This is a genomic window from Breoghania sp. L-A4 (assembly GCF_003432385.1).
Lineage (GTDB): Bacteria > Pseudomonadota > Alphaproteobacteria > Rhizobiales > Stappiaceae > Breoghania.
In genome coordinates this window covers 4,939,129-4,994,337 of sequence record NZ_CP031841.1, presented here as the reverse complement: position 1 = coordinate 4,994,337, position 55,209 = coordinate 4,939,129, and the positions used below count along the sequence as shown (strand labels likewise).

The 55,209-nt window shown below is 65.2% G+C and carries 53 protein-coding genes and 2 pseudogenes (2 of these 55 cut by a window edge); 35 read left to right on the top strand and 20 right to left on the bottom strand.

Annotated elements, in window-relative coordinates:
* Positions 1-632 carry the 3' end of a TRAP transporter large permease gene (locus D1F64_RS22825; RefSeq protein ID WP_117414289.1) on the top strand. The gene continues 673 nt to the left of window position 1, outside the view, so only the last 632 of its 1,305 coding nucleotides appear in the window; the start codon falls outside the window, past its left edge; its stop codon occupies positions 630-632.
* 6 nt (positions 633-638) lie between these two features.
* Here D1F64_RS22825 and D1F64_RS22820 read toward each other — a convergent pair whose 3' ends face one another.
* Positions 639-1,073 carry a MarR family transcriptional regulator gene (locus tag D1F64_RS22820; RefSeq protein WP_117414288.1) on the bottom strand — a complete coding sequence of 145 codons (435 nt, stop codon included), beginning with the start codon at positions 1,071-1,073 and terminating at the stop codon, positions 639-641.
* 153 nt (positions 1,074-1,226) lie between these two features.
* On the opposite strand from D1F64_RS22820, the pseudogene D1F64_RS22815 reads away from it, so the two are divergent.
* A pseudogene (locus D1F64_RS22815) lies at positions 1,227-3,166 on the top strand (FAD-binding monooxygenase).
* Positions 3,167-3,680: 514 nt separating this feature from the next.
* Here the strand turns inward: D1F64_RS22815 and D1F64_RS22810 are convergent.
* Complete coding sequence (locus D1F64_RS22810; protein WP_117414287.1) at positions 3,681-3,905, bottom strand: hypothetical protein; 225 nt, start codon at positions 3,903-3,905, stop codon at positions 3,681-3,683.
* Positions 3,906-3,972: 67 nt separating this feature from the next.
* Positions 3,973-5,106, bottom strand: a complete 1,134-nt coding sequence (locus D1F64_RS22805) for a Fic/DOC family N-terminal domain-containing protein (protein ID WP_117414286.1) — start codon at positions 5,104-5,106, stop codon at positions 3,973-3,975.
* A gap of 440 nt (positions 5,107-5,546) precedes the next feature.
* Here D1F64_RS22805 and D1F64_RS22800 point away from each other — a divergent pair, with 440 nt between their 5' ends.
* Positions 5,547-7,181, top strand: a complete 1,635-nt coding sequence (locus D1F64_RS22800) for an acyl-CoA synthetase (RefSeq protein WP_117414285.1) — start codon at positions 5,547-5,549, stop codon at positions 7,179-7,181.
* A 183-nt stretch (positions 7,182-7,364) separates the two neighbouring features.
* On the opposite strand, the pseudogene D1F64_RS22795 reads toward D1F64_RS22800, so the two are convergent.
* The 3 genes and pseudogenes from D1F64_RS22795 to D1F64_RS22785 form a co-directional block, all read right to left on the bottom strand.
* Positions 7,365-8,335: pseudogene (locus tag D1F64_RS22795) on the bottom strand (transposase).
* A gap of 348 nt (positions 8,336-8,683) precedes the next feature.
* The gene (locus tag D1F64_RS22790; RefSeq protein ID WP_117414284.1) at positions 8,684-9,880 is read right to left on the bottom strand and encodes a GNAT family N-acetyltransferase; all 1,197 of its coding nucleotides are present in this window, start codon (positions 9,878-9,880) and stop codon (positions 8,684-8,686) included.
* Positions 9,873-11,246 carry a lipopolysaccharide biosynthesis protein gene (locus D1F64_RS22785; protein ID WP_205470585.1) on the bottom strand — a complete coding sequence of 458 codons (1,374 nt, stop codon included), beginning with the start codon at positions 11,244-11,246 and terminating at the stop codon, positions 9,873-9,875. Before D1F64_RS22785 ends, D1F64_RS22790 begins: the two co-directional genes overlap by 8 nt.
* 454 nt (positions 11,247-11,700) lie before the next feature.
* Between D1F64_RS22785 and D1F64_RS22780 the strand changes: the two genes are divergently transcribed.
* The 3 genes from D1F64_RS22780 to D1F64_RS22770 all read left to right on the top strand — a co-directional run bounded on the left by D1F64_RS22780 (position 11,701) and on the right by D1F64_RS22770 (position 13,527).
* Positions 11,701-12,357 carry a hypothetical protein gene (locus D1F64_RS22780; RefSeq protein ID WP_117414283.1) on the top strand — a complete coding sequence of 219 codons (657 nt, stop codon included), beginning with the start codon at positions 11,701-11,703 and terminating at the stop codon, positions 12,355-12,357.
* Positions 12,358-12,622: 265 nt separating this feature from the next.
* The gene (locus tag D1F64_RS22775; protein ID WP_117414282.1) at positions 12,623-12,961 is read left to right on the top strand and encodes a hypothetical protein; all 339 of its coding nucleotides are present in this window, start codon (positions 12,623-12,625) and stop codon (positions 12,959-12,961) included.
* On the top strand, positions 12,958-13,527 hold the full coding sequence (locus D1F64_RS22770) for a hypothetical protein (RefSeq protein WP_117414281.1): 570 nt from the start codon (positions 12,958-12,960) through the stop codon (positions 13,525-13,527). Before D1F64_RS22775 ends, D1F64_RS22770 begins: the two co-directional genes overlap by 4 nt.
* A gap of 96 nt (positions 13,528-13,623) precedes the next feature.
* On the opposite strand, the gene D1F64_RS22765 is transcribed toward D1F64_RS22770, so the two are convergent.
* From D1F64_RS22765 to D1F64_RS23660, 4 genes are all read right to left on the bottom strand, one after another.
* Complete coding sequence (locus tag D1F64_RS22765) at positions 13,624-14,031, bottom strand: YchJ family metal-binding protein (RefSeq protein WP_117414280.1); 408 nt, start codon at positions 14,029-14,031, stop codon at positions 13,624-13,626.
* Positions 14,032-14,120: 89 nt separating this feature from the next.
* Positions 14,121-15,098, bottom strand: coding sequence for an NAD(P)-dependent oxidoreductase (locus D1F64_RS22760; RefSeq protein WP_117414279.1), 978 nt, complete (start codon positions 15,096-15,098; stop codon positions 14,121-14,123).
* Between the two features lie 148 nt (positions 15,099-15,246).
* On the bottom strand, positions 15,247-16,194 hold the full coding sequence (gene xerD, locus D1F64_RS22755; protein WP_117414278.1) for a site-specific tyrosine recombinase XerD: 948 nt from the start codon (positions 16,192-16,194) through the stop codon (positions 15,247-15,249).
* Positions 16,195-16,275: 81 nt separating this feature from the next.
* Positions 16,276-16,437, bottom strand: coding sequence for a hypothetical protein (locus D1F64_RS23660; protein WP_162901204.1), 162 nt, complete (start codon positions 16,435-16,437; stop codon positions 16,276-16,278).
* Positions 16,438-16,648: 211 nt separating this feature from the next.
* On the opposite strand from D1F64_RS23660, the gene D1F64_RS22750 reads away from it, so the two are divergent.
* From D1F64_RS22750 to D1F64_RS22740, 3 genes are read left to right on the top strand one after another with little or no spacing between them, the layout of a single operon-like run.
* A complete protein-coding gene (locus D1F64_RS22750; protein ID WP_117414277.1) occupies positions 16,649-17,230 on the top strand; it encodes a shikimate kinase in 582 nt (193 codons plus the stop codon).
* A gap of 20 nt (positions 17,231-17,250) precedes the next feature.
* Positions 17,251-18,405, top strand: a complete 1,155-nt coding sequence (gene aroB / locus D1F64_RS22745; protein ID WP_248304558.1) for a 3-dehydroquinate synthase — start codon at positions 17,251-17,253, stop codon at positions 18,403-18,405.
* Positions 18,402-19,730, top strand: a complete 1,329-nt coding sequence (locus D1F64_RS22740; protein ID WP_117414275.1) for an HlyC/CorC family transporter — start codon at positions 18,402-18,404, stop codon at positions 19,728-19,730. The genes aroB and D1F64_RS22740 overlap by 4 nt, the downstream gene beginning before the upstream one ends.
* Before the next feature lie 22 nt (positions 19,731-19,752).
* Here D1F64_RS22740 and D1F64_RS22735 read toward each other — a convergent pair whose 3' ends face one another.
* A complete protein-coding gene (locus tag D1F64_RS22735) occupies positions 19,753-20,025 on the bottom strand; it encodes a BolA family protein (RefSeq protein ID WP_117414274.1) in 273 nt (90 codons plus the stop codon).
* Positions 20,026-20,178: 153 nt separating this feature from the next.
* On the opposite strand from D1F64_RS22735, the gene D1F64_RS22730 reads away from it, so the two are divergent.
* The 5 genes from D1F64_RS22730 (at position 20,179) to D1F64_RS22710 (ending at position 25,520) form a co-directional block, all read left to right on the top strand.
* Positions 20,179-20,814, top strand: a complete 636-nt coding sequence (locus tag D1F64_RS22730) for a J domain-containing protein (protein WP_117414273.1) — start codon at positions 20,179-20,181, stop codon at positions 20,812-20,814.
* Between the two features lie 185 nt (positions 20,815-20,999).
* A complete protein-coding gene (gene cobS / locus D1F64_RS22725) occupies positions 21,000-21,986 on the top strand; it encodes a cobaltochelatase subunit CobS (RefSeq protein ID WP_117414272.1) in 987 nt (328 codons plus the stop codon).
* 1 nt (position 21,987) lies between these two features.
* Positions 21,988-22,473, top strand: a complete 486-nt coding sequence (locus tag D1F64_RS22720) for a hypothetical protein (RefSeq protein WP_117414271.1) — start codon at positions 21,988-21,990, stop codon at positions 22,471-22,473.
* Positions 22,474-22,479: 6 nt separating this feature from the next.
* The gene (gene cobT, locus D1F64_RS22715; RefSeq protein WP_117414270.1) at positions 22,480-24,381 is read left to right on the top strand and encodes a cobaltochelatase subunit CobT; all 1,902 of its coding nucleotides are present in this window, start codon (positions 22,480-22,482) and stop codon (positions 24,379-24,381) included.
* A gap of 83 nt (positions 24,382-24,464) precedes the next feature.
* On the top strand, positions 24,465-25,520 hold the full coding sequence (locus D1F64_RS22710; protein ID WP_162901719.1) for an esterase-like activity of phytase family protein: 1,056 nt from the start codon (positions 24,465-24,467) through the stop codon (positions 25,518-25,520).
* Positions 25,521-25,642: 122 nt separating this feature from the next.
* Here the strand turns inward: D1F64_RS22710 and rpmB are convergent, their stop codons facing one another.
* Positions 25,643-25,930, bottom strand: a complete 288-nt coding sequence (gene rpmB, locus D1F64_RS22705; RefSeq protein WP_117414268.1) for a 50S ribosomal protein L28 — start codon at positions 25,928-25,930, stop codon at positions 25,643-25,645.
* Positions 25,931-26,313: 383 nt separating this feature from the next.
* On the opposite strand from rpmB, the gene D1F64_RS22700 reads away from it, so the two are divergent.
* The 6 genes from D1F64_RS22700 to D1F64_RS22675 all read left to right on the top strand — a co-directional run bounded on the left by D1F64_RS22700 (position 26,314) and on the right by D1F64_RS22675 (position 33,204).
* Positions 26,314-27,192: a DUF3108 domain-containing protein gene (locus D1F64_RS22700; protein WP_205470584.1), complete on the top strand. Its 879-nt coding sequence runs from the start codon at positions 26,314-26,316 to the stop codon at positions 27,190-27,192.
* Positions 27,193-27,569: 377 nt separating this feature from the next.
* Positions 27,570-28,523 carry an acetyl-CoA carboxylase carboxyltransferase subunit alpha gene (locus D1F64_RS22695; protein ID WP_117414811.1) on the top strand — a complete coding sequence of 318 codons (954 nt, stop codon included), beginning with the start codon at positions 27,570-27,572 and terminating at the stop codon, positions 28,521-28,523.
* A 245-nt stretch (positions 28,524-28,768) separates the two neighbouring features.
* On the top strand, positions 28,769-30,166 hold the full coding sequence (locus tag D1F64_RS22690; protein WP_117414267.1) for a murein L,D-transpeptidase family protein: 1,398 nt from the start codon (positions 28,769-28,771) through the stop codon (positions 30,164-30,166).
* A gap of 195 nt (positions 30,167-30,361) precedes the next feature.
* Positions 30,362-31,414 (top strand): MaoC family dehydratase, encoded by a 1,053-nt coding sequence (locus tag D1F64_RS22685; RefSeq protein ID WP_117414810.1) that lies wholly within the window; start codon positions 30,362-30,364, stop codon positions 31,412-31,414.
* Between the two features lie 203 nt (positions 31,415-31,617).
* The gene (locus D1F64_RS22680; RefSeq protein ID WP_117414266.1) at positions 31,618-32,109 is read left to right on the top strand and encodes a Gmad2 immunoglobulin-like domain-containing protein; all 492 of its coding nucleotides are present in this window, start codon (positions 31,618-31,620) and stop codon (positions 32,107-32,109) included.
* Positions 32,110-32,205: 96 nt separating this feature from the next.
* Positions 32,206-33,204: an endonuclease/exonuclease/phosphatase family protein gene (locus D1F64_RS22675; protein ID WP_117414265.1), complete on the top strand. Its 999-nt coding sequence runs from the start codon at positions 32,206-32,208 to the stop codon at positions 33,202-33,204.
* A 3-nt stretch (positions 33,205-33,207) separates the two neighbouring features.
* Here D1F64_RS22675 and D1F64_RS22670 read toward each other — a convergent pair whose 3' ends face one another.
* Positions 33,208-33,540: a cytochrome c gene (locus D1F64_RS22670; RefSeq protein WP_248304557.1), complete on the bottom strand. Its 333-nt coding sequence runs from the start codon at positions 33,538-33,540 to the stop codon at positions 33,208-33,210.
* A 178-nt stretch (positions 33,541-33,718) separates the two neighbouring features.
* Between D1F64_RS22670 and ggt the strand changes: the two genes are divergently transcribed.
* The 7 genes from ggt (at position 33,719) to D1F64_RS22635 (ending at position 42,902) form a co-directional block, all read left to right on the top strand.
* Positions 33,719-35,494 (top strand): gamma-glutamyltransferase, encoded by a 1,776-nt coding sequence (gene ggt / locus D1F64_RS22665; RefSeq protein ID WP_117414264.1) that lies wholly within the window; start codon positions 33,719-33,721, stop codon positions 35,492-35,494.
* Between the two features lie 164 nt (positions 35,495-35,658).
* On the top strand, positions 35,659-36,450 hold the full coding sequence (locus tag D1F64_RS22660; protein ID WP_117414263.1) for a MipA/OmpV family protein: 792 nt from the start codon (positions 35,659-35,661) through the stop codon (positions 36,448-36,450).
* A gap of 258 nt (positions 36,451-36,708) precedes the next feature.
* Positions 36,709-37,980, top strand: a complete 1,272-nt coding sequence (ispG, locus tag D1F64_RS22655) for a flavodoxin-dependent (E)-4-hydroxy-3-methylbut-2-enyl-diphosphate synthase (protein ID WP_117414262.1) — start codon at positions 36,709-36,711, stop codon at positions 37,978-37,980.
* A gap of 51 nt (positions 37,981-38,031) precedes the next feature.
* On the top strand, positions 38,032-38,877 hold the full coding sequence (gene pdxY / locus D1F64_RS22650) for a pyridoxal kinase (RefSeq protein ID WP_117414261.1): 846 nt from the start codon (positions 38,032-38,034) through the stop codon (positions 38,875-38,877).
* Between the two features lie 161 nt (positions 38,878-39,038).
* Entirely contained in the window at positions 39,039-40,211 is a 1,173-nt protein-coding gene (locus D1F64_RS22645; RefSeq protein WP_117414260.1) for a lipase family protein, read from the top strand.
* Positions 40,208-40,978, top strand: a complete 771-nt coding sequence (locus tag D1F64_RS22640) for a DUF429 domain-containing protein (RefSeq protein ID WP_117414259.1) — start codon at positions 40,208-40,210, stop codon at positions 40,976-40,978. Before D1F64_RS22645 ends, D1F64_RS22640 begins: the two co-directional genes overlap by 4 nt.
* 148 nt (positions 40,979-41,126) lie before the next feature.
* Positions 41,127-42,902 (top strand): SLC13 family permease, encoded by a 1,776-nt coding sequence (locus D1F64_RS22635; RefSeq protein ID WP_117414808.1) that lies wholly within the window; start codon positions 41,127-41,129, stop codon positions 42,900-42,902.
* 21 nt (positions 42,903-42,923) lie between these two features.
* Here the strand turns inward: D1F64_RS22635 and D1F64_RS22630 are convergent, their stop codons facing one another.
* Positions 42,924-43,898: an NADPH:quinone oxidoreductase family protein gene (locus tag D1F64_RS22630; protein WP_117414258.1), complete on the bottom strand. Its 975-nt coding sequence runs from the start codon at positions 43,896-43,898 to the stop codon at positions 42,924-42,926.
* Here D1F64_RS22630 and D1F64_RS22625 point away from each other — a divergent pair.
* The 5 genes from D1F64_RS22625 (at position 43,849) to D1F64_RS22605 (ending at position 48,050) form a co-directional block, all read left to right on the top strand.
* Positions 43,849-44,598, top strand: coding sequence for an RNA methyltransferase (locus D1F64_RS22625; protein WP_346432282.1), 750 nt, complete (start codon positions 43,849-43,851; stop codon positions 44,596-44,598). The two genes, D1F64_RS22630 and D1F64_RS22625, sit on opposite strands and share 50 nt — an antisense overlap.
* Positions 44,599-44,956: 358 nt before the next feature.
* On the top strand, positions 44,957-45,442 hold the full coding sequence (locus D1F64_RS22620; RefSeq protein WP_248304556.1) for an invasion associated locus B family protein: 486 nt from the start codon (positions 44,957-44,959) through the stop codon (positions 45,440-45,442).
* Between the two features lie 153 nt (positions 45,443-45,595).
* Positions 45,596-46,822 carry a 23S rRNA (adenine(2503)-C(2))-methyltransferase RlmN gene (gene rlmN / locus D1F64_RS22615; protein WP_117414256.1) on the top strand — a complete coding sequence of 409 codons (1,227 nt, stop codon included), beginning with the start codon at positions 45,596-45,598 and terminating at the stop codon, positions 46,820-46,822.
* A 14-nt stretch (positions 46,823-46,836) separates the two neighbouring features.
* A complete protein-coding gene (locus D1F64_RS22610) occupies positions 46,837-47,304 on the top strand; it encodes a hypothetical protein (protein WP_117414255.1) in 468 nt (155 codons plus the stop codon).
* Between the two features lie 116 nt (positions 47,305-47,420).
* Positions 47,421-48,050 (top strand): DJ-1/PfpI family protein, encoded by a 630-nt coding sequence (locus D1F64_RS22605; protein ID WP_117414806.1) that lies wholly within the window; start codon positions 47,421-47,423, stop codon positions 48,048-48,050.
* Here D1F64_RS22605 and D1F64_RS22600 read toward each other — a convergent pair.
* Positions 48,047-48,505, bottom strand: a complete 459-nt coding sequence (locus D1F64_RS22600; RefSeq protein WP_117414254.1) for a YkvA family protein — start codon at positions 48,503-48,505, stop codon at positions 48,047-48,049. The genes D1F64_RS22605 and D1F64_RS22600 overlap by 4 nt on opposite strands.
* Before the next feature lie 189 nt (positions 48,506-48,694).
* Here D1F64_RS22600 and D1F64_RS22595 point away from each other — a divergent pair, with 189 nt between their 5' ends.
* Positions 48,695-49,093 (top strand): hypothetical protein, encoded by a 399-nt coding sequence (locus D1F64_RS22595; RefSeq protein WP_117414253.1) that lies wholly within the window; start codon positions 48,695-48,697, stop codon positions 49,091-49,093.
* Between the two features lie 22 nt (positions 49,094-49,115).
* Here the strand turns inward: D1F64_RS22595 and D1F64_RS22590 are convergent, their stop codons facing one another.
* The 5 genes from D1F64_RS22590 to D1F64_RS22570 all read right to left on the bottom strand — a co-directional run bounded on the left by D1F64_RS22590 (position 49,116) and on the right by D1F64_RS22570 (position 53,992).
* Positions 49,116-49,760, bottom strand: coding sequence for a septation protein A (locus tag D1F64_RS22590; protein WP_117414252.1), 645 nt, complete (start codon positions 49,758-49,760; stop codon positions 49,116-49,118).
* Between the two features lie 83 nt (positions 49,761-49,843).
* Positions 49,844-51,133, bottom strand: coding sequence for a signal recognition particle-docking protein FtsY (gene ftsY / locus D1F64_RS22585; protein WP_117414251.1), 1,290 nt, complete (start codon positions 51,131-51,133; stop codon positions 49,844-49,846).
* A gap of 17 nt (positions 51,134-51,150) precedes the next feature.
* Positions 51,151-52,407: a tRNA (N(6)-L-threonylcarbamoyladenosine(37)-C(2))-methylthiotransferase MtaB gene (mtaB, locus tag D1F64_RS22580; protein WP_117414250.1), complete on the bottom strand. Its 1,257-nt coding sequence runs from the start codon at positions 52,405-52,407 to the stop codon at positions 51,151-51,153.
* 8 nt (positions 52,408-52,415) lie between these two features.
* Positions 52,416-53,330, bottom strand: coding sequence for a diaminopimelate epimerase (dapF, locus tag D1F64_RS22575; protein ID WP_248304555.1), 915 nt, complete (start codon positions 53,328-53,330; stop codon positions 52,416-52,418).
* A gap of 92 nt (positions 53,331-53,422) precedes the next feature.
* The gene (locus D1F64_RS22570; RefSeq protein WP_117414249.1) at positions 53,423-53,992 is read right to left on the bottom strand and encodes a L,D-transpeptidase family protein; all 570 of its coding nucleotides are present in this window, start codon (positions 53,990-53,992) and stop codon (positions 53,423-53,425) included.
* Positions 53,993-54,153: 161 nt separating this feature from the next.
* Here D1F64_RS22570 and D1F64_RS22565 point away from each other — a divergent pair, with 161 nt between their 5' ends.
* Positions 54,154-54,837 (top strand): response regulator transcription factor, encoded by a 684-nt coding sequence (locus D1F64_RS22565; RefSeq protein ID WP_117414248.1) that lies wholly within the window; start codon positions 54,154-54,156, stop codon positions 54,835-54,837.
* 53 nt (positions 54,838-54,890) lie between these two features.
* Positions 54,891-55,209: the 5' portion of a cyclic nucleotide-binding domain-containing protein gene (locus D1F64_RS22560; protein ID WP_117414247.1), read on the top strand. 179 nt of this gene lie beyond the right edge of the window; 319 of the gene's 498 nt are visible here — the first part of the coding sequence; it begins with the start codon at positions 54,891-54,893; its stop codon lies off the right edge, out of view.

Sequence of the window (55,209 nt, the reverse complement as noted above, 5' to 3'; positions counted from 1 at the left end):
TGCCGCTGATCACCGTGATCATCGTCTCGATCGGCGGCATCTATCTCGGCGTGTTCACGCCGGTGGAGGCCGCGGGCGTGGGCGCGGGGCTGGTGATCATCATGGCGGTGGCGGCGGGAAAGCTCGACCGGGCGCTCGCCGGCAAGGCCGTCGCCGACACCGTGCGCACGACCGCGATGCTCTATCTCATCATCATCGGCGCCAGCGTACTCAATCCCTTCCTCGCGCTGACCCAACTGCCGGCAACCCTCGGCGAGGCAATGATGTCCGCCGGGCTCGGGCCCTACGGTGTGCTGCTGCTGGTCGTGCTCGCCTATCTGGTGCTGGGGATGTTCATGGACGGGCTGGCAATGCTGGTCGTGACGATCCCGATCTTCTTTCCGATTATCATTGCGGTCGGATTCGATCCGATCTGGTTCGGCGTGATCGCGGTGATTGTGATCGAGATGGGTATGATCACGCCGCCGGTGGGGCTGAACGTCTTCGTGGTCAAGAGCGTCGCCCGGGATGTGCCCATGGCGACGATCTTTCGCGGCGTGCTGCCGTTCTGGTGCGCGATGGCGGTATGCCTGCTGCTGATCGTGCTGTTTCCGCAGATTGCGCTGGTGATCCCGCAGGCGATGTTCCGCTAGGCGTGCTCAATCCTCGATTGTGACGTTGGCGGCCTTCGCGGCCAGGGCGATGAACTGCTGGTATTCGGCCTCATCGAGGCCGGGCAGGATCTCCTTTTGAAGCTTTTCCACAATGGGAAGAAGCGTCGCGACGATCGCCGCGCCTTCGTTCGTGATGACCAGTTCGCGCGCGCGCTTGTCGCGTTGGCTGACGGTGCGGCTCACAAGCCCCTTCTGCTCCAGCCGGTCGGCCACGGCGCCCACCGTCGCGCGGTCCTTGCCGATGGCCTGCGCCAGGCCCGCCTGGTCGATGCCGGGGCTGTGGCGCAGCGCGTCCAGCGCGGCGAATTGCACCGGCGTCAGGTCGAACCCGGCCTCGCGCACCCGCTGCACGAACACATGCGTGGAGACCTGATGCAATCGCCGGATCAGATGTCCCGGCATTCTGGAGCTCGCGCTCATGAAACCTCGTGATTGGTCCGAAGCCGAACTCGCCGGCGGATGTCCCAAACATACTCAGATTCAGTAAGGACACATACTTTTTTATTGACGCCCTCGACGCCACGCCGCATAAAGTAAGTCAACTTATTAATTTTGTCCCATGGGAGGTCGACCATGCAGTATCACCTGAACGGGTTCCGCCCCGGCGATCCGGAAGTCTCCGACGCAGCGCCCGGCCGTGACGGCGCGGACCTCCCCGATGCGGTGGATGTGCTGATCGTCGGCTCGGGCCCCGCGGGACTGACGCTGGCAGCCCAGCTTTCCGCCTTCCCCGACATCACCACGCGGATCGTCGAGCGCCGCGCGGGGCCGATGGAAAAGGGCCAGGCCGACGGAATCTCCTGCCGGTCGATGGAAATGTTCAACGCCTTCGGCTTCGCCGACACGGTGATGAAGCAGGGCTACTGGGTCAACGAGACGACCTTCTGGAAGCCGGATCCGGAACAGCCCGACCATATCATCCGCAACGGTCGCATCCAGGACGTGGAGGACGGGTTGTCAGAGATGCCACACACGATCCTCAACCAGGCGCGCGTGCACGACATGTATCTCGACGTCATGCGGCGCTCGCCCACGCGGCTGGAGCCCGACTATTCGCTGCAACTCGTTGAACTGAGCGTGGATCCGGCGGGCGGCGCGCATCCGGTGACCGCGACGCTCGAGCGGGTGGATCCGGGCCGCGCGGGCGAGCGGCTCACCGTGCGTGCGCGCTATGTGGTCGGCTGCGACGGTGCGCGCAGCGCCGTGCGCACGGCCATCGGCCGCGAGCTTGTGGGCGATTCGGCCAATCAGGCCTGGGGCGTCATGGACGTGCTGGCGACCACGGATTTTCCCGACATCCGCTGCAAGACGCTGATCCAGTCGGCCGGCGAGGGCAACATCATCATCATCCCGCGCGAGGGCGGCTATCTCACGCGCCTCTACATCGAGCTCGACAAGCTCGGCGCGGACGAACGGGTGGCGAGCCGCAACATCACCATCGACCGGCTGATCGCCGCCGCCCAGCGGATTTTTCGCCCCTATGCGCTGTCGGTGCAGGAGGTGGTGTGGTGGTCGGTCTACGAGATCGGCCAGCGCCTGACCGACAAGTTCGACGACGTGCCGCAGGACGATATCGATGCCCGCCTGCCGCATGTGTTCATCGCCGGCGACGCCTGCCATACCCACAGCCCGAAGGCCGGGCAGGGATGAACGTGTCGATGGGCGACGCCTTCAATCTGGGCTGGAAGCTGGTCTCCGTGCTGCAGGGGCGCTGCCCGCCAGAAATCCTGCACAGCTATTCCGCCGAGCGCCAGGCGGTGGCGAGCGATCTGATCGATTTCGACCGGGAGTGGTCGCGGATCATGAGCGAGCCGCCGGAAGCCGGCGACGGCGCGGACGGCGCGGCGCCGAAATTCCAGCGCTATTTCATCGAGCACGGCCGCTCGACCGCCGGCGTGTCGGTGACCTACCGCCCTTCCGTGCTGACCGGCGAGGCGCGCTGGCAAGCGCTGGCGCAAGGATTTGAGATCGGCACGCGGTTTCATTCCGCGCCCGTCGTCCGGCTGGCCGACGCCAAGACCATCGAGCTGGGCCACACGGTGAGCGCCGACACGCGCTGGCATCTCTATGCCTTCAGCCCCGACGAGGACCCGGCGGCCGAAAACTCGGCGATCCGCGCGCTGTGCCGCTTTCTCGATGAGGCGCCGGACTCGCCCGTGCGCCGGTACACCGCGAAAGACGCGGATATCGACAGTGTCATCGACGTGCGCGCGGTCTTCCAGCAGGACCGGCACGCGCTGGCGCTCGAGGCCATGCCGGCCTTCCTGCTGCCGCGCAAGGGACGGCTGGGACTCATCGACTATGAAAAGATGCTCTGCCCGGATTTGAAAAACGACCGCGACATTTTCGAGTTGCGCGGCATCGACCGCGCGGAAGGCTGCCTGCTGATCGTCCGGCCGGACCAGTATGTCGCCCACGTGCTGCCGATCGACGCCTTTGATGTGCTCGCGCGCTTCTTCGACGGCTTCATGCTGCCCGCCGGCGCGAAGCTTCCGGAGACGGCCGTGGCGTGACGCGCGGATGGTTTCCGGAACGGGTGGTGGCGCTGTCCTGGCGTTTCGCGCCCGGTGCCATTCCCGAGAGGGCGAAGCCCGGGTCGGGAATCCAGACCTCCGTGGACTTAAGACTGAGTAACTCAATTCAGCCAGGTGGTGGCTGGATTCCCGCCTGCGCGGGAATGATACGGTGCGTGAAGCGCTGCCGGCTCCCGCCGTCGGGGCCGCCTTCCCAAGGGTGTGTCGTCTTCCCGACATGCGGCCGATGCTTCGAGACGCGCCAGGTGGCGCTCCTCAACATGACGTTGAGTGGGTGGTGATTTTATCAGAATATCAACATGATGACGTCATCGTATTGATATTCTTAAGAGTTTTCCTCCCTCCAGCGTCATCCTCCCCCAGCGTCATGCTGAGGAGCCCGGCGCAAGCCGGGCGTCTCGAAGCATCGGCGCCATGCCGGGACGGTGGCCCATTCCCGACTGGCCCCATTCCCGCGGCAAGCTTGAACAGGGTGCGCGCTTGCCGGACCGGTTCAGCCCCTGCGCTGCCGCCAGCCCGCGCCGATCATCGCGCCGCCAATGAGCAGCAGAAGCAGCATGACGGCGGCCAGCTCGGGATCCTCCCAGGGCATGGGAAAGCGCTGGCAGCCCGTCGGGTTCATGCCGCAGCCCATCGCCAGCAGCCAGCCCCACGCCCCCAGCACCGCCGCGCACCACGCAGAACCCACCCCGATCAGCAGAATTTTGACGATACGCATGGGGGCTCCAGGGGTGGTGAGAACGCTCTTCAATTGGATTGGTGTTCCCGCGATATCAGACCTCCGGTCAAGCTCTAACGATTTCCATCAGCGGCTCGAACATGTAGAGTGCGCCCCTGCGGCCGCTCGCGGGACGGATTTCTCGCAACAAGCCGCCTTCGTGCAAAAGCTTTGTGATCCGAGTGGCCACGTGCTTGGGCATGCCCGAGCGCTTGATCAGATGACTGTTCTTGAAAATCGGATTCTCAAATATGCTGTCTTGGGCCGCGATGTGCCATTTCGAACCGGACATTTCCCGAAACGGTTCTTTCATGTCGTCGTAAAGGGTCGTGATTTTCTTCGCTGTTTGAAGATTGCTCTCGGCCTGCTCGGCGATGGCTTCCAGGAAGAATGCCGTCCAAGCGGTCCAGTCATCATCGCGCGAGACAGCACGCATCAATTCGATGTATGCTTCCTTGTGGGTCTCGAAAAACGCACTGACGTAGAAATGGGGTTTGTGAATTAGGCCGAATTTCCACAGCAACAACGTTATGAGCAGCCGGCCGATACGTCCATTCCCATCGTTGAACGGATGTAGTGCTTCGAATTCGACATGCGCAATAGCAACCTTAAACAGATGTAGCATTGTGGACGTCTCAATGAACGTCAAGAGGTCCTGCATGGCGGGTTGAAGATGCAGGGGGCTGATCGGCTTGAAATAAATTATTTTTCTTCTGTCGTCGCCGACATAGTTTTGTTCTGATTTATATTGACCTGGAGATTTGCTTGCACCGCGGCCAAAGCTTAAAAGAACACGATGCGCGTTCTTGATAAGCCCCTCGTTAATTGGATCACCTTTGGCAACAGCGGTTTGGGCGCGGCGTAAAACATGGCTGTAGAGAGCCACCTCAACGACATCATCCCGTGCGGGCCGTGATGTCCCATCGTCTTCGCTTTCCGCCTCGTAGATCATGACCTCATCGACGGTTGAAATTGTCCCCTCCATCCGAGAAGAGATAACTGCTTCGTTTTGGCGAAGCGGGGCCAAGAGAAGCTCGCTGTTTGGAAGTGACAGGAGCATTTGATCGTAGCGTGAGATCGCGTCTTGTGCCTTTGCTAGGGGTTCTATCAAGCGAGCAAGATCGAGCTGGCTAGGAGGAAAACGCCCATAGTGATAGTCGACTAGGTTGCTGAGGTCATAGGATTCGATATTGACCGGCATTGCGCAGCTCCTATTTTGATCGTGGCTGCTTATTTGTGTAATAAATTTCTTAAATTTTGCAACACAAACTCTGTTGTGGGAGAATTTTCCGACACAAACTATGTCGTGCGACATTTGGGTCCAATTTCGTAACACAACGAATTTTGCAGCAGTCGTAAGTGCTTCAAAAGGTGTTGTGAACGGTTTTTTCCGTCTTATGGCCCACAAACTCGGCACCAAAATTTCAAATGCCGTTTGACAACAATCCAGCTGTTGAGATTTTTCTCCCTGCCAACGGCCGTTTCGCGACGAGGCACTGAACCTCGTGAAGGATCGCGCGTGGTTGTTATTAAGGTTGCCAGCTGAAACCGCCCCACGCCCTTTGCTTCCCTCCCCAATTGCCTCTTCCCTGTGCATCTGGTTAAGTTGCGGCGCACAATGCGACACAGAGAAGGCCGTTCATGCTGCCCACCGCATCCGACTATGCCGGGCTCGTCGCCGGTTTCCGCTGGAACATCCCCGCGCGCTACAACATCGCCGCCGACGTCTGCGACCGCTGGGCGGCGGCCGAGCCCGACCGGATCGCGCTGATCCACAGGCTGCATGACGGCCGGCACGAGACCCACAGCTACGAGGACCTGCGCCGCGCGGCCAACCGGCTCGCCAACGTGCTGCGCGGCCTCGGCGTCGGGCGCGCGGACCGGGTGGCGCTGATGCTGCCGCAATCGCCGCAGACGGCGTTTTCGCATATCGCGGTCTACAAGCTCGGCGCCATCGCCGTGCCGCTGGCCTCGCTGTTCGGCGTCGACGCGCTGCGCTACCGGCTGGACAATTGCGACGCCAAGGTGCTGGTGACCACCGCCGCCGGCGCGGAAAAGATTTCCGAGATCCGCGGCGAGCTGCCGAACCTGCGCCACGTCATCACCATCGGCGGGCCGACCGAGGGCAGCCTTGGTCTCGAGGATCTGATGGAGCGCGCGCGCGACGCCTTCGAGACGTTCGACAGCGTGCCCGACGATCCCGCGCTGATGATCTACACCTCGGGGACGACGGGGCCGCCCAAGGGCGCGCTGCACGGCCACCGGGTGCTGCTGGGCCATCTGCCCGGCGTGCAGATGCCGCATGAATTCTTCCCGCAGCCCAATGATCTGTTCTGGACCCCGGCGGACTGGGCCTGGGCCGGCGGGCTCTTGAACGTGCTGCTGCCATCCTTGCACTTCGGCGTGCCCGTTGTCGCGGGACCGGCGGAGAAATTCGATCCCGAGCGCGCCTTCGAGCTGATGGCCGACTGCGGCGTGCGCAACACCTTCATTCCGCCCACGGCGCTGAAGATGCTGCGGACGATGGAGAACCCGCGCGCCAAGTATGATCTCAAGCTGCGCACCATCGGCTCGGGCGGCGAGTCGCTGGGCCGCGAGACCTTCGAGTGGGCGCGCGAGGCGCTGGGCATCACCGTCAACGAGTTCTACGGCCAGACCGAATGCAACCTGGTGCTGTCGTCCTGTGCGGCGGCCGGGGTGTCGCGCGCCGGCGCCATCGGCAAGCCGGTGCCGGGTCATGAGGTCGCGATCATCGATGCTGAGGGCAACGTGGTGGAGGCGGAGACCGAAGGGCAGATCGCGGTCAGGCGGCCCGATCCGGTGATGTTCCTGGAATACTGGAAGCGGCCGGAGGCGACGCGCGACAAGTTCGTCGGCGACTGGATGCTGACCGGCGACCAGGGGCTGATGGACGGCGACGGCTACGTGCATTTCGTCGGCCGCGACGACGACGTGATCACCTCGGCCGGCTACCGCATCGGTCCGGGCGAGATCGAGGATTGCCTGCTGTCGCACCCGTCCGTGGCGCTGGCCGCCGCCATCGGCAAGCCGGACAAGCTGCGCACGGAAATCGTCAAGGCCTTCATCGTGCTCAAAGACCCGGATGCGCGCTCCGAGGCGCTGGAGCGCGAGATCCAGAGCTACGTGCGCGAGAGGCTGGCCGCGCACGAGTATCCGCGCGAGATCGCCTTCGTCGATAGCCTCCCGATGACCACCACCGGCAAGGTTATCCGCCGCATCCTGCGCGACGAGGCCAAGGCGGAAGCCGAGGGCTGAGGGGCTTGCCTGGAAGAAGGATAGGAACAAGAGTCGTTTCTCTCGCTTGATGGCAGGAGAACCGTTTGTGAACCTGCGGGGGCTTCAGACACCTCTCCCATGGGGAGAGGTCGGCGCCCTCGGGTCTGGCCTGTGGCCAGCCCAAGGACAGGCTCCGCGCCGGGTGAGCATCTGTGTTTCAGGTCAAGTGTATTTTGGGGTCCACAGTCTGTCCTCCTTGAGCAGGGTGTTGGCGAGGATGATGAGCTTTCGCATGACGGCGGTGAGGGCGACCTTGGGTTTTTTGGCGTTGTCGCGCAGGCGTTTGTAGAAGGCGGCGAGGTCGGGATTGTACCTGGCGGCGGACAGCGCTGCCCAATAGAGCGCGCGGCGGGGCATGGCGCGGCCGCCCCTGATGTGGCGCGGCCCCCGGATGTCGCCGCTGTCGTTGGCGAGGGGGCGACGCCGGCCAGGCTGGCGCAGGCGTGGCGGTCGAGCTGGCCGAGCTCGGACATGTCGGCGATCAGCACGGCGGCGACGGTGGCGCCGATGCCGGGGATCGAGGTGAGGATGGCCTGGCGCCGCGCCAGCCCCGGATCGTCGGTGATGCGGCGCCCGATCTCGCGGGCCAGCCGCGCGATGTGCCTGTCGAGGCCGGCCAGCAGCCGCCTGAGCTCGGCCTTGAGGACGGCGACGTGGCTGGCCGTCAGCCGGTTGGCGAGCGCGGTGCGCTCCTGGGTCGCGGCGGCGCGCGCATGCACCAGCTCCCGCAGTTCCTCGAGCGCTTCGGGCGCCGGCGGCGTGGCCTGGGGGGCCAGCGTCGCGCCGAGGATCGCCAGCATTTTCGCGTCGACGCGGTCGGTCTTGGCGCGGCTGCCGAGGACTTCGGCGAACAGCCGCGCGCGCAGCGGGTTGACGACCGCCACCGGCCAGCCGGCCTGGGCCAGCGAGCGGTGGACGAGCCGATGGTAGCTGGCCGTCGGCTCCAGCACGACGCGCGCGACGTCGTGTCGGGCCAGCAGCCGCTTCAGCCGGCTCACGCCGTCTCGGTCGTTGGCGAGCCTCAGGCCGTGCCCGAGGGGATGCAGGTGGATGTCGAGATGGTCTTTACAGACGTCGATGCCGACGTAGACTGGCTGTGCGCCGGGTGTTTGCGGCTGGATCTGGCCTTGCATGCGGGTCTGGCTCCCAATCATCTGTTCAGAACAGGCGCAAAGGGATCGGCGGACCAGGCTCACCCACGGGTCTCGACCAAGGGGATCGCGGCCCCGCCGATCCGGCCGCGTGCGGATGGCCATCCGCACGCGGCCAGCACAAATCATCGCCGATTTGCGCTGGAAACAACATGCAAGGGGTTGTGATCCCTCAGTATTTCTCAGGCATCTGATCCCCTCACCCTAACCCTCTCCCAATGGGAGAGGGGACTGGCACCGCGCGCGTCTCGAAGGAGGGGCGGCGTGTGCGGAACTTGCCCCGCGCCTTCGCCCGCCAGGCGGCGCGCCGCATGGAGCACAGTGAACCCGCTAGCGATTCAGCAGGCGCTTCGCCCTGGCGACGCCGCGCTTGGCCAGGGCGCGGGCGGTGTGGTGGGCGCGAATGTCGGCTTGCATCAGGGCGAGGCGGGTGGCGGCCAATGGGCCGCCGGCGGTCAGAACGGTGGCGACGGGAATGCGCTCGTGCCACAGCGGCTCGATCATCGGATGGCCGGGCTCGGTGAGCGAATCCACCTCGCGCAGCACGCCTCCGCCCATGATCGCCTGCATGCCGTCGATGATGCTCATGACGCCGGGCGAATGGCGCGACAGGCTCTCGTCATAGGCGGTTTTCCAGGCGATGCCGTGCGGTCCGTCGAGCAGGATCACGTTGGCGGCGACCGGGCGATCGTCCAGGCTGAGGACAAGCACACCGACCTTGCCGTGTTTGCTGAGCGCCAGAACCGCTTCGCGGGCGAAGCGGTCGCGCGCTTCGTTCAAGGCGATCGCGCTGCCGCCCTCACCCTTCCAGCCCGCGGCCTCCAGCGTCAGGAAGGCTTCGAAGGCGGCCTCCACGTCAGTTTCCCGCGTGCACCAGCGGGACTCGAAGGCGCCTTCCCTGGCGAGCGTGCGCCGGGAGCGGCGCAGCTTCTGCCGACGGTTTCCCGAGAGGTTCTTTTCCATGTAGGCGTCGGCAGTCAGCGTGCAGTCGAGGCTGGCGCGGCGGTAGTGATCGGCCAGCCCAATGGTCCGCCCGCGTGCGGCGAGCACGGTTTTCAGCGCGGCGTAGACCGGGCCGTCGAGTCGCATGAAGGGGATGGCGAGAAGCGGGCTTTCGAAACCGTGTGTGGCGGCGGCGCACAGGGCGTCCAGCGCGGCTTCCGCGTCGCCCTGGACCAGGGGCGTGCCGAGGGGCGCGAAATTGTTGCTCCATACGGCCACAGCCGAGCCCGCGAACCCCAGGCCCAGCCGCCGGCGGCCGACAGGCGCGAGCGCGTGCAGGGCGCCGGTGCGGTGGTGGCGGGCGACCGCGACGCGGATCGTCTCCGGCGCCAGGTTGCGCAGATAGGCGGGCAGGAAGTCGGGCCCGAAGAACGCGTTGCGCTCCAGCGGGTTGTCCGCCAGCGCGCGCCAATGCTGCATCTCGCCCAGCGCCTCGTCGAGCGTCAGGCATTCGCCGCGCAGGGCGCTCAGGTGCGCCGGCGCCGCCAGCGGCGCGGTCTGCTGCAAGGTGAGCGTGTCAGCCATGGGCCGCCTCCGCGCGCGTATCCAGCGCGACGCCCGCAGGCCGCCAGATGAAGGTGTAGAGCCCCAAGTGCCTGCGGGTGATGGAAAACAGCAGCGCCGCCTCAATGACCATGGCGGCCGCGGTGGCGATGGCCGCGCCCTCGAGGCCGTAGAGCGGGATTAGCGTCAGGTTCAGCGTCAGATTGCAGACGAAGGCGGCGAGATAGGCCATGGCGCAGCGCTTCTGCTCGCCGGCCATGGTCAGCAGCGCGTCGACGGGACCGATGGCGGCGCGCGCCAGCACGCCGATCAGCAGGATCGACAGCAGCAGCTGGCCGTCGGCGAAGTCCTTGCCGAACATCAGCAGGATGTATTTGCCGAAGGCCAGCAGGAACAGGGTGCCGGCGAGCGACGGCCAGAAGGTCCATTTGACCGAGGCTTCCACGAAGGCGGCGAGCCCGGCGCGATCACCGGCGTGATGCAGCCGCGAGTAGCGGTGCGCGGTGGCCGCCTTGACGGCGAAATAGACGAAATGCACCAGGGCCAGCGTCTTGGCGGCGGCGAAATAGACGGCGACCCGTTCGGGCGGCATGAAATAGCCGACCATCAGCACGTCGGAACTGGTGAGCAGCGCGAAGAAGCCCTCCGCCAGGAAGATCGGCAGCGCGATGGCCAGCCAGGCGCGCGGGGCCCAGGCGCGCGGACCTGGCGCGACGATGCGGCGCAGCCGGCGGTTGATGGCCGCGTATTGCCCGAGACCCACGAGCCATGTCGCGATGATGGCGGCGACGCAGGCGGTGACCGCGGTGTGCGGCCAGTCGAGGAGGCTGGCGCCAAGCATCACGGCGAGGATCAGCAACGGCCGCCAGATGTAGGTCGGCAGCATCGCCAGATCGCTCCAGCTGTTGGCGCGCGCGATGCCCTCCTGCACGTCGGTGAGCGTGAACAGCGGCAGGCACAGGGCCATCAGATAGGCGGGCAGGATGTAGTAGGAGGCGATCTCGCCGCTGAGCAGCCACACGCTGAGGGCGCCAATGGCCGCGAGCAGCGCCGCGGAGCCAACGGAATAGGCACGGCAGCCGAGCAGCACGCCGCGCAGCAGTTCCGGCTGGTTCTTTTCCAGATACTCGGGGATCAGCCGCAGCACAGCGGCGTTGAACCCCAGTGGCGCGATCACCCCGACGATGACAATCCAGGTCCAGACGACGACGAAGATGCCATATTCGTGTCCGCCCATCCAGCGGGCGAGAAACACCTGCGACAGATACGCCAGCGCCGCGCCGAAGATCCGCACGGTGAAGGTGAACAGCGCGGTGCGCTGGGCGCCGGCCGCGTCGGTGGTGCCCTCGCGCAGCGCCGAGAGGCGGGCGCGGAGCATGCCGAGCATGCCTTGGGCCTGCGATGCGGTTTCACCGGCTGATGGCGTCGTTGGTCGCACGTCGTGGTTCCGTCTGCGGTTCACAGGCGGCGAGTGTCCCACTCGTGGCTTAATTTTCCGTCGCCGGCGCGCGGGCCGCGATGGTAAATTTTACGAGAGCGGGAATGCGGCAGCGCCGCGTGCGGCCTGACGCGGCGCCTTGGACAGGGCCGTGCGCGTATTTCGGGCGTCCTGCATCGACGCCGGAAGGATTGCACCCGGCGCGCGGGAGGACGAGATTCTGGAGGTGTTGCTTCCGCCCATCAATACTTTTGTAAGATCAACGCCTTGCTGCAACAGTTGCGTTGGGCCTGTGCGTGCCGCCTTGCTTCGCGCTGTTGTCCGAAACTCAAAATTGACGTAGAGTGAGTTGTTCATTTTCACATCTGGCACTTTTTTGAATTGTGTATTCGGGAGGTTTTCCATGGCGAAGATGAAGATTTATGCGATCGTCGATCTCACCCTGCATCTGAACAAGACCAATCCGCCGCAACTTGTCGTCACTGCGCACGGGTTGACCACCTCATCGGACTGGAGCGCGCCCGCGCTGGTGCCGCTTGAAAAGACGCTGTCACCCGACGGCATCCTCGATCTGGAGTTCGTGGCCCAGCCGCCATCGGAGATCTCCCTGCCCGTGCTCACGCCCATCTGCGCGGTTCTCGTCGTCGAGAAGGACGTCGAGAGAATTGTTGCGGTGCGCGTCTTCTCCCGCACCAACGACATGATCCGCTTCCTGGGCGTGGCGGGGCCAGGACCCACCACGCTCGCCATCGGCGAGGAGGCCGGCGGTGTCACCACCATGGCGACCGGTGAAGAAGACGGCGGTGATCTCACCACCATGGCCACAGGCGAGGAGGAAGGGCTTGCGGCCCAGCGCTCCCGCGCCGGGCCCACGACCATGGCCACGGGGGAGGAGGATGGCGGCGGGCCGACCACCATGGCCACCGGCGAGGAAGATGGCGGCCGCCAGGGCGCTGTGACCACGCTGGCGCTGGGGAGGAAAGCGGACCCGTCACCACACTGGTCTTCGGTGAGGAGGGCCCCACCACGCTTGCGATCGGGGAAGAAGGCCCCCAGATGACCACGCTGGCGCTCGGCGAAGAGGGGCCGCACCCCACGACACTGGCGCTCGGTGAGGAGGGGCCGCATCCCACGACATTGGCGTTCGGCGAGGAGGGTGGGGCACCACGCCGGCGTTTGGTGAAGAAGGCCCGACGACGTTTGCCGTTGGCGAGGAGAAATCACCCGTGGGCGAGACAAGCCCCACGGTCGACGATCCCAAGCCGCCCTTCGGCGAAAACTGGCTGGCCGACCTGGGCCTCCGCAATCCCTTCGGGCGCCGCTGAATGGCGGTGAGACCGGGAGACGACGGCGCGCTGCTGATATCCGGCGGCGCGCGCGATCCCAATTTGCATGCGCTCGCCGCCGCGGCCCGGACGGCGGGCGTGATGGTTCACGCCGTGCTGCACGACGCGGAAAGCGAACCGGCGCTGAGCTGGGATCTGGAGACGGGCGAGATGACTGTCGCAGGCAGGCCGCTTGTCTGCGCCGCGGCCTTCCAGCGCTACGACGTCTTCTCGGTCCCGCAGGCCGCCGGCGCCATCGACCGGGCGCAGGCGTGGTTCTCTGCGCTCGGGGCTGGTGCCAGTCACACGACACAATCCGTCAGTTCAACCGGACCATGAGCGCCGCCTGCGGCCACAAGAGCCTTATTCTGACGGCAGCGCGCGCGTATGGCCTCGCCATTCCGAAAACCCGGGTCACCAACGAACGCGAGACGCTTTCAACCGCGATGGCCGAGGGTCCGGCGATCGTCAAGCCGGTCGCCGGTGGCGCCTATACGTTGGATGCAACCGCGGCGGACGCACAAACCGACTGGCATGATGGGCGCGCACCGGTGCCTGCTTTCGTGCAGGAGAAGCTGCGTTACCCCGAATTGCGCGTCTTTTTCGTCGGCAGCGCGCCCCATGTCTTCGAAATCGTTTCCGATGATCTCGACTACCGCGCAGGGCGCAATCACAGCATTGTCTATCGCGGTGCGAGCGCGCTTGACGGGCTGCTTGCGAAAAAACTCGCCGCGCTTGCCGCCGATCTCGGTCTCGATTTCTGCGCCTTCGATCTGAAGACCGCAGACGATGGCGATTTGCGATTCATGGAGGTCAATTCCGGGCCGATGTTCGCCGCCTTCGATGAGGTCGCTCGGGGCGCACTCTGCGCGGCGATGATCGACTGGCTGATGGCACGAAAATGAGCCTGTTGCGATCGACGCGCGAGGCTGTTGCCGTGGCGTGCAACCTTCGGCCGCGCCCCGGGAGGGGAGGCACTTCCGGCCGCCCGCTTGTCGCATTCAGCCCGGCAGCATCACGTCCTTTTCGGCGCCGACGTAATACCAGCGCTTGTTCTTCTTGCGGAACAGGCTGTATTCGCGGTGCTCGCGGATCTCGCCGCCTTCAAGTGAGCGGGCGACAAACAGCACCATGCCGAGCTTGTCGGCGGGGCCGCCGGCGCCGGTCTTGAGGATTTCCAGCCCGACCCACTGCTTTTGTTCCGCCCAGGCCGCAAGGCCCGCGGTATCCAGGGTCTTCTGGAATTTCGGCCAGAGCGTTTCCTTGAGATAAGCGATGTCGCGTCGGACGAAGGCCGCATAGCGCGAGCGCATCAACTGTTCTGCCGTCTCAGGCAGTTCCGCGCGGGAGAGGAAGCGGCCGCAGCAGGCGTCAAAGGTCTCGCCGGACCGGCAGGGGCATTGCGTCATGGCTCGCTCGCCGTGAGTACAGGATCACGCGTATCTATCACGTTGCGACCGCCGCGCGCCAATCCCGGGTGTCACGTCGGTAGCGCGGATCAGACGAAGTCGCCGGCCGGATCCGCCGCCTGCCAGCGGCGCAGCGCTTCCTCGAGATCGGTCTCATAGGCGTAGCCCAGCGCGGGCATCACTTTGGGCACGATATTGGTCGAGTTGACGAGCTTGAGAACGCGGGCGCGATTGACCGAGGTCTTGTAGCCGAGCGTGCCCAGCACCTCGAACGCCAGACCGCCCATCAGCATGACGGGCAGCGGCATCACGCCCGGCGGCATGGGCGTTCCGGCCACCGTGTGGAAGGCGCGGCAGATGTCCTCGGTGGTATAGCGTTCGGGGTAGGCGAAGTTGAAGGTGAGCTCGGCCTCGTCGCGCTCAAGCGCGTAGTCGAGCATCCGCACCAGTTCGCCGACGTAGCCGCAGGCCTTGATGGTGTCCTTGCGGCCGGGATAGAGGAACCGGCGCTTCTTCAGCAGGCCGGCGAGGCGGGTAAAATTGCCGCCTTCGCCGGGGCCGAAGACCACGGCAGGACGCACGATGCGCAGGCGGCGGCCGTCGCCTGAGTGCAGCCACGCGCGGTGGATTTCCTCGGCCTGGAATTTCGAACGGCCATAGCCGGAATTGGGCTCGAGCCTGGAGGTTTCGTCCTTCGCCGTCTCACACGGGCCATAGACGGAAATCGAGCTTGTGAAGACCATGCGCGGCGCGCCCACGGCGCGGGCGTAGTCGCAGACATGCGTCGCGCCGAGCACGTTGGTCCAGTAGTACTCCCATTCCTCGTGACCCGGCGTCGTGTGGACGGCGGCGAGGTTGTAGATTGTGTCGGCATGACCGATGGCGGCCGCATCAATCGGCTGGCGGACGTCGCAGTAGCGGTAGTCGACGCCTTCGACGGTGCGCGCGGGATCCTTGATGTCGGCGCTGATGACAACAGTGTGGCGCCCGTCAGCGACCAGGGACCGGAGCAGATGCGTGCCGATAAAGCCCGCGCCGCCGAAAACGACCGCAACATGTTCGCTCATGCCTCGACCAGCCCCTTGATGCCGTCATGGGTATACAGGCCCGGGACCGCGCCACGGGCGTTGGAATTGTGAGTTCGGGTAGCGGGAGCGATTTTATGTCAGCAAAGCTTACGATAGTGTTGCGTCGTCCGCACGAACAGGTGGCGCCCTAGGTCTTTGAAACCGGACGTTTTTCCGCAAGCGGATGGTGCGTCTGGACCAGCTGTTTCAATCTCTCGTCCAGCACATGGGTGTAGATCTGGGTCGTCGAGATGTCGGCATGGCCCAGCAATTGCTGCACGATCCTCAGATCGGCGCCGTTTTGCAGCAAGTGGCTGGCGAAGGCGTGGCGCAGCACATGCGGCGAAACACTGGCCGACGCGATGCCCACGTCGCGGGCCAGCGCCTTGAGGTCGCGGGCGAAGGCCTGGCGGCTGAAATGGCCGCTTTCGCCAAAGGAGGGAAACAGCCACGGGCTGTCCGCATAGGCGGCCTCGGTGCGGCGCAACTCGGTGTACCGGATCATGGCCTCGTGCGCGCGGTCGGACAGCGGCACCATGCGTTCGCGTCCTCCCTTGCCGCGCACCATCAGCATGCGCGCGCCGTGGCTTGCCGCACGCAGCGGCAAGGCCACCAGCTCGGACACCCTCAGACCCGTGGCATAGAGCACTTCGAGCATTGTATAGAGGCGGGCGGCGCGCAGGCGCCGCGCCGCGCTCTCGCCATCGATCGACGCGTTGAAGCGGGCGGATTCGATCAGCCGGTCGACCTCGGCCTCGGTGAGCACGCCCGGCAGCGACTGGCGGCCCTTGGGAGCCGCGATGGTGGAAGAGGGGTCGTCCTTGCGGATGCCTTCGCCATACAGGAACTTGAAGAACTGCCTGAGCGCGGAGAGCCGCCGGGCCTGGGAACTGGCGGCGAAACCGCGTTGGGTGAGATCGCGCATGTAGGCGGCGATGTCGGCGCTTTCGGCTTCATGCGCTGCCCGGCCGAAGGTCGCGATGAAGCTGCCGAAATCCTCGAGATCGCGGCGGTAGCTGTCGAGCGTGTTGATGGCCGCGCCGCGCTCCACCGCGAGCATCTCCAGAAACGCCTCTGAGTGGTGGCCTTCGCGCATTCCGCCAGATCCCATGCGGACAGTGGCGCCGTCGCGCCGTCGTGATATCGGGGCCGCCTCGCGCCGTCGCGGCCGGTCAGCTCAGCGGTACAGCCGGTCGACCGGCAGGCGCACGGTGATCTGGCGCGGCGTGGGCTCGACGAAGTTCGCCAGCGCGTAGAGCACCCCATAGCCGCAGCCGCCAAGCACGATCAGCAAGAACAGGTATCGCGTGAGTGTCGGCATGTCCGTCCGGGATTCCATCTGCTGCACCGGAACGCGCTCCGGTTCGATGTTATCGTCGCGTGTCTTTTTCGTTCATCGGGGCGATCCTGACAAGGCCGCATCGCCCCGCCACGCTTGACAGGGGTGCGGCGCATACGCTCAAAGCTTGGCTGAGCTTCGGCACGATGCCCAGGAGACAGTCCGCGTGAACTTTTCTCAAAGCCGCAGTGGCCAAGCGGCGCAGCCAGCGATGCACGATCGCGACCCGGACCGGTTGCGGGAGCGCCTCGGCGCGCGCTCGATCGTGCTCGTCGGCATGATGGGCTGCGGCAAGACCAGTGTGGGACGCCAATTGGCCGCGCGGCTGAAGATCCCCTTCGTCGACGCCGATCACGAAATCGAGGAAGCCGCCAATCTGACCGTACCGGAGATCTTCGCCCGTCACGGCGAGGACTATTTCCGCGCCGGAGAACGGCGGGTCATAGCCCGTCTGCTCGGACAGCCGCCCCGGGTGCTGGCGACCGGCGGCGGCGCCTTCATGAACGCGCAGACGCGCGCCAATATTGCCGAACGCGGCGTATCCGTTTGGCTGAAGGGGGATTTCGAGACCCTTTTCGCACGCGTCAGCCGCAGGACGTCGCGTCCGCTGTTGCAAAATCCGGATCCGGAAGGTGTCATGCGCAAGCTGCTTGCGGAACGCGATCCGGTCTACGCGCAAGCCGATGTCACGGTGATCTCGCGCGATGTGCCGCACGAGGTCATCGTCGACGAGATCCTGGCGGGGCTGGATGACTATTTCGCGGCGCATCCCGAGGCCGGCCCCGCGATCTGATACCGGCTCGATGCACCTTGATGAAAAGACGGACATTCATGATGGATCTGGCGGCAGATACCGACAAACACGAGCGGGTGCGGGTTGAACTGGGCGATCGCGGATACGATATCCTGATCGGCCCCGGACTCATCAGTGAGGCCGGCGCGAATCTGGCTGAAAAATTTCCCGACGCACGGCTGGCGATCGTCACCGACAGCAATGTGGCGCGGCATCATCTGGACGCCTTCGTCCGCGGCACGGATGCGGCGGGCCTTACTTCCACGGTGATCATGGTCAAGCCGGGCGAGGGGTCGAAGAGCTTCGCCACGTTCCAGGACGTCTGCGATCAGGTGCTGGCCGCCCGACTCGAGCGCAACGATGTGATCGTGGCGCTTGGCGGCGGCGTCGTCGGCGATCTGGCAGGGTTCGTCGCAGGCGTCGTGCGCCGCGGCATGACCTTCGTGCAGGTTCCCACGACACTGCTGGCCCAGGTGGACAGCTCGGTGGGCGGCAAGACAGGCATCAACACGCGGTTCGGCAAGAATCTCATCGGCGTCTTCAACCAGCCGGCGCTGGTGCTGGCGGACACCGACACGCTCGATACGCTCACCGAACGCGACTTTCGCGCCGGCTATGCCGAGGTCGCCAAATACGGGCTGATCGACGATCCGGAGTTTTTCGTCTGGCTGGAGGAGAACTGGCGCGGGATTTTCGACGGCGGCCCGGCGCGGATCGAGGCGATCGCCCGGTCCTGCCGCGCCAAGGCGAGCGTTGTCGCCGCTGACGAACGCGAGGCGGGACGACGCGCGCTGCTCAATCTGGGGCACACCTTTGGCCACGCGCTGGAGGCGGCCGTCGGCTACGACGGCGCCTTGCTGGTGCACGGCGAAGGCGTTGCGATCGGCATGAGCCTGGCGCACCGGTTTTCCGCCGAACTGGGGCTGTGCCCTGAAGACGATGTGGCGCGGGTCGAGCGTCACCTGAGCGCCATCGGCCTTCCGGTGCACATGCAGCAGATTCCGGGCCAGCTGCCGCCGGTGGCGGCGCTGATGGACAGCATCGCGCAGGACAAGAAGGTCTCGCGCGGCGCGCTGACCTTCATTCTGACCCGCGGTATCGGACAATCCTTCGTCGAGACGGGCGTCGATCCGGCGCGCGTCGCGGCATTCCTCGAGGAGATGCATCCATCATGACGGATCCCGGACTTTGGCTGACCATCGCCGGCATTGTCGTTTTGCTGGTCATGTCGGGTTTCTTTTCCGGCTCGGAGACGGCGCTGACGGCGGCATCGCGCGCGCGCATCCACCAGATCGAGAAAAGCGGCGATCACCGCGCCGTGCTGGTTTCGAAGCTGATCCTGTCGCGCGAGCGGCTGATCGGCGCGTTGCTGCTGGGCAACAACCTGGTGAATATCCTCGCCTCGTCGCTGGCTACGAGCGTGTTGTTGACGTTGTTCGGCGACACCGGCGTCCTCTACGCCACGCTGATCATGACGGTGTTGGTGCTGGTGTTCTCAGAGGTGCTGCCGAAAACCTGGGCCATTGGCGACCCGGAACGTTTCGCGCTGTCGGTCGCACCGATCGTCCGCGTCATGGTGGCGGTCTTCGGACCAGTAATCGCGGGCATCGAGATCTTTGTACGCCGTCTGCTGCGCGTCTTCGGCGTCGATGTGGACGCCAACACCGCGGTGCTGTCGGCGCACGAGGAGCTGCGCGGCGCGGTGGATCTGCAGCATCTGACCGGCGGGCTGGTGAAGGCCGAGCGCGACCGCCTCGGCGGCCTGCTGGATCTGGCTGACATGGACGTCTCCGACGTTATGGTGCACCGGACCAACATGCATGCGCTGAACGCCGGCGCGCCGCCCAAGACGCTGGTCGACGAGGTGCTGTCGAGCTCCTACACGCGGCTGCCGCTGTGGCGCGACGCGCCGGACAACATCGTCGGCGTGCTGCACGCCAAGGATTTGCTGCGCGCCTACAATGCCTGCGGCGGCGACATCGAGAAGCTCGACGTCGAGGATATCGCCGCCGCGCCCTGGTTCGTGCCGGAGAACACCTCGCTGCAGGATCAGCTCAACAGCTTCCTCAAGCGCAAGAGCCATTTCGCCCTGGTCGTCGACGAATACGGCGAGGTGATGGGTCTGGTGACGCTGGAGGATATCCTGGAGGAGATCGTCGGCGAGATTTCCGACGAGCACGATGTGGTCGTGGAAGGCGTGCGGCCGCAGCCAGACGGCTCGGTGATCGCCGACGGCTCGGTGCCGATCCGCGATCTCAACCGGGTGATGGACTGGCGACTGCCCGACGAGGAGGCGACGACCATCGCCGGGCTGGTGATCCACGATGCGCGGATGATCCCCGAGGAGCGGCAGGTGTTCACCTTCCACGGCTTCCGCTTCACGGTGATGCGCAAGGAAAAGAACCGCATCACGCGGCTGCGGGTGATGCCGCTGGACGGCAACGGCATGGAGCGTGTCGCCGCGCGCAGCGACGTACCGGTGCGCGCGGAGACGCCTTGAGGTTCAACAGCCGAGGCTCCGATCAGCCGGCTTCGCCGGGCGCGGAGGCGCGAATGGCCAGCGCGTGAACGGTGCCGGCGAGGTCCTCGGCCAGCAACGCGTTGATCATGCGATGGCGTTCCAGCCGGCTCTTGCCGGCAAAGGCTTCGGCGCGCACCAGCACGCGGTAATGCGACTCGCCGCCCTCGCGCGCGCCGGCGTGGCCGGCGTGCAAATGTGACTCGTCGATCACCTCCAGCGCCTCGGGCGCGAGGCCCTCGCGCAGCTTTGTTTCGATCCGCTCTCTTGTGTTCATGGCCGTTCCGTTGCTACTTATTTCGGCTGCGCCATCTGCAACGCTACAGATTCGACGCCCATCGGCGCTGCACCTATGCTGCACCCATCCTGTCGCGCGGTTTCGGAGACCGCCTCCCGTGTTCCGATACCAGCTTGAAGCCAGAATGACGAAATGAAACTCGATTCCAAAATCTTCGACAGCATCCGCATCAAGGGCGCCAAGGGTGCCAAGGGATCCAAGCGGGGCAAGCAGGCCCCGCGCGTGGACACGGGGCCCATGTGCCAATGGGAAGGCTGTGACCTCGCCGGACCGCACCGGGCGCCGAAGGGCCGTGGCGCGGAAGGGCAGTATCTGAACTTCTGCATCGACCACGTGCGTGAATACAACAAGTCCTACAACTATTTCGACGGCATGAACGACACCCAGGTGCGCACCTTCCAGAAGGACGCGCTGACCGGGCACCGGCCGACATGGCGGATGGGGGTTGACGAAAAGAAGGCGGCGAAGGGCCCCGATGCGGGCTTCTCCGGCATGCAGGATCCGTTCAGCCTGTTTGACGGCGAGCGCGCGACGCGGCCCGATCCGGTGCAGCAGACGCGGCAACGCAAGCTGCTGGCGCTGGAGCGCCGCTCGCTGGGCGTGCTCAATCTTGACGGCACCGCCAGGGGGCCTGAAATCAAGGCGCGCTACAAGGAGCTGGTCAAACTGCATCACCCGGACGCCAACGGGGGCGACCGATCCAGCGAGGACCAGCTCAGCGAAATCATCAAGGCCTACAACATCCTCAAACAGGCCGGGCTCTGCTAGCCGCCACGGGCCGGTCCAGACCGGTAACCGGACTTCCGGATCCGGGTTTCTCGGTGCCTTCCCTCCCTGAAACCGTATCCATTTTCGCGCAATGCGCTCTAGGCCGCGGCAACCGCATGCCTTAGTCTGCGCCGCAAACCTCTCCCACGTTCGTATGCCCCGCAGCTGGGGCCAGCGGAGGATCGATGACTGAAGCCGTAGAGACACACGCCGACATGCCCGACATGACAATCTCCGTCAGGCAGGTGTTCGGAATCGACAGCGACCTGGACGTGCCGGCCTATTCACAGGTTACCGAGCATGTTCCGGATCTCGACCCCGACTATCTGTTTGACAGACCGACGACGCTTGCCATTCTCGCCGGCTTCGCGCGCAACCGCCGCGTGATGGTGACGGGGTATCACGGCACCGGCAAATCGACGCATATCGAGCAGGTCGCCGCCCGGCTCAACTGGCCGTGCGTGCGCGTCAATCTCGATGCGCATATCTCGCGCATCGATCTGATCGGCAAGGACGCCATCGTTCTCAAGGACGGCATGCAGGTCACCGAATTTCGCGACGGAATCCTGCCCTGGGCGCTGCAGACCAACACGGCGCTGGTGTTCGACGAATACGACGCGGGCCGTCCGGACGTGATGTTCGTGATCCAGCGCGTGCTGGAGGCCTCCGGCCGCCTGACGCTGCTCGACCAGAACCGCGTCATCAAGCCGCATCCGGCCTTTCGCCTGTTCGCCACGGCCAATACGGTGGGCCTGGGCGATACCTCTGGTCTCTATCACGGCACGCAGCAGATCAACCAGGGCCAGATGGACCGCTGGTCGATCGTCACCACGTTGAACTATCTGCCGCATGACAACGAGGTGGAAATCGTCCTGTCGAAGGCGAAATTCTTCCAGAACGAGAAAGGCCGCGACATCGTTTCCAAGATGGTGCGCGTCGCCGACATGACCCGCAACGCCTTCATGAACGGCGACCTGTCGACCGTCATGAGCCCGCGTACGGTCATCACCTGGGCCGAGAACGCCGACATCTTCGGCGACATCGGTTTCGCCTTCAAGATGACCTTCCTCAACAAGTGCGACGAGATGGAAAGCCCGGTGGTGTCCGAGTTCTATCAGCGCTGCTTTGGCGAGGATCTGCCGGAATCATCGGTCAATGTGGCGCTGAGCTAGGATGACCGGGTTCCGACGCGCCTTCCTGGCGTTGCTGCTGCTGTCGCCGGTCGCCTTGCAGACGGGGACAGCCGCGGCGGCGGCGGTGATCCACCGGGTCAACGGCACGGTGACGGATGACAACTTCGCGGCGCTGGAGGGGTTTCTTTCCGACTCGGTGGATTCGATCGTCGGCCTGAAGGTCTCCTTCGAGGACGGGAGCGGCTCCCGGGACGGCCAGGTGCAGGCCTATGTGGATGGCGAGATGTTCGTCACCTACAAGCCGGGGCCCGACATGGAAACGGAGATCGTGGCCACGCAGGGACACAGTCTTCAGCATGGATTTCACGTGTTCGACGGGTTCTTTCTCGTCAAATACGGCGGCATGAACCAGGGCATCAGTTCGCTGTCGTTGCAGGCGGTCGATGAGGCGCAGATTCTCCTGTCGGGTGCGCGGGTCGAGGATGTCGAGATCGATGTCCTGGACCCCGCAATTGTAAAGAGGTAGGCGGCAATGGCAGGGCCGGGCAGCAACAGCAATCCGGGCGGGCGAGGCGATTTGCCCAACGACACGTTCAAGCGCGCGGTGTCCGTCACCATGCGGGCGATCGCGCGCGACCCGGAGCTGGAGGTGGTGTTTTCCTCGGACCAGCCCGGCGTCAGCGGCGAGCGGGCGCGGTTGCCGGAGCTGCCGCGCAAGCCGAGCGCCCGCGATATCGCGGTCACCCGCGGCCACGGCGACGCGCTGGCGCTGCGAATGGCCTGCCACGATCCCAAGGTGCACCGGCAACTGGCGCCGGAAGGCCAGAACGCGCGCACGATCTTCGAGGCCGTGGAGCAGGCGCGCTGCGAGGCCATCGGCGCGCGGGCGATGGCCGGGGTGGCCGGCAATATCACCGCCATGCTGGAACAGCGCTACGCGGGCGAGGCGGAAAAAATCGCCTCTCAGTCCGATGCGCCGCTGGAGGAAGCCCTGGCGCTGATGGTGCGTGAGCGGCTGACCGGCCAAAGACCGCCGCGGAACGCGGCGCCCCTGGTCGATGCCTGGCGGCAATGGGTGGAGGAGAAGGGCGGTCGCACGCTGGATTCGCTCTCCACCTGCGTCGACAACCAGAAGGGTTTCGCGCAGACGGTGCGCGATCTGCTCGCCGATCTCGACATGGCCGACGAACTGGGATCGGAAAATCCCGAAGATCAGGACGACCAGGACCAGGAAGAGGGTCAGGACGAGCGCTCGGATGCGACGTCGGGCGACAACGAGGACACCGAAGGCGACGAGGGCACGGATTCGCAGGACGGCGAGATGTCCGGCGACGAGCAGGACGCGGGCGAACAGGAGTCCGGTGAAAGCTACTCCGAGGAGTTCCAGGACACCGACGCGGACGCGGACGCCGAGGATTCAGGCGACGCCGACCGGCAGGATTTCCCCTTCTCCAACCAGCCTCCGGTGTCCGACTACAAGGTCTTCTCCACCGCGTTCGACGAGGTGGTCTCCGCCGAAGACCTGTGCGACGCGGCCGAACTCGACCGGTTGCGCGGCTTTCTCGACAAGCAGCTGGTCAACCTGCAGGGCGCCGTGGCGCGGCTCGCCAACCGGCTGCAGCGGCGGCTGATGGCGCAGCAGAGCCGGGCTTGGGATTTCGACCAGGAAGAAGGGATCCTCGATTCCGCGCGGCTGGCGCGCATCATCATGGACCCGATGCAGCCGCTGGCCTTCAAGCACGAACACGAGACGGATTTCCGCGACACAATCGTTACGCTGCTGCTGGACAATTCGGGCTCCATGCGCGGCCGACCGATCACCGTGGCCGCGGCGTGCGCCGATATCCTGGCGCGTACGCTGGAACGTTGCGGCGTCAAGGTGGAGATTCTCGGTTTCACGACGCGTGCGTGGAAGGGCGGGCAGGCGCGCGAGGCGTGGCTGCAGGCGGAGAAGCCCGCGACCCCGGGGCGGTTGAACGACCTGCGTCATATCATCTACAAGTCGGCGGACGCGCCGTGGCGGCGCGCGCGCCGCAATCTCGGGCTGATGATGCGCGAGGGGCTGCTCAAGGAAAACATCGACGGCGAGGCGCTCGAATGGGCGCACACCCGCCTGCTGGCGCGGCCGGAAGCGCGGCGCATCCTGATGGTGATCTCCGACGGCGCGCCGGTCGACGACTGCACCTTGTCGGTCAATCCCGGAAACTATCTCGAACGTCACCTGCGCCACGTGATCGACGAGATCGAGAACCGCTCTCCGGTGGAACTGAACGCCATCGGCATCGGCCATGACGTGACCCGTTACTACAAGCGCGCGGTGACCATAGTCGACGCGGATGAACTGGCCGGCGCGATGACCGACCAACTCGCGGATCTGTTCGATGAGACGCCCAAGACCGACACGAGGCGCGGCACGCGCAGACGGCGCGCCTGATGTGCTCGGTGGCGCCAATGTGGCCGCGCCACGGGCCGCGCGGCGGCCTCGCGGGTGTTCTGGGTCTCGCGGCCGTTTGCGCGATGCCCCTTCTTGCGTCGTCGAACGCCGCGGCCGCCGGCGCGACGCCGGTTGCGATCAGCGCGGAGCCGCTGGGCGGCTTTCGCGGCCGCTATCCGGCGGAGAAGGTGTTCGGCCAACTCGAGTGGCTCGGTGGGCTGAGAATTTCCTCAAGCGATCCGCGGTTCGGTGGATTTTCCGGCCTGCTCAGCCTGCGGCAGGGGGAACGGCTCCTGGCCGTCAGCGACCGGGGCAACTGGTTTTCGGCACGCATCAGCCAGGACGCCGACGGTACGCCGCTGGATGTCACCGAGGCCACGATGGGGCCGGTCCTCGATAAAAAGGGCGTCTCGCTGGACAACCGGCATCGCGGCGACGCGGAAGCCCTGACAATGACGCCGGACGGCGGGACGATTTTCGTGGCCTTCGAACAGCAGCACCGCGTTCTGGCTTGGGACGGAGCGCAGAGCATACCCGGCGGACTTGCGCGGCGCGTCAAGGCGCCGGCGGCGATCAAGACGCTGGATGGCAACAAGGGGCTGGAAGGGCTGGCGGCGAGTGCCGCAGACGGGCCGCTGAAGGGCGCGCTGGTGGGAATCGCCGAGCGGGATCCTCAGGAGCGTCCCGGCAACCCGGGCTGGATTTTCGGACCCGGCAGGGAAACTTCGTTCCGCCTGCGCCAAAGCGATGACTTCGACGTCACCGACGCGGCCTTTCTGCCCGGCGGCGATCTTCTGGTGCTCGAACGGCGCTTCAACCTGCGGTACGGGCTCGGCATGCGGCTGCGCCGGATCAGGGGCGCGGATCTCGGCCGCGGCGGCGCTATCGACGCGAGCCTGGTGATGGAGGCGGACCTGCGTCACCAGATCGACAACATGGAAGGCCTGGCGGTGCACCAGAATGCCGCCGGGCAGACCATCATCACGATGATTTCCGACGACAATCAATCGGTCCTGCAGCGCACCGTGCTGCTGCGTTTTCGGCTGATCGATGCGCCGCAGCCGGGCTCCATGGACGGACCCGATGCGGTGGCGCCCGACGCGGCCTCCACGGGAGCGCAGCCGCGCGCCAAGCCCTAAGCGGCGCCAGCGGGTCTCGTGCCGGAAACATCCGGGGTCAAAACGCCAAATAGCGCCGCCGGACAAGCCGGGCGGCGCTATCGGAATTCTTGGGTGCCGCGCGTGGCGCGACGCAGCCGTCGTTAGACGGCCGCCAGCTTGTTCTGGATGTCGCGCTTGAGCTGCTTGGCCTTCAGCGACAGATCATCGGCACTTGCCTTGACCAGGAACGCATCCAGTCCGCCGCGATGCTCAACCGAGCGCAGTGCGTTGGCGCTGACGCGCATGCGGATGGACTGGCCAAGCGCTTCGCTCATCATCGTGACATTGCACAGATTGGGCAGGAACCGGCGCCGCGAGCGGTTCTTCGCGTGGCTGACGTTGTTACCTGTCAGCACACCCTTGCCGGTGAGTTCGCACCGTCGAGCCATGGGTACACCCTTTATATTACTGACCGGCCGGGCCGGTTCGGTTGGCGGTTTCGGCGAAAGCAGCCGATTTTTCGGAAGACAGTTGGCGGTTCATTGCCGTACGCTCGGTGCCATACGCGGTGGGCACCCGGGAGGCAGCATCCCGCTCCTGTCGGAAAGTTGCCTCGGTATAGTGATGCGGATTTGCGGCGTCAAGGCCGAAAGCGCGGGAACCGGCGGGTCGTGGCCATCGATATTGCACGCGGCGTTAACCCGGCAGTTACCATGTTGGCGAACAATCGGCCACGGGAGCACCGCGTTCGCGCGACGCATTCCCAGACGCGGCGCGATCGCCGGATCGGCGTCAATTGTGACGCGGAATCCGGTCGTGTGGAGGACAGTCGGTGTTCGGTAAACCAGTCGTTGGAAGCGCTGTCGCGCGGCCCCTTGCGAAAACAACAGGCGCGCTGCGTACCATTGGCGCGCTGCTCGGGTGCGCCCTGACGTTTGCGCCGGCACCCGTACTGGCGGAGAACGCCGACGTCGGCGCGGCCTATGACATCTCCATCGCCGGCTTCGTGTTCGCAAAGGGCACGCTGTCGCTGGAGCTGCAGGGCGACGCCTATTCGGCGCGTGTCGGCATGCGTCCGTCTGGCCTGGCGCGCATCATTATTGCGGGAAAGAGCAATGCCTACGCCACCGGCTCGCTGCACGGCACCAGGGTGATGCCGGACCGCTACGACATGATTTCCGAGGAGAGCGAGCGGTCCTCGCGGGTCGCGATGGGCCTGTCCCGCGGCAACGTGCGCGACATTGCCACAAGCCCGCAACTCGCCAAGCGACCGGACCGGGTGCCGGTGACGCGCGTCCATCAGCGCGGCATCGTCGATCCGCTGAGCGCCATTCTGATGCCGGTGGCCAACGCCGGCCAGGCGCTGACGCCCAAGGGCTGCGACCGGCGCATTCCGATCTTCGACGGCTGGACGCGCTATGATGTGCAGCTGTCGTACAAGAGCACCCAGACGGTCAGCGGCCGCGGCTACGATGGCCCGGTGATCGTGTGCGGCGCGCGCTGGGTGCCGGTGGCGGGCCACCGCCCGGCCAAGAAGTCGGTAAAATACATGGCCGACAATCGCGACATCGAAATCTGGCTGGCGCCCATGGCGACCAGCGACGTGTTGCTGCCCTATCGGATCTCCATGCGCACGATGACCGGCGATCTGGTGGTCCAGGCCCGCAAGCTTGAGATCCGCACCGGGGAACGCAAGCACGCCAGCCGCTAGTACAATTTCCGGTTTTACGAAGGCGCGGGTGCATTTACGGGAAACCCGCGCCGCCATTCCATGAAATCAGGGCGCCTTGCCACCGCGGCTTGACAGATCGGCCCCTTGCGGCCAGTGTCGCGCCGCATCGCGTCCGGCCATTGGCCGCTCCGGCGAGTGAAACCGCTGGTGGCGCCCCGTTTCAGCCGATTTTCGGACAGATAGTGCGGCCGCGACCAGCCCATACGGCTTCCTGCCCGACGCACCATGGTCCGAATCCGCTCCGGAATCCGCCGGTTCAGGGCGCCCGAGACGGGCGCGCGAACCGGGATGGGGCGCGAACTGGAATACGACAGGGCACGGGCCCGATCAGACCTACCTCACGAGTGACCATTCTCATGCGCAGCTATCTTGAATTCGAAAAAGCGGTGGCCAATCTCGAGGGCAAGGTGCATGAGCTGCAAACGCTCACCAAGGAAGGCGAGACCGTCGACGTCGCCGGCGAGATCGCGCGGCTCGAGGCCAAGGCCAGCCAGGCGCTCGCTGAACTCTATGCGAAGCTGACGCCCTGGCAGAAGACGCTGGTGGCGCGCCATCCCGACCGTCCGCACATGAGCGACTATGTCAATCGCCTGGTGGAAGACTTCACGCCGCTGGCCGGCGACCGCAAGTTTGCGGAGGATCACGCGATCATCGCCGGCTTCGGGCGCTTTCGCGGCCGCTCCGTCGCCCTGATCGGCCAGGAAAAGGGCCATGACACGAAGAGCCGGCTGAAGCACAATTTCGGCATGGCGCGGCCCGAGGGCTACCGCAAGGCGGTGCGCATCATGGAACTGGCCGAGCGTTTTCAGATCCCCGTGGTTTCGCTCGTCGACACAGCCGGCGCCTATCCCGGCATCGGCGCCGAGGAACGCGGCCAGGCCGAGGCGATCGCCCGCTCCACCGCCGCGTGCCTGAAGGCGACCGTGCCCAATGTCGCGCTGGTCATCGGCGAGGGCGGATCCGGCGGCGCCATCGCGATCGCCGCGACCAATCACGTGATCATGCTGGAACACTCGATCTACAGCGTGATCTCGCCGGAAGGTGCGGCCTCCATTCTGTGGCGCGATTCGGCGCGTGCGCAGGACGCGGCCACCAACATGAAGATCACCGCCCAGGACCTGCTGAGGCTCGGCGTGGTCGACGAGATCGTCACCGAGCCCGTCGGCGGCGCGCATCGCGAGCCGGTGCAGGTGATCAGGGCGGCCGGTGACGCTATCGAGTCGGCGCTTGAGGGCTTTGACAATGTCGCGCCCGAGGAAATCCGCCAGCGGCGGCGTGAGAAATTCCTCGCGATCGGCCAGAAGACTTAGTCGGGGCGGATTCCTCCGAACCTGTCCGAAATCGCGGCATACTCCCGATCCCAAGCTGTTTTGCGCCCGGACGCTGACGAAGCGTGCGAGAAATCCGCGCGTGGTCATTGAATTGCCGAATTCCGGCTTGAGGAGAGGGGTGTCAAAATATAGCCTCGCCTTTGGCAAGAAATGCGAAAGGTTAACGGATTAGGCTGGTGACCGGTCAACCGGCGGCAAGCGCGCCGGACAGTCAGGGATAGTGCATGTCCGCGAACACATCGCGCAGCTTTGGGATCGGAGCCGGTTGGACCCGGCTTGCGGCGGCCTGTGCGCTGGCCGGCGTCGTCGCGGGATGCCAGCCTGACAGCCTTGGCTATGGACCCAAGCATCTGCAGCCGCTGAGCTACGCCATCAAGGCGGACATGAAGTCCAAGGACATGAGCCCGGGCGATCCGGTCCTGGTGCGGCTGTTCAAGGAAGAATCCGAGCTTGAGGTCTGGAAGCGGACGTCGAACGGCAAGTTCGCGCTGCTGAAGAGCTACCCGATCTGCAAATGGTCGGGAAAGCTGGGGCCGAAGTTCAAGGAAGGCGACCGCCAGGCGCCGGAAGGATTCTACACGATCCGCCCGGGCCAGATGAACCCCAACTCCTCCTATCACCTGTCGTTCAACCTCGGCTATCCCAATGCCTATGACCGCGCCTACGGCCGCACCGGCCAGCACCTGATGGTGCACGGCGCGTGCTCCTCGCGCGGCTGCTACGCGATGGAAGACGAGCAGATCCAGGAGATTTATTCGCTGGCGCGCGAATCGTTCCGCGGCGGTCAGCGCGACTTCCAGGTGGAGGCCTATCCGTTTCGCATGACGCCGGAAAACATGGCCCGGCACGCGGACAACGAGTTCATGCCCTTCTGGCGCATGCTCAAGGAAGGCTACGACCACTTCGAGGTGACGCGGCTGGTGCCCAAGGTCGATGTCTGCGGCAAGCGCTACGTGTTCGATGCGCAGCTCGAGAACGACCGCGACAAGTTCATCGCCGACAAGGAATGCCCGGCCTATCAGGTGCCCGCGCCGATCCAGCAGGCCGTTGCCGCCAAGCAGCGCCGTGACGACGAGAAGATGACGGTGCTGGTCGCGCAGGCAGAAGCCAAGCGGGCGCGCGAGGAAGCCTGGAAGAACGGCGACACGGCGCTCGCCAAGATCTTCGGCGGCAGCGCGGACGCCGAGACGCAGAACGTTGTTTCGGACGCCGACGCCCAGGGTGTGCCCTCCGACGACCCCGCGGCCATGGCCTATGCGGGAATCCCCGTGCCCGCGCGCAATCCGACGAAGCCGTTCACCGCGAAAGAATCGGGCGGATTGTTCGGCGGGTTGTTCAAGCGCGACAAGGCCCCGGATGTGCCCGAGGATCAGCGCTTGCCCGAACAGCAGGCCGTGGAGACGAGCCCGAGCACCCCGCTGATCATGCCGCCGGTGCCCGCCGCGTCTCCCCAATCTGTCGAGACCAACACGGGTGCGGCCGCGGCGGCGGAGATCATGCAGCCGCAGGCGGACCCGGTCACCACCGAATCGCTGCCCAAGCCGAAAGAAAAGAAATCCAGCATCGCCGCCGTCAGCGACGTGGTGTCGCGCTGGTTCGGCGGCTCCAAGGCGGCGCAATAGGGCGACAAGCCGCCTGATGCGCCGGCCCATCCCCATGTCTCATCCGCTCCCCGGCCCGGTACCTGGGCTGGTATCCGTGCGCGCGAGCATACGCGCGGCACGATCAACCGCAGGGCGCGTCCATCGGCCCTCTTGCGCCGCACCGCAACACAGGCTCTATTTCAGCGGGATGTGAGGAGCGCGGATGCGATGATCGTGAGCAAGACGAACAGCGGCAATTTCTTTGAGGATTTCTCGCTGGGGCAGGTGATCGCGCATGCGACGCCGCGCACGGTGACGGCCGGAGATGTCGCGCTTTACACCGCGTTGTTCGGCCCGCGCTTCGCTGTGCAGTCTTCGGACGCCTTCGCGCAGGCGGTGAATTATCCGCAATCTCCCGTCGACGACATGCTGGTGTTTCACATCGTCTTCGGAAAGACCGTGCCGGACATCTCGCTCAACGCGGTCGCCAACCTGGGCTACGCGGGCGGGCGGTTCCTGGCGCCGGTCTATCCCGGCGACACGCTGTCGGCGGTCTCCGAGATCATCGGGTTGAAGGAGAATTCCAACAGCAAGACCGGCGTCGTCTATGTGCGGTCCACAGGCTACAAGGCCGACGGAACCGAGGTGCTGGATTACGTGCGTTGGGTGATGGTGAAGAAGCGCAACGCCGCCAATCCCGCCCCCGCGCCGGTTGTCCCGGAACTGCCGGGCGAACTCGCACCCCAGGTGCTGGGCAACGCCGTGCCGATGCTGGATCTCGACGGTTGGAACAATGACCTGGCGGGCAGCGCGCACCGCTGGGACGACTATGCCATTGGCGAGAAGATCGACCATGCCGACGGCATGACGGTGGAAGAGGCCGAGCACCAGATGGCCACGCGGCTGTACCAGAACACCGCGAAGGTGCATTTCAACCAGCATACCGAAGGCGAAGGCCGCTTCGGCCGCCGACTGGTCTATGGCGGCCATGTCATCAGCCTGGCGCGCGCGCTGTCGTTCAATGGGCTAGGCGCGGCGTTCCATGTGGCGGGAATCAACGGTGGGCGGCACGTTGCGCCCCTGTTCGCCGGCGACACCGTTTATGCCTGGTCGCAGGTGCTGGACAAGCAGCCGCTGGAAGGCCGTCCGGATGTGGGGCTGCTGCGCATCCGGACCATCGCCACTAAGAACCGGTCCTGCGCGGATTTCCCGGATCAGGATTCCGCCGGCGCCTATGATCCGGATGTGATCCTGGATCTGGATATCTGGGTCGCGTTGCCCAAGTAGAGCGTCGCCGGCTTGCATGGCCTGCGTATGCTCCGGACGCTTTCAGGCTGTTTCTCGTCATAATCTGTTGTTAGACTATTGGCGCATGCCGCTTTCGTGACGCCGATTGCGTTGCGGAAACCGGTATGCGGATGGCGAATTTCATATTTCCAATACTCCCAGTGCTTGCGTTTTCAGATCAATGATTTCCGGAGGCATTTTCCATGACAAACGAAATCCAGCAGCCCAAGCCCTATGATCTCGTCGGCAGCCCGGTGCTGGTTGGCGGTATCGGCAACGGCTTCGAGGCGACCCTGCAATTCCGTATCCATGAAGGCCACGACGAGGTGTCGGGACATTTCAATGTGGGCGGCGGCACCGGCGAGCACGGCCAGTTTCAGCTCGCCATTGACGTTTCCAATGCGGCTTTCGCGCTCGACCGGTTGTTTGTCGAGATTTTCGAGGAAAGCGCGCAGGACGGGTCGGAGATCAACAAGGTCATCGTGCCGGTGATCTACGGCCCGCGCATCGTGCCCGGCTATATCGGATACCGTCTTTACGAGGTGCAGCCGGGGGACACGCTGTCGGCCATCGCCAACGCGCATTACGGCGATCCCGCCCGGTTTCCTGACATCGTGCGCGCCAATCCGCTGGTGATCGACAATCCGAATCTGATTTTTCCGGGTCAGGAACTGAAGATCCCCATCGGCGTGTGAGCGTGCCGTCGCATGCGACACCGCCGCGGCGGGACTTCGCGCTGATCCGCTGTAGGATTGGTGTTGGTAGAATCGGCCATTACCGGCGGAGTCCGCATGCGCTTTGCGACGTTCAATCTGGAATCCTTTGGCGACGACACGCTCAATGATGCCGCACTCGCGCCGCGCATCGCGCGGCTCAGGCCCGTGCTGGAGCGGCTCGCGGCGGATGTAGTGTGCCTGCAGGAGGTCAACGCCCAAAGGGTTCCCGGTCGGCCCGGACGCGGCTTCGCGGCCCTTGATGCGCTGCTCGAGGGCACGGATTACGCCGGGTTTCACCGGGCCTGCGGGGTGGCGGAGGGCGCGGCTCCGGCCGAACGGCACAATCTGGTGGTGCTCTCGCGCTATCGGGTGATCGCAAGCCGGGCAATCCGCCACGACCATGTGCCGCCGCCGCAGTGGCATGCCGGCACGGGTGACGCCGTTCGTGATCCGGGTGGGCCGGAGGCGCGGATGGGAGACGAGACGGACCCCGGCATTACGTTCGACAGACCGATTCTGGCGGTGGAACTGGATGCGCCGGGCCGGCACCTGCATGTGTTCAATGTGCATTTGCGCGCGCCGATCGCGGCGCCCGTCGCGGGACAAAAGCTTTCCGCGACGCGCTGGAAGAGTGTCTCTGGATGGGCAGAGGGCTACTATCTCGCGGCGATGAAGCGTGTCGGCCAGGCGCTGGAACTGCGTCAGGCGATCGAGACGGTGTTTGAGCGCGACCTGGAGGCGTGGGTTCTGGCGGCGGGGGATTTCAACGCGGTGACTGTCGAATCGGCGTTACGCATTGTGGCGGCCAATGTGGAGGATACCGGCAACCTGGAGCTTTCGCCGCGCGTCATGACGCCGGTGGAGACGCAGATCCCGCGCCAGCGCCGGTACACGGTGCTGCACCATGGCCGGCGGCACATGCTCGACCATATTCTCGCAAGCCCCGCGCTGCTCGGCGCACTGGGCACGGTCGAGGTCCTCAACGAAGGCCTCGCCGACGAGATGGACGACAGCGGCACGGAGGCGGAACTGGGGTCGTTCCATGCGCCGCTGGTCGCGGGTTTCAGGATCTGAGCGCTATTTCAGGGTCTCGATATAGGCGATAATGTCCGCAACCTCGATGCGCGACAGATCCATGTCCGGCATCACCGGATGCGGATCGGCGAGGAATTGCGCGAGCCTCTCCGGCGTGTTCAGCGGGTTTCGGGCGATTGCCTGAAACGTCGGGACATCGGCGCTTGCAGCGGTCTGGTCCGTGGCCACCACGTGACACGCCGAGCACCAGATGCGGGCAAGCGTTTCGCCGTTCTGGCTGTCGCCCGCCGCCCCCGCAGATGATGCCGTCAGCAGCGTCGCGACGACCGCGCAGGCGCTGAGAGCTGTCCGCGATCCCCTGTTTCCTGTCCTCATGCGTCCCTCGTACCGTTTGCCGGATGGCTGTCACGGACCGCTCCGCATGTCATGCATGCACCCTGGTCTTGGTCCATTGCAGGTCTGTCATTTTCGCGGACTTGCGGTACCATCCCGCGTTGAAACCAAAACACAGTATGAGAGGGCGGCGGGTGGCCGTCCTTGCGGAGGATCAATCATGCCGCAACGTGAGACGCGTTACTGTTCCACCGGACTGCGCGCGCCTGTCTGGCTTCTGGCCGCGGCGCTCGCGTTCACCCCGGCCGCGACATTCGCCCAGGTGCCGGCCGCGGCTGAAACCGCGCCCATCATTTCCGGCCGCGATCTGGTCCATCCCGTGGTTGCCGACCGTGGCATGGTCGCGAGCCAGGAGGCGCTGGCGACCCGCATTGGTGTGGATGTTCTCAAGCGCGGCGGAAACGCGGTGGACGCTGCCGTTGCGGTGGGGTTCGCGCTGGCCGTGACCCTGCCGCGCGCCGGCAATCTCGGCGGCGGCGGATTCATGTTGGTGCATATGGCGGCCACCAACGAGACGGTGGCGATCGACTACCGGGAAATGGCGCCCGAGGCCGCCCATCGCGACATGTTCCTGGACGCGGCAGGCGAGGCGGACACGCAGAAGTCGCGTTATTCGGGCCTGGCGGTTGGCGTTCCGGGCACCGTTTCCGGTCTGGCCCTCGCGCACGGGGTTTACGGCAGCGGCGCGCTGACGCTCGCCGAGCTGATCGAGCCGGCGATCACGCTCGCGGAGGATGGTATCATGGTCACGCCGGATCTCGCGGAATCGCTCGCGCAGCGCCACGAGCGGATGAGCCGCGACCCGGAGGCCGCGCGGATCTTCTATCCCGGCGGCACGCCTCCCGCCCCGGGCGACGTGCTGCGTCAAGCCGATCTCGCCGGGACCTTGCGGGCCATCGCCGAGAGCGGACCGAAAGGCTTTTATCAAGGCCCGGTCGCGGAGGCGATCGCGGCGAGCGTGCAGGCGGCGGGCGGCGGCATGACGGCGGAGGATCTGGCGTCGTATACGCCGGTGGTGCGTGCGCCGGTGACCGGCGCCTATCGCGGTTATGAGATCGCCTCCATGCCTCCGCCTTCCTCGGGCGGCGCGCATATCATTCAGATCCTCAACATCGTCGAGGCGCAGCCGCTTGGAGAGATGGGCGCCAATTCCGCCGACACCGTCCATTGGCTGACGGAGGCGATGCGCCGGGCCTACGCGGACCGCTCGAAATACCTCGGCGATCCGGATTTCACGACGGTGCCGGTCTCCGGACTGACGTCCAAGGACTACGCCAAGCTGTTGCGCGCGAGCATTCAGGCGGACAAGGCGACACCGTCCGATCTGGTCACGCCCGGCAATCCCATGCCCTACGAAAGCGACCAGACGACGCATTTCTCCGTGGTCGATGCCGATGGCAACGCCGTGTCCAACACCTACACGCTGAATTTCTCCTATGGCGTGGGCGTCGTCGCGCCGGGCACGGGCGTGCTGCTCAACAACGAGCTCGACGATTTCTCCGCCAAGCCGGGGGTGCCCAACGCCTATGGGCTGATCGGCGGGGAGGCCAACGCGGTGGAGCCGCGCAAGCGGCCGCTGTCGTCGATGAGCCCGACGATTGTCTTCAAGGATGGCAAGGTGTCGCTGGTCACCGGCTCTCCCGGCGGCAGCCGCATCATCACCACCGTGCTGCAGGTGATCTCAAACGTTATCGATCACGGCATGAACATTGCGGAAGCCAGCCACGCGCCGCGTATTCACCATCAGTGGTATCCTGATGAGCTGCGTGTGGAGGAGGGGCTGAGTCCGGACACGCTGCGGCTCCTGGAGGCACGCGGCCATACGGTCGCGGTGAAGAATGCCATGGGATCGACGCAGTCGATCCAGGTGGTGGGCGACAGGCTGGCCGGCGCATCGGACCCGCGGCGCGCGGGCGCGCTGACGGCGGGATATTGATCCTGAGCGGCGACAGGCCCGGTGGTCGCGGGTACCTGTGGCAATCGGGTGACGCACAGAAAAATGGATCGATTTTAAGCCTTTAGTGGGTGTTACCGGGTTTCTCTTGTGCGAGGGATAATTTATTGTCCCTTGCGACACGAACATGCTTTCGGGAATCACTCATGCGCACGCCGTTGATCGCCTCCGTCGCTCTGCTTGCCGTCATGGCGGCGCCCTTTGCCGCGGCGCATGCGCAGGATGCGGGCCGGCAAGCCGGCACGGATCTTGTGATCGATCTCGGTATCGGCGCCCGGTTGCAGCCGAAATACGAGGGCGCGGAAAGCTATCTGCTATCGCCCTTCCCGATCATCAAGCTGTCCTATTTGCGGCTGGGAAGCCTGTACACGCTGGAAGACAAGCCGGAAGCCGGCGTGTTCTTCTATCCGTCGTTCAATTTCGTCGGCGCGCGCACCGCGCGCGACAACGCGAGCCTCACCGGGTTGAACAGCGTCGACTGGGCGGTCGAGCTCGGCGCCGGGGTGGGCTTCCGCAACGAATATCTGCGCGCCTTCGCCGAGGTGCGGCGCGGCCTTCACGGCCACAATGGCTTTGTCGGCGAGGTGGGCGTGGATGCGATTCTCCATCCCATGGACAAGGTCACGCTCTTGGCCGGTCCGCGCATGGGCTTTGCCGACGGCAAGTACATGGATACCTATTTCGGCGTTTCGGCGGCGGAATCGGCCGCGTCCGGCGGCGCGCTGGCGGTGCACAAGGCCGGCGGCGGCATCAAGGACATCGGCCTGGAGGCCACTGTCAACTATGCCTGGACGGACACGACGACCCTGTCGCTTGAGGGCGGATACCGCCGGCTGATTGCTGACGCGGGATCCTCGCCCATCGTCAAACGCGGTTCCGCCGACCAGTTCTCCATTGGCGTTGGCGTCAGTCACCGGTTCTCGCTGGATCTCTATTAGGCGGAGCTGTTTCGGACATGGCCGGATCCGGGTTGCCGACGATGAGGGACCCGCGCGGCGGCGACGGGCCGGCGATGGCCGCAGCCCAGTGTCGCAGCTTCTTCATTTGACAGCGCGCGCGGCTTGCCGCACTGCTGCGGTTCCGGTCAGTTCGCGGCGCGGATTGCGCGCCCGCCGCCCGGACCTATATCCGAGGCCCCGTGTCGAGAGTATGTCTCCGCGGAGCGCCGATCGTCAGAACGAAAGCCGTGAGGATTCATGGAGTTTCTCAGCCAACCGCTTGCGCGACGGCGCTCCGTGCCGGTCAAGGTGGGCCCGGTCACCGTAGGTGGCGATGCGCCCGTCGCCGTGCAGTCGATGACCAACACTGACACCGCCGACATCGAGGCGACGGTCGCGCAGGTCGCAGCACTGGCGCGCGCGGGCTCCGAACTGGTGCGCATCACCGTGGACCGGGACGAGGCGGCGGCGGCCGTGCCGCATATCCGCGACCGCTTGATGCTCAAGAACATCGACGTGCCGCTGATCGGCGATTTCCACTACATCGGCCACAAGCTTCTCGCCGATCATCCGGCCTGTGCCGAAGCGCTGGCGAAATACCGCATCAATCCGGGCAACGTCGGCTTCAAGGCCAAGAAGGACAAGCAGTTCAGCCAGATCATCGAGATGGCGATGCGCTACGACAAGCCGGTGCGTATCGGCGTCAACTGGGGCTCGTTGGACCAGGAACTGTTGACACGGCTGATGGACGAGAACGCCGCCAGCCCCGCCCCGCTGGAGGCGCGGGCGGTGATGCGCGAGGCGATCATCCAGTCCGGTCTGCTGTCGGGCGCGCGCGCCGAGGACCTGGGTCTGGGACGCGACAAGATTATTCTCTCGGCCAAGGTCTCCAACGTGCAGGACCTGATCGGGGTCTATTGCGATCTGGCCGGACGTTGCGATTACGCGCTGCATCTGGGCCTGACCGAAGCCGGCATGGGCTCGAAGGGCATCGTCGCGTCGTCGGCCTCCATGGGCATCCTGCTGCAGCAGGGCATTGGCGACACGATCCGTATCTCGTTGACGCCGGAGCCCGGCGGCGACCGCACCCGCGAGGTGCAGGTGGCGCAGGAGCTGCTGCAGACCATGGGCTTTCGCGCGTTCGTGCCGGTCGTCGCAGCGTGTCCGGGCTGCGGACGCACCACCTCGACGGTGTTCCAGGAGCTTGCGCAGGACATCGAGGGCCACATCCGCGACAGCATGCCCGCGTGGCGCGAGCAGTATCCCGGCGTCGAGGCGCTGACGGTTGCGGTGATGGGCTGCATCGTCAACGGCCCCGGCGAATCCAAGCATGCCAACATCGGAATCTCGCTGCCCGGCACCGGGGAAACGCCCGCCGCGCCGATCTTCGTCGACGGGGAGAAGGTGGCGACCCTGCGCGGGCCCAACATCGCCGATGATTTCAAGGACATGGTGCTCGATTACATCGAGAAGCGTTACGGCCAGGGATCCGGGTATGCCGCGCAGAAGGTCTCCGCGGATGTCGCCTGAGGCGGCGCCCACCGCAGACGCCGGCAGGGGCCAAGCCCCCGCAAACCAGCCGTGATCGTTGCCACTTCGCAGGTGGTGCGCGGCGGCGTCGGCGGCCGCGCGGCGGTTTTCGCGCTGGAACGGCTCGGCTTTCGAGTCTGGTTCCTGCCGACGGTGCAACTGCCGTGGCACCCCGGCCATGGTCTCGCGACACGCATCACCCCCGACGACGCGCACTTCTGCGCGCTGGTGGATGATCTGATCAATGCGCCGTGGCTTGGCGAGGTCGGGGCGGTGATGACCGGCTATCTGGGTGCCGCGCATCAGGCTGAACCTCTGGCGCGGCTGATTGCGGCCGTGCGGGCCCGGACGCCTGGCGCGCTGCATCTGTGCGATCCGGTCATGGGGGACAACGGCGCGCTTTATGTGCCGCCGGCGACCGCCGATGCGATCAAGGCGCGGCTGGTGACGGGCGCGGACATCGTCACTCCCAACCTGTTTGAACTCGGCTGGCTCACGGGCCAGGCGGTGGGCAGCGAACGCGAGGCGGCGCAGGCGGCGCGAGCGATGGGCAACACGCGGGTGATGGTCACCTCGTCGCCCGCGCTCAGACGCGGCGCCATCGCCACGATGCTGGCCACGCCGCGCACCGCCTTCGTGGCCGAGCACACCGCGCTCGCCGATCCGCCGCACGGGACGGGGGATCTCATCGCGGCGTTGTTTCTGGCGCACAGCCTGATGCAGACGGGCGATGAAGAGGCGCTGAAGCGCGCCGCATCGGCAACATTCGAGGTGACAGCGCGCAGCGTTCAGGCCGGCGCCGACGAGTTGCTTCTGGCCGAATACCAACAGGCGATCGCCCGGCCCATGGCGATGGTGACGACGCGGCGGCTGGCGACTCCCCGAACGCCCGCCTGACGGCTCCCACGGCTGTTTCATCAGGTCGTGTGGGAATTGTCATTTGACAAATGACACAGGCTCATCAGCATTCCTTTCGGGCATGTTCTGGCGTGTCCATGCGGACGCCCGCAGGCATGCGGCTGCGTGCGGGATGATGTCGAACACAGGGGGAGGGTGACATGACGCTGACGCCGGGATTCGATTTCACCGAGGCCAAGGCGATGATCGCCCTGTCGCAGGCGATCTACGACGCGCCGTCGCCAACCCCGACTCAGCCCCCCACTCCGGCCGACGTCGGCTGGTCGAAGGTCGACAGCCTGTCGCCGACCACGCAGACCCTGCTCGATAATTTCTGGGCGGTCTGGCAGAGTGACGCCAACCCCAACCAGTATGCGGTTTCGGTGCGCGGGACGGTGGACACCGATCCGAGCATTCTTGCCGATCTGCTGTTTCCGCTGATCGATGCGCGGATGAGCCTGTCCGTCACGGTTGCGGGCACGACCTACGAGATTCCCTTCAACCTGGCGCGTGAGGAGACCGGCAGCGCTGTGGTCGCGGGCACCCATCTGGGGTTCACGCTCGGGCTGCTCTTGATGCTGACCACCACCGACCGGCCGTTGCTGGAGACGCTGGGGGTTCTCGCGCTGAAAAAGAAGCTGGGCGAGGACATCGAGATCTTCATCACCGGGCACAGCCAGGGCGCCTCGGTGGCGACGCTACTGACCTCCTTTGTGCGGCATGCCTCGGGGATCTTCGAGGACCTGGCCAAGCCGTCCTACAAGACCTATGTGTTCGCGCCCGCCAAACCCGGAAACGATCACTATGGCTATGATTACGATTTCATCGCCGGGGTGAAGGGCCTGGGCTACAGCGTGGTCAGCACCCAAGGATGGGTGCCGCAGGCGCCCTTCACGCTGGAGGGCCCGTGGGACGTGAACACCCCCAATCCGCTGCGCTCCTATGGCGGAGCGCTGGATCTGTCGAAGGAACCGGAGCTTGCGCGTCTCGCCTACAAGCTGGAGCCAGCCGTCGCCTCAATCCGCCAGGATCACGTGGCGAACACGCGCGCGGCGCTTGCCGAACTGGCGCCGAAACTTGCTGCTTCCGACATCTGCCTGAAGGCCAGCGCGCTGGGCGGGCCGGAGACGGAGACGTTGGACGGGGCAACGCTGACGGGGCTGTTCGACGCCTTTCTCAAGCGCATTCAGTTGTCGCTCAATTTCGCCTATGCCGGGTCACTGGCGCCATTGTTCGCCACCCCGGGCGCCAATCCGAACGATCCCACCGACTATTTCTGGCAGCACCATCTGGGCAATTACTGGAAATACATGGACGAGCAATACGGCTCATGACGGATTGGCAGAGCGCGCGCGACGGGCAGGGTTCCGGCGGTGATGATCCGGTTGTCTGCGGTGTGGACGGCTGCCCGTTGGGCTGGCTCGCCGTGTTCCGCACGCTTGGCGGGACGCCACGCCATACGCGCCGGGTGTTCGCGGAGTTTCGCGACCTGCTCACCTGTGCCGAAGCCCCGGCGATCATCGCCGTGGACATGCCGATCGGACTGCCGGAGCGTGCGGGCCCTGGCGGGCGCGGACCGGAGAGGGCTGTGCGGCCGCTGCTGGGGGATCGCAAGTCCTCGGTGTTCTCGATTCCCTCGCGCGCGGCGGTGCTGGCGGGCGACTACCGCGAGGCCTGCGGCATCGCGCTGGAAACTTCCGAGCCGCCCAGAAAGGTCTCGCGCCAGGGCTTCGCGCTGTTTCCGAAAATTCTTGAAATCGATGCGCTGATGTCGCCTGAGCTTGAAAGCCGCATCTATGAGGTACATCCGGAGTTGGCGTTTTGGCGGCTCAATGGTGAGGCGCCGATGAGCGAGCCCAAGAAGGTGAAGGGCCGTGCCGCCGGCCTCGGAATCGTGCAGCGTCAGGCATTGCTGGAACGCCACGGGTTTGATCCCGCCTTCTTCGAGGCGCCGCGCCCGCCGCGCGTGGGCGCGGATGACGTGGTCGACGCGGCGGCGGCCGCCGTGATCGCCGAACGGATCTTTTTCAATCGCGCCGAAGCCTTTCCTGCGGAACCAAACCGCGATGCGCGGGGTTTACGCATGGCAATATGGGCTTAACGCACACAAGGGCCTGATGCTCCGGATGTCCGGGGCAGGGCGAATTCATTGCTGATTCTCTTGGCGATCCGCTTTGGTTGCCGTTCCCATTCCCGAGACCCACCGGGGCCGCTTTTCATGCACCCGGTCTCCCTGTAGCGTGGCCTTCATGCCGTTTGATCAGATCGTCCTTTTTGCGATTTTCTTCGCTGTCTTCGCGCTGATGCTGTGGGGCCGTTGGCGCTACGACCTTGTCGCTTTCCTGGCGCTGCTGGTGGCGGTCGCCCTGGGCACGATTCCGGTCGAGGACGCCTTCATGGGCTTCGGCAACGAGGCGACGATTATCGTCGCCCTGGTGCTGGTGGTTTCGCGCGGGCTGGTCAATTCCGGCGCGGTTGAGATCATCACCCGCCAGGTCGTCGGCGGCGGCAGAGGACTGGGAAGCCATATCGCGCTGATGGGCGGCATTGGGGCCGTGCTCTCCGCCTTCATGAACAACGTGGCGGCGCTGGCGCTGTTGATGCCGGTCGACCTGCAGACCGCGCAGCGCGCCGGACGCGGACCGGGGCTGACCCTGATGCCGCTGGCCTTCGCCACGATTCTCGGCGGCATGGTCACGCTCATCGGCACCCCGCCGAACATCATCATTTCCCAGATCCGCGCACGGTCGCTCGACGGGCCGTTCCGCATGTTCGATTTCGCGCCCGTGGGCCTGGCCTGCGCCACCGTGGGGCTGATCTTCGTCGCCCTCATCGGCTGGCGGCTGTTGCCGACGCGGGTGCGCTCCGGCGGCGGCGAGGAAAGCCTGTTCGATCTCGACGACTACATCGCGGAACTGATTGTGGGCGATGACTCCCCCCTCGTGGGAAAGAAGCTGGGCGAAATCGACGAGGAGACCGAGGAGGCCAACGTGGCGGTGATCGGCCTGGCCCGGGCGAAGACGCGGTTCTCCGCCTCCTCACGCTATGTCGAGATCCGGCCCGGCGATGTGCTGATCGTCGAGGCGACGCCCGAGGGGATTGACAGGTTCCGTGGCGTGGCCAAGCTTGAGGTCGCCGGAGACAAGCGTACCGGTTCCGCCACCGGCGAGGGCATGGGCCTGACAGAGGTGGTGGTGCCGCGCGATTCGCGGCTCGACGGCCGCTCCGCGCTGGCCCTGCAATTGCTCCGCCGGCAGGGCGTCACCCTGCTGGGCGTCTCGCGCCATGGCCGCCGCTTTTACGAACGCGTGGCGCGGCTGACTGTGCGCGCCGGCGACATCCTGCTGCTTTACGGTCCGTCCGACCGGCTGGCCGATGTCACGCGCTGGCTCGGCGCGCTGCCGCTTGCCGCGCGTGGCATCGGGGTCACGCAGCACCGCCGGGCGGCGCTTGCAGTGGGAATTTTCGCGGCCGCCATCGCGGGGGCCACATTCGGCTTCGTCGCGCTGCCCATCGCCCTTGGCTTCGTCGTCGCGCTTTACGTGCTGTTCGACATCGTGCCGATCCGCGAGGTTTACGATCACATCGAGTGGCCGGTGGTGGTGCTTCTGGGCTCGATGATCCCGCTCGGCATCGCGCTTGAGGAATCCGGCGGGACCACATTGATCGCGGAAGGAATTGTCGGGCTGACGGCCGGTATGCCGGCGGCGGCCGTACTGTTCGTGCTGATGGTGGTGATCATGACCCTGTCGGACGTGCTCAACAACACCGCCACGGCGGTGATTGGAGCACCGGTGGCCATCGATATCGCCCACAGCCTCAACGTCAGCCCTGATCCGTTCCTGATGGCTGTGGCGGTGGCCGCCTCCTGCGCGTTCCTGACGCCGATCGGCCACAAGAACAACACGCTGATCCTGGGGCCGGGTGGCTACGCCTTCTCGGACTACTGGCGCATGGGCCTGCCGCTCGAGATCCTGATCGTCGTCACCGGCGTTCCGGCGATCCTGGTGTTCTGGCCGCTTTGAGCGCGATGGTCCAGGCAATGCTCAGGGCTTGACGATGACCTTGCCCAGCGCGCGGCGTTGGGCCAGCTCCTCGAGCGCCTCGGCGGTTTGCACCAGCGGGTAGACGGCATGGATATGCGGCTTGAGCTTGCCCTCCGCCGCCCAGGCGAGAAGCTGCGCCACATCGGCCCAATGGTCCTCGGGCTCGCGCACGATGGCCTCGCCCCAGAACACGCCGAGAATGTCGCACCCCTTGAGAAGCGCGAGATTGAGCGGGATCTTCGGGATTTCGCCCGAGGCGAAGCCGATCACCAGGAAGCGGCCGCGCCAGGCCGTGGCGCGCAGCGCCGCTTCCGCGTAAGCGCCGCCGACCGGGTCATAGACCACGTCGACGCCGCAGCCGCCGGTCAGCGCCTTGAGCCGTGTCTTGAGGTCTTCCTCGGCGTAATTAACCGTTTCGTCGGCACCGGATTTCCTGGCGAACGCCAGCTTCTCCTCCGATGAGGCGCAGGCGATGACGCGCGCGCCCATCAGCTTGGAGATTTCCACCGCTGCCTGACCGACGCCGCCCGAGGCGCCGAGCACGGCAATCGTCTCGCCCTCTTGAAGCCGGGCGCGGCCGCGCAGCGCGTGCATGGTCGTGCCGTAGGTGACCATCAGCCCGGCCGCGGTCTCAAAATCCACGCCGTCGGGCACGGCGATCACATCGTCCTCGGAGAGCAGGACCTGTTCGCGGCAGCAGCCGAATTTCGTATAGGCGGCGACCTTGTCGCCGGGCTTCACTCGCGTGACGCCATCACCGACGGAAGCGACGACGCCCGCCATTTCCGCGCCGGGCGAAAACGGCATCGGCGGCCGCACCTGGTATTTGCCTTCGATGATCAGCGTGTCGAAGAAGTTGAGCGCCGCGGCCTTCACATCGACGACGACCTCGCCCGGCCCGGCCTGCGGCGCCTTGATGTCCGCAATGGTCAAGGAAGACGGAGGCCCAAAAGCCTCGCAAACAACTGCTCTCATTCCACCAACCCAGCGTTTGGAATCCCCGCACGCTGGTATCACGCGTGATGAGCGATGGAAAGGTTTCATTAACCATGCCGCGGCCTTGTCAGGCGGGCCCCGATGGGGCTATGACCGCACCCTCCGGGATGTAAAAAACGAGAACACCATGCGCGGTTATTTCGCCGTCGGCGCCGAAGGTCTTTCCAAGGTGATGAATTTCGGCAACCTGATGCGTTCGGCGCACGGGTTTGGCGCGAGCTTCTTCTTCACCGTCGACGCCGCACAGAAGATCCGCCGGGCCCCGGCGTCGGACACCTCAAACAGCCCCGATCACATGCCCTACTACGCGTGGGGGTCGATCGCAGAAATGGCCCTGCCCAAGGGCTGCCAGCTTGTCGGCATCGAACTGACGGACGACGCCATCGAGCTGCCGAGCTTCGGTCATCCGCTCAAGGCGGCCTATATCCTGGGTCCCGAGCGCGGCTCGCTGTCACCGGAAATGCAGGAACGCTGCGATCACATCATCAAGATCCCGACCGGCTTCTGCATCAATGTCGCCACGGCCGGGGCCATCGTCATGTACGACCGGGTGCGCACGCTGGGGCGTTTCGCCGAGCGGCCAATCGGCTCGGGGGCGCCGCGCGCGGAACTCAGCGAGCACATTCACGGCAAGCCGACGTTCCGCGGCGGCAAGATCGGTGGCCGCGACGATATCTGAGCCGATACGCCGGCGCGCGGACGGCGCCGCCATACTCTCGCCGATTTGTGGTCACAGCGTTTTGCCGCGCGTGCTTTGTTGCCCCTTTCAACCGCCGGAAGGGGGCGAGTGCACCGCGGTTAAGAGCAATTGCAGCGGCTTTCTGACCGGACCCAGCCGTCCGGGCAATCAAATTTGATCCATAAAACGGCGGAAATGTGCGGATTTCCGCACCATTCCGCAATTCGACGGACGGGATCAACCCTTTCGTAACCGGCGATCGGGTAACGTTTGATTGAGGTTTACAGCTGTTGAACAAATCCACTCAACTTGGCGCAAATAAAGCGGTTACGAGATGATGCACGCACGAATGTTGGCCATGGCCATTCTGGCCCTCGCTTTTTCAGGCGCTGCTGCGAACGCGCAGTCGCCCACACTCCTGAATCAATTCAAGGACTGGGCGGCCTACGCGCATTCGGGGCAGAACGGCAAGTTCTGCTACGCCTTGTCGAAGCCGACAACGCTGTCGCCCACCGACCGCAACCATGGAGATGTGTTCTTCTTCGTCTCCACGCGCCCCAACGAGGGTGTTTCCAACGAACCGAGCCTGCTCGTGGGCTATCCGTTCAAGGAAAACTCATCCGTTTCGGTCGACGTGGATGGCCAGAAGTTCGAGATGTTCACCAAGGGTGACGGGGCGTGGGTGAAGAACGCCGCCGACGAGGCCCGTCTGGTTTCGGCGATGCGCGCGGGCCGGGCGATGAAGGTCTCCGGCGAATCCTCGCGCGGCACTGCAACCAGTTACACCTACTCCCTGGCGGGCATCACGGCTGCGGTGAACGCGGCGTCGGAAGCCTGCAAATAACGACAGGAGTAGCGCGGTTTCAAAAACGCGCTATATAGAGCTATAAACGCGGGGTGGTGACGCTTGGTCACCGCCCTGCTTTCGTTCAGGCGGCGGTATGGTCCGCGCCAGGCACCAGGAGCGGCCCGGATGGGCCGGCAAAGAGCAAGCGCAATGGCGGTTTCCCTCGATATTTCCCACGGCAATGCGGCTCCGGCCATCGGTGTGGCTCCGGCGGTGACGCCGGCCAAACCATCGCTGGTGGGCATGTCACGCGAGGAACTGGGCGATGCGCTGCGCGCGGTGGGCGTCGCCGACAAGCAGGTGCGCATGCGGGTGGCGCAACTGTGGCACTGGATCTACGTGCGCGGCTTCACCGAGTTCGATCACATGACCAATGTGTCGAAGGAACTGCGCACGACGCTGGCCCATGTCTACTCAATGACGCGGCCCGAAATCGTCGCGGAACAGATTTCCGTCGACGGCACCCGCAAGTGGCTGATGCGCTTTCCGCCGCGCGGCGCCGGCCGGCCGGTGGACATCGAGACCGTCTATATTCCCGAGGAAGGCCGCGGCACGCTGTGCGTCTCCAGCCAGGTGGGCTGCACGCTGACCTGCACCTTCTGTCATACGGGCACGCAGAAGCTGGTGCGCAACCTGACCTCGGAAGAGATCATCATGCAGATCATGGTGGCGCGCGACCGGCTGGGCGACTTCCCCGACATCGACACGCCGCAGGGCTTCTCCGTGCCCAGCGAGGGCCGCTTGGTCTCCAACGTCGTGATGATGGGCATGGGCGAGCCGCTGTACAATTTCGACGAGGTTAAGAAGGCGCTGCTGATCGCGTCGGACGGCGACGGGCTGAGCCTGTCCAGGCGCCGCATCACCCTGTCCACCTCCGGTGTGGTGCCGATGATCGCGCGCACCGGCGAGGAGATCGGCTGCATGCTGGCGATCTCGCTGCACGCGGTGCGCGACGATCTGCGCGACGTGCTGGTGCCGATCAACAAGAAATATCCGCTCGCGGAGTTGCTGGAGGCCTGCCGCACCTATCCCGGCGTCTCCAACGCCCGCCGCATCACCTTCGAGTACGTGATGCTGAAGGGCGTCAACGACAGCATCGCCGACGCCAAGAAGCTGGTGAAGCTGCTGGAGGGCATTCCGGCGAAGATCAACCTGATTCCCTTCAATCCGTGGCCGGGCTCGGACTACGAGTGCTCCGACTGGGAGCAGATCGAGGTGTTTGCCGAGGTGGTCAACCGAGCGGGATACGCCTCGCCGATCCGCACGCCGCGCGGCCGCGATATCCTGGCGGCCTGCGGCCAGCTGAAATCGGAATCCGAGCGCATGAAGCGCAAGGACCGCGAGGCGCTTGAAGCCGCCTCCGGCGCCGCCGGCTGAGACGAATCTGGATCATGGACGATATCCTCCGCCTCTTCGGCCGACTGGTCGTCATAGCCTTCGGCTTTGTCGCCGCCTGCTACACCGCGAGCCTGGTGCTGGTGTTCTCGGCGGAAGGCTGGGCGGTGGATTTCACCACATACAGCGGCTGGGATGTCGAGGGCGGTCTCTTGGCCACCGGTGACGGCACGGTCGGTGTCTTTGCGGCGCTGTTTCTCGCCACCTTCGCGACCAGTTTCATCGGCGCCATGGCGCTGGTGCCCGCGGGGCTGGCGATCGTGCTGGCGGAGGTGAAGCATATCCGGGGTCTGATCTATCATCTGGTAGCAGGCGGGCTGGTGTCGCTGGCCATCGTCGTCGCAACGTGGATCCCGCCGGCGCCAGACGTGCGCCTGCCCGCGGACTGGAACATCTTTCTTGCCGCCGGCTTCGCCGCGGGTTTCGTCTACTGGCTGATCGCCGGGCGCAAGTCAGGCTTTTGAGCGGGACGCATGGACCGGCGTGCTTTCAAGCCTTCCTGTGAGTTTCCTCATCGCACGCGTGCTCCGTTGCGCGACAATCGCCGCATGCCGGTGCAAGCGAACGAGGAGGGATGGCGATGATTATCGGGATGCCGGTCTATCCGCATGTCGACCTGCTCGACGTGACAGGCCCCTATGAAATCCTTGGCTGGATGCGGCAGTTCGCGCCTCCGGCGGAAATCCGGCTCATCGGGCAAAGCGACTGCGACGTCACCACGCGGGACGGGTTCACCTTCAAGGTCAGCCATACCTTCGAGACCGCCGGGCAACTCGATGTGCTGTGGGTGCCGGGCGGAGATCCTGACGAGCTCAAGCGAATCATTGCCGATCCGCAGCGGACTTATCTCGATTTTCTGATCCGTCAGGCGCAGGGCGCGCGCTATGTCTGCTCGGTCTGCGAGGGCGCGCTGCTGCTCGCCGCCGCCGGCCTTCTGGACGGATTCGAGGCCACGACGCATTGGGCGTTCATTCCCTGTCTGAAGGAATACCCGGATATCAAGGTCGCCCCCGGCGCGCCGCGGTATGTGCATGACCGCAACCGGTTGACCGGCGGCGGAATCTCCTCGGGCCTCGATGAATCTCTGAAGCTGGTGGAACTGCTGCACGGCACGGAGATGGCCGAACGGGTCCAGCGCATGACGCAATATTTCCCCGATCCGCCCGTGTCTGCCGATCTGCCCGTGGCCACGACCTGTCCGCTCAACTAGGCAAGCGGGTCGTCATCGTCCGCCAGCGTCGCGCGGGCGGCTTCAAGATGCTCGTCACGGATGTGCGCGCGCACAAGGCCGATGGCGGCCAGCAGCACCGTGGCGTCGTCGCCGAAGCCGATGCCGAGCAGGAAATCGGGCACCGCGTCAAACGGCAGCACGAAATAGGCGAGGGCCGCGATCAGCGTTCCGCGCACCCTGGGCGGCGAGGCGGGGTCGAGCGCGCAATAGTAGGCGGCGACCAGTTCGTCCATGAACGGGATCTGGCGCGCGGCCTTTTTCAGCGTCTTGAAGAATCGCGCCCTCACCCGCGCCTCATCGCGCGGATCCGCCTGAGCCCCCTCTCCGTCCGATTCCAGATCGGGTCCGGCGGGGCGCAGGCGCACGGGTTCGCCGGGTGCGATGATCTCGCCATCCAGCGCCTTGCGCAGTGATTCGTCGGTGTATTCGCGCATCCCGGATCCTTCCCTGAAGCCGAGTTTAGCGTGAATTGAGGCGATGAAATGCCCAATTTCGGGGAATATGCGCAGTTTTCACGATTAACCTTGCGTAAGCATTGATTAACAAATTCTTGCGACACTACAGTATGGCCGCGCACGGGATCCGGCCATCATCGGGCCAGAAGGCCCGGCAGGAGGCCCGACATGTCATACACTGTGGAAAGGCTGCAGCCACCCGTTCCGCTCATCAAGGCGGCGGATCATTCGACCGATCATCATCGTAAGGGGCACGATCGAAACGATCCGGCGCATACCGAGATCGTGCCGCACGACGATGCCGAGCGCGAAGCAATCGCGGATGCCGCCGAGGATCCGGCGGTGTTTGTCGACGCGCATCATGAAGAGGCGCCGCGGCTCGACGGGGTCGCCGCCTATCAGGCGACTGCGGAACACGCCAGGCAGGCGCTGGGTATGCGGCATGAAGGCGCGCGGCATCTGAAGGACGAAGGGCGCACGCCGCTCTATCCCGGGACCGCACCGGGAGTCGTCTACGGCCCCCACCGGGATCCCGACGAAGAGCACAAGATCAATCTGGCGACCTGACCCGCGCGATCCCGAAAGCGCCTTAGTCCCGCTTTTCGCCGAGCGGCACAAGCGAGTGCTTCGAGATCAGCGGCAGCTGCGACAGGGTGAACAGGAAAGTGATCGGCATCATGCCGAAAACCTTGAACGACACCCAGAAGTCGGTCGAAAACGAGCGCCAGACGACTTCGTTGAGCACCGCGAGAAAGAAAAAGAACAGCCCCCAGCGCAGGGTCAGCTTGCGCCAGCCTTCTGCATCGAGCTTGAAGACGCTGTCAAACACATAGCCCAGCAACGATTTTCCAAAGAGCAGCCCGCCCAGCAGCACCGCGCCGAACAGGGCGTTGACGATGGTCGGCTTGAGCTTGATGAACAGCTCGTCGTGCAAATAGAGCGTCAATCCGCCGAACACCAGCACCACCACACCGGTAACCACGGGCATCACCGGCAGCCGCCGCGTCAGCACGTAGGAGACGACCAGCGAGATTGTGATGGCCACCATGAAGGCGGCGGTGGCGACGAACAGCGGGCCGCCAAGATCCCCCAGGGCGGGAAACAGTTTCGCCAGGCTCTCGCCGCGCGCGTTGGCGAAGAAGAACACCGCCAATGGCCCCAGCTCCAGCGCCAGTTTCAAGAGCGGATTGATTTCCTCGCGATCGGGCGCGTTGGGATCGTGTTCGAATTCCACGGGTGTCAGGTCCTTTTGCTCTGCATGCTCAGCTCTATTTGCATCATGCCTGGATCGAGGCCGGTCAGAAAGCGGCGGTGCGCCTACTCTGTTCCGCCCACGATCGCCTTGGCGAAGTCACTCGCCGAAAACGGCTCGAGGTCGTTGATGCCTTCGCCGACGCCGATGAAATGCACCGGCAACCCGAACTTGGCGGCGATCGCCACCAGAATGCCGCCGCGCGCGGTCCCGTCGAGCTTGGTCATCACCAGGCCGGTGACGCCGGCGGTGCGCCCGAAGATCTCCACCTGTTGCACGGCGTTCTGGCCGGTGGTGGCGTCCAGCGTCAGCAACACGGTATGCGGCGCGTCGGGCATCTGCTTCTTGATGACTCGGACGACCTTTTCCAGTTCGGCCATCAGCTCGGCGCGGTTCTGAAGCCGGCCGGCGGTGTCGATCAGCAGCACGTCGACGCCGTCCCTGACCGCATGCTGCAGCGCCTCGAAGGCGAGGCCTGCGGCATCGGCGCCGGTGTCGCGCGACACTACGGTGGACCCGGTGCGCGCGCCCCAGATCTTCAACTGCTCGACGGCGGCGGCGCGGAAGGTGTCGCCCGCGGCCATCATGACAGTCTTTCCCTCACTGGTCAGCTTGGCGGCCAGCTTGCCGATCGTCGTGGTCTTGCCGGTGCCGTTGACGCCGACCATCAGCACCACGTGAGGCTTGTGGCCGCTGTCCAGATCGAGCGGCAGGGCGACGGGCGCCAGCACCTTCTCCACTTCCTCGGCGAGCACGGCCTTGACCTCCTCGCCGGAGATCTCCTTGTCGTAGCGGCCTTCGGCGAGCCGTTCGGTGATGGCCATCGCCGTTTCGACCCCGAGATCGGCCTGGATGAGGATATCCTCGAGTTCCTCGAGTGCCGCGTCGTCGAGCTTGCGCTTGCGGAACACGCCCGTGATGTTGTCCGACAGCGCGGAAGAGGACCGCGACAGACCCTGCTTCAGGCGCTGGAACCAGGAGCGCTTTTCCGACTCAGGCGTTTCGTTGCCAGTGGCGTCTTCGGCTGGTTCCGCATCTGTATCATCCGTGACGACGCGCCCAGAAGGCGGATCGGCCTCAAGCGCCTCGGCGATGGCCTCATCCACGACCTGCGGCAGGGCGGCGTCGGTGACCAACGGCGCGGCGGCCGCTTCCTCCGCGGCGGGGATTTCCACAGCAGCGTCCGTCGCGACATCGGCGGGACCGGCAGGTTCGAGGGTCTGCGTTGCCGGGGCCTCGGTGGCCAGGACTTCCGCCGCCGGATCCGCGTCCTGCGTATCGGTCTCGGGCGTCACGGGCCTTTCGGAGCCCTTGAACAGGCGTGAGAAGAGCCCACGTTTTTCGATGTCTGCCATGAACTGCGTGTCGCCCCTCAGGCCGCTTCCGCCAGCAGACGACGCTGGCTGTGACCCGTGATGCGGGCCGAGACAATGGTGCCGGGTTCGCCGTTGGCGATTTCCGTCGGCGTGAACTGTTCCGTGCGGCCAAGGCCATTGAGCTCGATGAGGAGCCGACGGGTCAGGCCGACCTCGCTGGCGAGATGGCGGGCCAATGTTTTCTCTCCCTTGGCGCGCAGGCGGGCAGCGCGCTGCTTGACGAGCGGCCGGGCGAGCTGTGGCATGCGCGCGGCGGGCGTTCCCTCGCGTGGCGAGAAGGGAAACACGTGCAGATGCGTGAGGCCGCATTCGTCGACGATCGACAGCGTGTTGTCGAACATCGCCTCGGTTTCGGTCGGAAAGCCCGCGATGATGTCGGCGCCAAAGATCACATCGGGACGCAGGCGGCGGACCTCGTCGCAAAAACGGATGGTGTCGGCGCGCAGATGCCGTCGTTTCATGCGCTTGAGGATCATGTCGTCGCCGGCCTGCAGGCTCAGGTGGAAATGCGGCATCAGCCGCTCTTCCTCGGCGATCGCGCGTATCAGATCGTCGTCCGTCTCGATGGAATCGATTGACGAGAGCCGCAGCCGTCCGAGTTCCGGCACCAGCTTGAGAATTTTCCGCACCAGCGCGCCCAGGCGCGGCGCGCCCGGCAGATCGGTCCCGTACGAGGTAATATCGACGCCGGTGAGCACGATCTCGCGGTAGCCGTTTTCCACCAGACGGCGGATCTGGCCGACAATGACGCCCATGGGAACCGAGCGCGAGTTGCCGCGGCCGAAGGGGATGATGCAGAAGGTGCAGCGGTGATCACAGCCGTTCTGGATCTGCACGAAGGCGCGCGCCCGGCCTTCCAGTCCGTCGATCAGGTGGTCGGCGGTCTCGCGCACGCTCATGATGTCGTTGACGCGCACCTTCTCGCTGGCGTCGATGCCGAAATCGGCCACGCGGGCATAGGAGCCGCGCTCCAGCTTCTCGGTGTTGCCGATGACGAGATCGACCTCGTCCATGCCTGCAAAGGTTTCGGATTCGGTCTGGGCGGCGCAGCCGGTGACAATGATGCGGGCGCCGGGGTTCTCGCGCCTGGCCTTGCGGATCGACTGGCGCGCCTGCCGCACGGCCTCGCTGGTCACCGCGCAGGTGTTCACCAGGATGGCGTTGTCCAATCCGGCGGATTCCGCCTCGTGGCGCATGATTTCCGATTCGTAGGCGTTCAACCGGCAGCCGAAGGTGAGGACATCGATGCTCATGGGACGCGTCACGCGGCTCCTTGCTCGTCGCGCGACCAGCTGAGCGTCTCGAGATCGATCGTGCCCTCGAATTCCAGCTCCGTGTCGCCGGTCATCAGCAGGTGGTCGTCGTCCTCGCGCCAATCCAGCACCAACGGGCCGCCGGGCAATGTCACGGTGACATGGCGGCTCGTCAGCTTCTTGCGCGCGGCGGCGGCGGCCACGGCGCAGGCGGCGGTGCCGCAGGCGCGGGTCAGGCCGACGCCGCGTTCCCAGACCTTGAGCTGGATCTCGTTCTCTCCGGTGATACGGGCCAGCGAGATGTTGGCGCGCTCGGGGAAGATCGGGTGATTTTCCAGAAGCGGCCCGAAACGTTCCAGGTCGTAGTTCTCGATGTCATCGTCGACCCAGAAGATGGCATGCGGATTGCCGACGTTGACGACCGCGGGTGAATGCAGCACCGGATCATCGATGGGGCCGATCTGCAGCTCAATGGCGCGGGTGTCGCGGAATTCCTCCGCCAGCGGGATGTCCTGCCAGTCGAATTTCGGCGCGCCCATGTCGACGGTGACGCGGGTCTCGTCGTCCGTGGCGTAGGCCGACAGCAGGCCAGCGTTGGTCTCGATCGTTACTCGGTCGGTGCCGGATTCCTCCATCAGCAAGCGGCCGATGCAGCGCGTGGCGTTGCCGCAGGCATCCACTTGTCCGCCGTCGCGGTTGTAGATGCGCATGAAGGCGTCGACCCCGAGCGCGGATTTCTCCACGATGATCATCTGGTCGAAGCCGATGCCGCGCGCGCGGTCGCCGATCGCCGCGATCTGCACGTTGCTCAGACGCACGGGATCCTCACGGCCATCGAAGATGACGAAGTCATTGCCGAGGCCGTTCATCTTGAGGAAGGGGATCACGCTTGAGCCCATGGTCGTGCGGGGTTCCGGTTTCATGTCTGCTGGTCTCTATATGGCGGAAACATGCCGTGATTGCCACCCTTGGCGGAGGCACAAGACGCAATGGCGCCGGGCGTGGCAAACGCCGCTCAGCCGATGCGCATTGTCATGCCAGGGCCAATGCGCGCCAGAATGCGCCGCATGGCGTCAGGCGCCACGGCCACGCAGCCTTCCGTGGGCGCAAAACCCTCCCGCGCCACATGGAAAAAAATGGCGCTGCCGCCGCCGCGTACGCGCGGCCGCAGGTTGTAGTCCAGCACCACGATGACGTCGTATAGCCGGTCCGAACGCCACAGGCATTCGTGCGAGGGGTTGAAGGGCAGCGTGACGTGCATGTTGTAGCGTCCGTCATGCGCGTCGTCGCACCAGCCGTCATCCGGCCGCAAGGCGCGCAGCGGCAGGTTGCTCTCGGGACGCGGCTGGCGATCCGCGCGAAAGTAGGCGCGAAGAAGCGCGAATGAGCCCATGGGCGTGGCGCCGTCGCCTTCGCGCTTGCGGCGGGTTAGCCCGCTTCGCCCAAGCGCGCAGGGCACGTCGAGCGTGCCAAACGTCAGCCGGCCGCGTGTCCGGCTGCCCGGCAGGGCGCGTACCCGCAGACAGGGTGCCTGCGCGCATCTTTCGCTCCGGATCGCCGGATTGGCTCGGTTATCGGGTCGCATTCCGCCTCCCGCGGCACAGCATCACATCGCCGTGATCGCATTTTGACCAGATGATGTCATAATCACATCTATGTATTTATCGCAATTTTGATTTTGGCTCTCCATGTTGGGGGCGGACAGGGGCGTCAACCCCTGGCGCGACGCGGCGAAGGGAAGAACACATGACGGCCCGGAAAATCATGATCGTCGACGACGACACCGACCTGCGCGAGGCGCTGGTCGAGCAGTTGTCGCTGTTCGAGGAGTTCGAGACCGAGACCGCCGATTGCGCCGCCTCGGGCATCCGCATGGCGCGCTGCGACCACGTCGATCTCCTGATCATGGACGTCGGCCTGCCGGACATGGATGGCCGCGAAGCGGTGAAGCTGCTGCGCAAGAACGGGTTCAACGCGCCGATTATCATGCTGACGGGACACGACACGGATTCCGACACGATCCTGGGGCTTGAGGCGGGTGCCAACGACTATGTGCTGAAACCGTTCAAGTTCGCGGTGCTGCTCGCGCGCATTCGCGCGCATCTGCGCCAGCACGAGCAGAGCGAGGACGCGACGTTCACGATCGGGCCTTATACGTTCCGGCCGAGCGCCAAGCTGCTGCTGGACGAGAAGAACCAGAAGATCCGGTTGACCGAGAAAGAGACCTCGATCCTCAAATACCTCTATCGCACCGGCGAGAAAGCGGTTACCCGGGACGTCCTGCTGCATGAGGTGTGGGGCTACAACTCCGGCGTCACCACGCATACGCTGGAAACCCATATCTACAGGCTGCGCCAGAAGATCGAATCCGATCCCTCCAACGCCCGGCTTCTGGTCACGGAAGCAGGCGGCTACAAGCTGGTGCCCTGAGCGGTGATCGGAAGGGTCTGTGAACCGGGTGTTGTTGTGAGCCGAGTGAGCGCATGAGTCTGGACCGCGATATCAGCTATCTGCGTCAGGTGCCGCTGCTGGAGGCTTTCTCCGACGAGCAGCTGCGCCTGTTCGCCTTCAGCGCGGAAAACATCACCATCAATGCCGGCACCGAGCTCTACCACCAGGGTGAGCGCACGGAAGCCGGCTACGTGGTGGTGTCGGGCGAGATCGTGCTTTCCGAGGAAAGCGAGGAGGGAGCCGAGGAGCGCGGAACCTTCGGTCCCGGGTCGCTGCTGGGAGAGATGGCGCTGTTCATCGAGACCTCGCGGCCCAACACCGCTGTGGCCCGCGAACGCAGCGAGGTGATCC

What these genes read in the sequence shown, in the direction of transcription:
- D1F64_RS22820 (WP_117414288.1), bottom strand. Translation starts at nt 1,073, where the DNA reads ATGAGCGCGAGCTCCAGAATGCCGGGACATCTGATCCGGCGATTGCAT.
- D1F64_RS22810 (WP_117414287.1), bottom strand. Translation starts at nt 3,905, where the DNA reads ATGCGTATCGTCAAAATTCTGCTGATCGGGGTGGGTTCTGCGTGGTGC.
- D1F64_RS22805 (WP_117414286.1), bottom strand. Translation starts at nt 5,106, where the DNA reads ATGCCGGTCAATATCGAATCCTATGACCTCAGCAACCTAGTCGACTAT.
- D1F64_RS22800 (WP_117414285.1), top strand. Translation starts at nt 5,547, where the DNA reads ATGCTGCCCACCGCATCCGACTATGCCGGGCTCGTCGCCGGTTTCCGC.
- D1F64_RS22790 (WP_117414284.1), bottom strand. Translation starts at nt 9,880, where the DNA reads ATGGCTGACACGCTCACCTTGCAGCAGACCGCGCCGCTGGCGGCGCCG.
- D1F64_RS22785 (WP_205470585.1), bottom strand. Translation starts at nt 11,246, where the DNA reads ATGCTCGGCATGCTCCGCGCCCGCCTCTCGGCGCTGCGCGAGGGCACC.
- D1F64_RS22780 (WP_117414283.1), top strand. Translation starts at nt 11,701, where the DNA reads ATGGCGAAGATGAAGATTTATGCGATCGTCGATCTCACCCTGCATCTG.
- D1F64_RS22775 (WP_117414282.1), top strand. Translation starts at nt 12,623, where the DNA reads ATGGCGGTGAGACCGGGAGACGACGGCGCGCTGCTGATATCCGGCGGC.
- D1F64_RS22770 (WP_117414281.1), top strand. Translation starts at nt 12,958, where the DNA reads ATGAGCGCCGCCTGCGGCCACAAGAGCCTTATTCTGACGGCAGCGCGC.
- D1F64_RS22765 (WP_117414280.1), bottom strand. Translation starts at nt 14,031, where the DNA reads ATGACGCAATGCCCCTGCCGGTCCGGCGAGACCTTTGACGCCTGCTGC.
- D1F64_RS22760 (WP_117414279.1), bottom strand. Translation starts at nt 15,098, where the DNA reads ATGAGCGAACATGTTGCGGTCGTTTTCGGCGGCGCGGGCTTTATCGGC.
- xerD (WP_117414278.1), bottom strand. Translation starts at nt 16,194, where the DNA reads ATGCGCGAAGGCCACCACTCAGAGGCGTTTCTGGAGATGCTCGCGGTG.
- D1F64_RS23660 (WP_162901204.1), bottom strand. Translation starts at nt 16,437, where the DNA reads ATGGAATCCCGGACGGACATGCCGACACTCACGCGATACCTGTTCTTG.
- D1F64_RS22750 (WP_117414277.1), top strand. Translation starts at nt 16,649, where the DNA reads ATGCACGATCGCGACCCGGACCGGTTGCGGGAGCGCCTCGGCGCGCGC.
- aroB (WP_248304558.1), top strand. Translation starts at nt 17,251, where the DNA reads ATGAAAAGACGGACATTCATGATGGATCTGGCGGCAGATACCGACAAA.
- D1F64_RS22740 (WP_117414275.1), top strand. Translation starts at nt 18,402, where the DNA reads ATGACGGATCCCGGACTTTGGCTGACCATCGCCGGCATTGTCGTTTTG.
- D1F64_RS22735 (WP_117414274.1), bottom strand. Translation starts at nt 20,025, where the DNA reads ATGAACACAAGAGAGCGGATCGAAACAAAGCTGCGCGAGGGCCTCGCG.
- D1F64_RS22730 (WP_117414273.1), top strand. Translation starts at nt 20,179, where the DNA reads ATGAAACTCGATTCCAAAATCTTCGACAGCATCCGCATCAAGGGCGCC.
- cobS (WP_117414272.1), top strand. Translation starts at nt 21,000, where the DNA reads ATGACTGAAGCCGTAGAGACACACGCCGACATGCCCGACATGACAATC.
- D1F64_RS22720 (WP_117414271.1), top strand. Translation starts at nt 21,988, where the DNA reads ATGACCGGGTTCCGACGCGCCTTCCTGGCGTTGCTGCTGCTGTCGCCG.
- cobT (WP_117414270.1), top strand. Translation starts at nt 22,480, where the DNA reads ATGGCAGGGCCGGGCAGCAACAGCAATCCGGGCGGGCGAGGCGATTTG.
- D1F64_RS22710 (WP_162901719.1), top strand. Translation starts at nt 24,465, where the DNA reads ATGCCCCTTCTTGCGTCGTCGAACGCCGCGGCCGCCGGCGCGACGCCG.
- rpmB (WP_117414268.1), bottom strand. Translation starts at nt 25,930, where the DNA reads ATGGCTCGACGGTGCGAACTCACCGGCAAGGGTGTGCTGACAGGTAAC.
- D1F64_RS22695 (WP_117414811.1), top strand. Translation starts at nt 27,570, where the DNA reads ATGCGCAGCTATCTTGAATTCGAAAAAGCGGTGGCCAATCTCGAGGGC.
- D1F64_RS22690 (WP_117414267.1), top strand. Translation starts at nt 28,769, where the DNA reads ATGTCCGCGAACACATCGCGCAGCTTTGGGATCGGAGCCGGTTGGACC.
- D1F64_RS22680 (WP_117414266.1), top strand. Translation starts at nt 31,618, where the DNA reads ATGACAAACGAAATCCAGCAGCCCAAGCCCTATGATCTCGTCGGCAGC.
- D1F64_RS22675 (WP_117414265.1), top strand. Translation starts at nt 32,206, where the DNA reads ATGCGCTTTGCGACGTTCAATCTGGAATCCTTTGGCGACGACACGCTC.
- D1F64_RS22670 (WP_248304557.1), bottom strand. Translation starts at nt 33,540, where the DNA reads ATGAGGACAGGAAACAGGGGATCGCGGACAGCTCTCAGCGCCTGCGCG.
- ggt (WP_117414264.1), top strand. Translation starts at nt 33,719, where the DNA reads ATGCCGCAACGTGAGACGCGTTACTGTTCCACCGGACTGCGCGCGCCT.
- D1F64_RS22660 (WP_117414263.1), top strand. Translation starts at nt 35,659, where the DNA reads ATGCGCACGCCGTTGATCGCCTCCGTCGCTCTGCTTGCCGTCATGGCG.
- ispG (WP_117414262.1), top strand. Translation starts at nt 36,709, where the DNA reads ATGGAGTTTCTCAGCCAACCGCTTGCGCGACGGCGCTCCGTGCCGGTC.
- D1F64_RS22645 (WP_117414260.1), top strand. Translation starts at nt 39,039, where the DNA reads ATGACGCTGACGCCGGGATTCGATTTCACCGAGGCCAAGGCGATGATC.
- D1F64_RS22640 (WP_117414259.1), top strand. Translation starts at nt 40,208, where the DNA reads ATGACGGATTGGCAGAGCGCGCGCGACGGGCAGGGTTCCGGCGGTGAT.
- D1F64_RS22635 (WP_117414808.1), top strand. Translation starts at nt 41,127, where the DNA reads ATGCCGTTTGATCAGATCGTCCTTTTTGCGATTTTCTTCGCTGTCTTC.
- D1F64_RS22625 (WP_346432282.1), top strand. Translation starts at nt 43,849, where the DNA reads ATGGTCAAGGAAGACGGAGGCCCAAAAGCCTCGCAAACAACTGCTCTC.
- D1F64_RS22630 (WP_117414258.1), bottom strand. Translation starts at nt 43,898, where the DNA reads ATGAGAGCAGTTGTTTGCGAGGCTTTTGGGCCTCCGTCTTCCTTGACC.
- D1F64_RS22620 (WP_248304556.1), top strand. Translation starts at nt 44,957, where the DNA reads ATGGCCATTCTGGCCCTCGCTTTTTCAGGCGCTGCTGCGAACGCGCAG.
- rlmN (WP_117414256.1), top strand. Translation starts at nt 45,596, where the DNA reads ATGGCGGTTTCCCTCGATATTTCCCACGGCAATGCGGCTCCGGCCATC.
- D1F64_RS22610 (WP_117414255.1), top strand. Translation starts at nt 46,837, where the DNA reads ATGGACGATATCCTCCGCCTCTTCGGCCGACTGGTCGTCATAGCCTTC.
- D1F64_RS22605 (WP_117414806.1), top strand. Translation starts at nt 47,421, where the DNA reads ATGATTATCGGGATGCCGGTCTATCCGCATGTCGACCTGCTCGACGTG.
- D1F64_RS22600 (WP_117414254.1), bottom strand. Translation starts at nt 48,505, where the DNA reads ATGCGCGAATACACCGACGAATCACTGCGCAAGGCGCTGGATGGCGAG.
- D1F64_RS22595 (WP_117414253.1), top strand. Translation starts at nt 48,695, where the DNA reads ATGTCATACACTGTGGAAAGGCTGCAGCCACCCGTTCCGCTCATCAAG.
- ftsY (WP_117414251.1), bottom strand. Translation starts at nt 51,133, where the DNA reads ATGGCAGACATCGAAAAACGTGGGCTCTTCTCACGCCTGTTCAAGGGC.
- mtaB (WP_117414250.1), bottom strand. Translation starts at nt 52,407, where the DNA reads ATGAGCATCGATGTCCTCACCTTCGGCTGCCGGTTGAACGCCTACGAA.
- dapF (WP_248304555.1), bottom strand. Translation starts at nt 53,330, where the DNA reads ATGAAACCGGAACCCCGCACGACCATGGGCTCAAGCGTGATCCCCTTC.
- D1F64_RS22570 (WP_117414249.1), bottom strand. Translation starts at nt 53,992, where the DNA reads ATGCGACCCGATAACCGAGCCAATCCGGCGATCCGGAGCGAAAGATGC.
- D1F64_RS22565 (WP_117414248.1), top strand. Translation starts at nt 54,154, where the DNA reads ATGACGGCCCGGAAAATCATGATCGTCGACGACGACACCGACCTGCGC.